The 57,671-nt window shown below is 42.7% G+C and carries 48 protein-coding genes and 1 pseudogene (2 of these 49 cut by a window edge); 33 read left to right on the forward strand and 16 right to left on the reverse strand.

Annotated features, from left to right (window positions below):
* The 3 genes from DC094_RS13015 to DC094_RS13025 all read left to right on the forward strand — a co-directional run.
* Nucleotides 1-415 carry the 3' portion of a lysophospholipid acyltransferase family protein gene (locus DC094_RS13015; RefSeq protein ID WP_116687547.1) on the forward strand. The gene continues 353 nt to the left of window position 1, outside the view, so 415 of the gene's 768 nt are visible here — the last part of the coding sequence; its start codon lies off the left edge, out of view; it ends in the stop codon at nt 413-415.
* A gap of 393 nt (nt 416-808) precedes the next feature.
* Nucleotides 809-1,828, forward strand: a complete 1,020-nt coding sequence (locus DC094_RS13020; RefSeq protein ID WP_116687548.1) for a DUF11 domain-containing protein — start codon at nt 809-811, stop codon at nt 1,826-1,828.
* 182 nt (nt 1,829-2,010) lie between these two features.
* Nucleotides 2,011-2,571, forward strand: a complete 561-nt coding sequence (locus tag DC094_RS13025; protein ID WP_116687549.1) for a hypothetical protein — start codon at nt 2,011-2,013, stop codon at nt 2,569-2,571.
* A 96-nt stretch (nt 2,572-2,667) separates the two neighbouring features.
* Here the strand turns inward: DC094_RS13025 and gorA are convergent, their stop codons facing one another.
* Nucleotides 2,668-4,023 carry a glutathione-disulfide reductase gene (gene gorA, locus DC094_RS13030; RefSeq protein WP_116687550.1) on the reverse strand — a complete coding sequence of 452 codons (1,356 nt, stop codon included), beginning with the start codon at nt 4,021-4,023 and terminating at the stop codon, nt 2,668-2,670.
* A 225-nt stretch (nt 4,024-4,248) separates the two neighbouring features.
* Between gorA and DC094_RS13035 the strand changes: the two genes are divergently transcribed.
* On the forward strand, nt 4,249-4,917 hold the full coding sequence (locus DC094_RS13035; RefSeq protein WP_116687551.1) for a hypothetical protein: 669 nt from the start codon (nt 4,249-4,251) through the stop codon (nt 4,915-4,917).
* 133 nt (nt 4,918-5,050) lie between these two features.
* On the opposite strand, the gene DC094_RS13040 is transcribed toward DC094_RS13035, so the two are convergent.
* The 5 genes from DC094_RS13040 to dnaA all read right to left on the reverse strand — a co-directional run bounded on the left by DC094_RS13040 (nt 5,051) and on the right by dnaA (nt 12,315).
* Entirely contained in the window at nt 5,051-5,704 is a 654-nt protein-coding gene (locus DC094_RS13040) for an alpha/beta family hydrolase (protein WP_116687552.1), read from the reverse strand.
* A 312-nt stretch (nt 5,705-6,016) separates the two neighbouring features.
* Nucleotides 6,017-8,428, reverse strand: coding sequence for a DNA topoisomerase (ATP-hydrolyzing) subunit B (gene gyrB / locus DC094_RS13045; RefSeq protein WP_116687553.1), 2,412 nt, complete (start codon nt 8,426-8,428; stop codon nt 6,017-6,019).
* Nucleotides 8,429-8,447: 19 nt separating this feature from the next.
* Entirely contained in the window at nt 8,448-9,536 is a 1,089-nt protein-coding gene (gene recF / locus DC094_RS13050) for a DNA replication/repair protein RecF (protein ID WP_116687554.1), read from the reverse strand.
* On the reverse strand, nt 9,536-10,642 hold the full coding sequence (gene dnaN, locus DC094_RS13055; RefSeq protein WP_116687555.1) for a DNA polymerase III subunit beta: 1,107 nt from the start codon (nt 10,640-10,642) through the stop codon (nt 9,536-9,538). The genes recF and dnaN overlap by 1 nt, the downstream gene beginning before the upstream one ends.
* 20 nt (nt 10,643-10,662) lie before the next feature.
* A complete protein-coding gene (gene dnaA, locus DC094_RS13060) occupies nt 10,663-12,315 on the reverse strand; it encodes a chromosomal replication initiator protein DnaA (protein WP_116687556.1) in 1,653 nt (550 codons plus the stop codon).
* Nucleotides 12,316-13,603: 1,288 nt separating this feature from the next.
* Between dnaA and rpmH the strand changes: the two genes are divergently transcribed.
* The 4 genes from rpmH (at nt 13,604) to mnmE (ending at nt 17,746) form a co-directional block, all read left to right on the forward strand.
* Complete coding sequence (gene rpmH / locus DC094_RS13065) at nt 13,604-13,738, forward strand: 50S ribosomal protein L34 (protein WP_116687557.1); 135 nt, start codon at nt 13,604-13,606, stop codon at nt 13,736-13,738.
* Nucleotides 13,739-13,751: 13 nt separating this feature from the next.
* The gene (gene rnpA, locus DC094_RS13070; RefSeq protein WP_116687558.1) at nt 13,752-14,153 is read left to right on the forward strand and encodes a ribonuclease P protein component; all 402 of its coding nucleotides are present in this window, start codon (nt 13,752-13,754) and stop codon (nt 14,151-14,153) included.
* Nucleotides 14,154-14,195: 42 nt separating this feature from the next.
* Complete coding sequence (gene yidC / locus DC094_RS13075; RefSeq protein ID WP_116687559.1) at nt 14,196-15,833, forward strand: membrane protein insertase YidC; 1,638 nt, start codon at nt 14,196-14,198, stop codon at nt 15,831-15,833.
* A 539-nt stretch (nt 15,834-16,372) separates the two neighbouring features.
* On the forward strand, nt 16,373-17,746 hold the full coding sequence (gene mnmE / locus DC094_RS13080) for a tRNA uridine-5-carboxymethylaminomethyl(34) synthesis GTPase MnmE (protein ID WP_116687560.1): 1,374 nt from the start codon (nt 16,373-16,375) through the stop codon (nt 17,744-17,746).
* A 190-nt stretch (nt 17,747-17,936) separates the two neighbouring features.
* On the opposite strand, the gene DC094_RS13085 is transcribed toward mnmE, so the two are convergent.
* Nucleotides 17,937-18,725 (reverse strand): NYN domain-containing protein, encoded by a 789-nt coding sequence (locus DC094_RS13085; protein ID WP_116687561.1) that lies wholly within the window; start codon nt 18,723-18,725, stop codon nt 17,937-17,939.
* Nucleotides 18,722-19,168 carry a thioredoxin TrxC gene (gene trxC / locus DC094_RS13090; protein WP_116687762.1) on the reverse strand — a complete coding sequence of 149 codons (447 nt, stop codon included), beginning with the start codon at nt 19,166-19,168 and terminating at the stop codon, nt 18,722-18,724. Before trxC ends, DC094_RS13085 begins: the two co-directional genes overlap by 4 nt.
* A gap of 393 nt (nt 19,169-19,561) precedes the next feature.
* Here trxC and DC094_RS13095 point away from each other — a divergent pair, with 393 nt between their 5' ends.
* Entirely contained in the window at nt 19,562-20,164 is a 603-nt protein-coding gene (locus DC094_RS13095) for a class I SAM-dependent methyltransferase (protein WP_133245547.1), read from the forward strand.
* Nucleotides 20,165-20,213: 49 nt separating this feature from the next.
* On the opposite strand, the gene DC094_RS13100 is transcribed toward DC094_RS13095, so the two are convergent.
* Nucleotides 20,214-20,828, reverse strand: coding sequence for a hypothetical protein (locus DC094_RS13100; RefSeq protein WP_133245548.1), 615 nt, complete (start codon nt 20,826-20,828; stop codon nt 20,214-20,216).
* Between the two features lie 631 nt (nt 20,829-21,459).
* On the opposite strand from DC094_RS13100, the gene DC094_RS22430 reads away from it, so the two are divergent.
* The gene (locus DC094_RS22430) at nt 21,460-22,578 is read left to right on the forward strand and encodes an SEC-C metal-binding domain-containing protein (RefSeq protein WP_206605655.1); all 1,119 of its coding nucleotides are present in this window, start codon (nt 21,460-21,462) and stop codon (nt 22,576-22,578) included.
* Between the two features lie 256 nt (nt 22,579-22,834).
* On the opposite strand, the gene DC094_RS13110 is transcribed toward DC094_RS22430, so the two are convergent.
* Complete coding sequence (locus DC094_RS13110) at nt 22,835-23,137, reverse strand: hypothetical protein (protein WP_145959854.1); 303 nt, start codon at nt 23,135-23,137, stop codon at nt 22,835-22,837.
* A gap of 497 nt (nt 23,138-23,634) precedes the next feature.
* Between DC094_RS13110 and DC094_RS13115 the strand changes: the two genes are divergently transcribed.
* A complete protein-coding gene (locus DC094_RS13115) occupies nt 23,635-26,376 on the forward strand; it encodes an EAL domain-containing protein (RefSeq protein WP_116687565.1) in 2,742 nt (913 codons plus the stop codon).
* Between the two features lie 167 nt (nt 26,377-26,543).
* Nucleotides 26,544-27,374 (forward strand): DUF1186 domain-containing protein, encoded by an 831-nt coding sequence (locus DC094_RS13120; protein WP_116687566.1) that lies wholly within the window; start codon nt 26,544-26,546, stop codon nt 27,372-27,374.
* On the opposite strand, the gene DC094_RS13125 is transcribed toward DC094_RS13120, so the two are convergent.
* On the reverse strand, nt 27,375-27,827 hold the full coding sequence (locus tag DC094_RS13125; RefSeq protein ID WP_116687567.1) for a DUF192 domain-containing protein: 453 nt from the start codon (nt 27,825-27,827) through the stop codon (nt 27,375-27,377).
* A gap of 173 nt (nt 27,828-28,000) precedes the next feature.
* Between DC094_RS13125 and DC094_RS13130 the strand changes: the two genes are divergently transcribed.
* From DC094_RS13130 to menB, 4 genes are all read left to right on the forward strand, one after another.
* The gene (locus DC094_RS13130; protein WP_116687568.1) at nt 28,001-29,413 is read left to right on the forward strand and encodes an isochorismate synthase; all 1,413 of its coding nucleotides are present in this window, start codon (nt 28,001-28,003) and stop codon (nt 29,411-29,413) included.
* Nucleotides 29,365-31,233, forward strand: a complete 1,869-nt coding sequence (gene menD / locus DC094_RS13135) for a 2-succinyl-5-enolpyruvyl-6-hydroxy-3-cyclohexene-1-carboxylic-acid synthase (RefSeq protein ID WP_158527321.1) — start codon at nt 29,365-29,367, stop codon at nt 31,231-31,233. Before DC094_RS13130 ends, menD begins: the two co-directional genes overlap by 49 nt.
* Nucleotides 31,233-32,060: a 2-succinyl-6-hydroxy-2,4-cyclohexadiene-1-carboxylate synthase gene (menH, locus tag DC094_RS13140; RefSeq protein ID WP_116687570.1), complete on the forward strand. Its 828-nt coding sequence runs from the start codon at nt 31,233-31,235 to the stop codon at nt 32,058-32,060. The genes menD and menH overlap by 1 nt, the downstream gene beginning before the upstream one ends.
* A gap of 138 nt (nt 32,061-32,198) precedes the next feature.
* The gene (gene menB / locus DC094_RS13145; RefSeq protein ID WP_116687571.1) at nt 32,199-33,050 is read left to right on the forward strand and encodes a 1,4-dihydroxy-2-naphthoyl-CoA synthase; all 852 of its coding nucleotides are present in this window, start codon (nt 32,199-32,201) and stop codon (nt 33,048-33,050) included.
* A 141-nt stretch (nt 33,051-33,191) separates the two neighbouring features.
* Here menB and DC094_RS13150 read toward each other — a convergent pair whose 3' ends face one another.
* Together DC094_RS13150 and DC094_RS13155 are read right to left on the reverse strand one after the other, a co-directional pair.
* Nucleotides 33,192-33,662: an HAD family hydrolase gene (locus DC094_RS13150; protein WP_116687572.1), complete on the reverse strand. Its 471-nt coding sequence runs from the start codon at nt 33,660-33,662 to the stop codon at nt 33,192-33,194.
* Between the two features lie 42 nt (nt 33,663-33,704).
* Entirely contained in the window at nt 33,705-34,181 is a 477-nt protein-coding gene (locus DC094_RS13155) for a PliI family lysozyme inhibitor of I-type lysozyme (RefSeq protein WP_116687573.1), read from the reverse strand.
* 186 nt (nt 34,182-34,367) lie between these two features.
* On the opposite strand from DC094_RS13155, the gene DC094_RS13160 reads away from it, so the two are divergent.
* Complete coding sequence (locus tag DC094_RS13160; RefSeq protein WP_116687574.1) at nt 34,368-34,634, forward strand: DUF5062 family protein; 267 nt, start codon at nt 34,368-34,370, stop codon at nt 34,632-34,634.
* A 6-nt stretch (nt 34,635-34,640) separates the two neighbouring features.
* On the opposite strand, the gene DC094_RS13165 is transcribed toward DC094_RS13160, so the two are convergent.
* Nucleotides 34,641-35,099 (reverse strand): YaiI/YqxD family protein, encoded by a 459-nt coding sequence (locus tag DC094_RS13165; RefSeq protein ID WP_116687575.1) that lies wholly within the window; start codon nt 35,097-35,099, stop codon nt 34,641-34,643.
* 207 nt (nt 35,100-35,306) lie between these two features.
* Here DC094_RS13165 and DC094_RS13170 point away from each other — a divergent pair, with 207 nt between their 5' ends.
* From DC094_RS13170 to DC094_RS13190, 5 genes are all read left to right on the forward strand, one after another.
* A complete protein-coding gene (locus tag DC094_RS13170) occupies nt 35,307-37,079 on the forward strand; it encodes a SulP family inorganic anion transporter (RefSeq protein ID WP_116687576.1) in 1,773 nt (590 codons plus the stop codon).
* A gap of 85 nt (nt 37,080-37,164) precedes the next feature.
* On the forward strand, nt 37,165-38,025 hold the full coding sequence (locus DC094_RS13175; RefSeq protein WP_178030910.1) for an MBL fold metallo-hydrolase: 861 nt from the start codon (nt 37,165-37,167) through the stop codon (nt 38,023-38,025).
* A gap of 276 nt (nt 38,026-38,301) precedes the next feature.
* On the forward strand, nt 38,302-40,014 hold the full coding sequence (locus DC094_RS13180; protein WP_133245549.1) for a glycosyl hydrolase family 28-related protein: 1,713 nt from the start codon (nt 38,302-38,304) through the stop codon (nt 40,012-40,014).
* A gap of 22 nt (nt 40,015-40,036) precedes the next feature.
* Nucleotides 40,037-40,999, forward strand: a complete 963-nt coding sequence (locus DC094_RS13185) for a glycosyl hydrolase family 28-related protein (RefSeq protein WP_158527322.1) — start codon at nt 40,037-40,039, stop codon at nt 40,997-40,999.
* Nucleotides 41,000-41,121: 122 nt separating this feature from the next.
* Complete coding sequence (locus DC094_RS13190; RefSeq protein WP_133245550.1) at nt 41,122-41,529, forward strand: hypothetical protein; 408 nt, start codon at nt 41,122-41,124, stop codon at nt 41,527-41,529.
* Nucleotides 41,530-41,929: 400 nt separating this feature from the next.
* Here the strand turns inward: DC094_RS13190 and DC094_RS13195 are convergent, their stop codons facing one another.
* Nucleotides 41,930-43,720 carry an OmpP1/FadL family transporter gene (locus tag DC094_RS13195; RefSeq protein ID WP_116687581.1) on the reverse strand — a complete coding sequence of 597 codons (1,791 nt, stop codon included), beginning with the start codon at nt 43,718-43,720 and terminating at the stop codon, nt 41,930-41,932.
* Between the two features lie 283 nt (nt 43,721-44,003).
* Here DC094_RS13195 and DC094_RS13200 point away from each other — a divergent pair, with 283 nt between their 5' ends.
* The 11 genes and pseudogenes from DC094_RS13200 (at nt 44,004) to DC094_RS13260 (ending at nt 57,366) form a co-directional block, all read left to right on the forward strand.
* A complete protein-coding gene (locus tag DC094_RS13200; protein WP_206605656.1) occupies nt 44,004-44,957 on the forward strand; it encodes a 23S rRNA (adenine(2030)-N(6))-methyltransferase RlmJ in 954 nt (317 codons plus the stop codon).
* The gene (locus DC094_RS13205) at nt 44,936-45,304 is read left to right on the forward strand and encodes a DUF6968 family protein (RefSeq protein WP_116687582.1); all 369 of its coding nucleotides are present in this window, start codon (nt 44,936-44,938) and stop codon (nt 45,302-45,304) included. The genes DC094_RS13200 and DC094_RS13205 overlap by 22 nt, the downstream gene beginning before the upstream one ends.
* Nucleotides 45,305-45,772: 468 nt before the next feature.
* A pseudogene (gene tnpC / locus DC094_RS13210) lies at nt 45,773-47,215 on the forward strand (IS66 family transposase).
* Between the two features lie 620 nt (nt 47,216-47,835).
* Complete coding sequence (locus DC094_RS13225; protein ID WP_206605657.1) at nt 47,836-48,540, forward strand: RDD family protein; 705 nt, start codon at nt 47,836-47,838, stop codon at nt 48,538-48,540.
* 76 nt (nt 48,541-48,616) lie between these two features.
* A complete protein-coding gene (locus tag DC094_RS13230; RefSeq protein WP_116687584.1) occupies nt 48,617-49,720 on the forward strand; it encodes a stage II sporulation protein M in 1,104 nt (367 codons plus the stop codon).
* Entirely contained in the window at nt 49,710-51,374 is a 1,665-nt protein-coding gene (locus DC094_RS13235) for a DUF4129 domain-containing protein (protein WP_116687585.1), read from the forward strand. Before DC094_RS13230 ends, DC094_RS13235 begins: the two co-directional genes overlap by 11 nt.
* Nucleotides 51,367-52,581: a DUF4350 domain-containing protein gene (locus DC094_RS13240; RefSeq protein ID WP_116687586.1), complete on the forward strand. Its 1,215-nt coding sequence runs from the start codon at nt 51,367-51,369 to the stop codon at nt 52,579-52,581. Before DC094_RS13235 ends, DC094_RS13240 begins: the two co-directional genes overlap by 8 nt.
* Entirely contained in the window at nt 52,578-53,627 is a 1,050-nt protein-coding gene (locus DC094_RS13245) for an AAA family ATPase (RefSeq protein WP_116687587.1), read from the forward strand. Before DC094_RS13240 ends, DC094_RS13245 begins: the two co-directional genes overlap by 4 nt.
* A gap of 61 nt (nt 53,628-53,688) precedes the next feature.
* Nucleotides 53,689-55,026, forward strand: a complete 1,338-nt coding sequence (locus DC094_RS13250; RefSeq protein WP_116687588.1) for a DUF58 domain-containing protein — start codon at nt 53,689-53,691, stop codon at nt 55,024-55,026.
* 169 nt (nt 55,027-55,195) lie between these two features.
* Entirely contained in the window at nt 55,196-55,561 is a 366-nt protein-coding gene (locus DC094_RS13255) for a hypothetical protein (protein ID WP_206605658.1), read from the forward strand.
* Nucleotides 55,561-57,366 carry a lipoprotein N-acyltransferase Lnb domain-containing protein gene (locus DC094_RS13260; protein ID WP_116687589.1) on the forward strand — a complete coding sequence of 602 codons (1,806 nt, stop codon included), beginning with the start codon at nt 55,561-55,563 and terminating at the stop codon, nt 57,364-57,366. The genes DC094_RS13255 and DC094_RS13260 overlap by 1 nt, the downstream gene beginning before the upstream one ends.
* A 121-nt stretch (nt 57,367-57,487) precedes the next feature.
* Here DC094_RS13260 and DC094_RS13265 read toward each other — a convergent pair whose 3' ends face one another.
* Nucleotides 57,488-57,671: the 3' portion of an SPOR domain-containing protein gene (locus DC094_RS13265; RefSeq protein WP_116687590.1), read on the reverse strand. Its footprint extends 572 nt past the window's final position; the window shows 184 of its 756 coding nt (coding positions 573-756); its start codon lies off the right edge, out of view — the gene reads right to left on this strand; the stop codon is at nt 57,488-57,490.

A 57,671-nucleotide genomic window follows, 5' to 3' on the forward strand; every position in this document is an offset into this window, starting at 1 on the left:
GTTTGGTTGGGCGCTAAAAATTATCAAACCGATTGCGATTGACCGCAGTCGTAAAACCAGTTCGCGTGACTATGTGATGCAACAAGGCAAAGCCCGGCTGGACGAAGGTATCAATGTCGTTATTTTTCCAGAAGGCACTCGTGTACCCGTCGGTTATAAGCGGCGTTATGCTTCTGGTGCTAGCAGCTTGGCGATAGATACTGGTTACTCTATTTTACCAGTAGCACTGAATGCCGGTGAATGTTGGCCTAATTCATTTTGGAAATACCCTGGCACCATTAAAGTTAAAATAGGTAAACCAGTAACTACAGAGAACCGAGATATTCGCCAACTCAATGAACAAATTGAGCTATGGATCGAACAGGAATCACTTAAAATGTCTGGCTTGGAATATCCGGCGCCTCAAATCAAATAGCCATTCAATAACAAATAAGCCAATAAAAGCAGCTTTTCATTCACTTTGAAAAGCTTCTTTTTTTATTATTAAGCTGATTAAACCAGTGTACCAGTGATTGCTTGTTGTTATTTTGAGTTTTATTTAACAAAAGTGATCAGTTTATTAAAATAATTAAATACTCCCAGTAAACTGGTCATATAAATAAAATCAATCAGCAAGCTCAATAAATTATAACTAATTTTCCTGCTATCATCTGAACAATGCACCTCATCGTCATTAACAATTTTGTTCTTTATTAATCTTTTATTAAGGTTAAATTATAAAACATAATTTATGGTCTCGGTCTTATGAAAATATAATGAACCCACGACCCTACCTTTCAAACATGCCTATTCATGCAAGAGTCGCAATATGAAAAAAATATTGATTAAAGCCTGTTCAATTGCAGCATTGCTGCTTTCAAACAGCACATATGCTGCCGCTGACTTATCGCTTAGCCTTAGTGGTTTCATCGGTGAGTATAGTGACAACTACCTCTATGTCTCAGTAGATAATAGAGGCAGCGAAGTAGCCAGTAATGTACAGGTAAGTATGCCGTTAAATTGCTCAGAAAATAGCCTTGCCATTACGATTACCCGTGTTAGAGAATATTACAATTGTGATACCGGAGTACTAACTTTCGGAAATATTGCTAGTGATGAAACCGCAACCCGAGTCGTTCCTTTTAACATGAGGGATACTTTTAACGGGTCACAAACTGTGATTGCTCAGGTCAGTTCATCTAGCCAGCCCGACCCGGACTCTACCCCTAATAACAATCTGTCAGCAGAAGATGATCAAGCCAGCCTGACTTTTGATCGTTCTGGTATCAGTTACCCTGCTTTAGCTTCCCCAACAATCACTATCACGACTTCTCCGCAAATGATCGATCAATCATTTTTTACTCTGTTGGAAGATTTTACAGTGACGGTTACTAATACTGGGGCAGTTCAAGCTAATCGGGTTAGAGTGAATATGGGGCAAGTCGGTACAGCGTCTAGCGGTTACTTACCCATTTATAGAAATAGACAAAATCAACATATCTTCTCGGGTGATGGTATTTACGATATTAATAGTGGTATCTGGGATGCTTCAAGTTTAGCACCCGGTGAATCTAAATCTCTTTCGATGAGTTTGATTATCAACATACTTGGCAATACTAAATTAAAAATTCTTGCCGATGGTTTGATTAATCAAGAAAACAATAACAATGTTTTAACACTTTCAGTTACTGGACAAGCTCAGGGAAATCCTATTATCGATGTCGATGACACGATTTTTCAACAACGCTCTAATTCTGGTGGCGCTAGTTGGAGCTGGTCTCTTTTATTCACATTGTTACTTTTAAATTTTGCTAAACGGACTGTTATTCATAGAAAATTGTTTAGTTAATTCTTATTTAAATAGAAAGTTTTTTAAATTAATTAGAGCTTCTTTGGCCAAAAGAGCCTTTTCTTTTGTTTTACACTTGCTCATTCTGTTTTCTGAAGCGCTAGCTATATCACCTTTATATTTTCAATATCTAGCTATCTTTGTTGAATCTGTGACGTTTAATAACCAACAGGAACCTGGTTATGAAAAAGGTGCTTTACCTAGCTTTAGGATTGGCTGCTTTAGCTATTTCATCAGTCAATGCCCAAGATTTGCAAGTTACTAACAGCACTAGCTCGGCTATTGAGGAGCCTTTTACTATTGTCACTTCTGTCGGATATGACCAAACCAACAGCGATGGTAATAGTGATCAACTTCAAACGGTTGCTATAATAATGGAGTTCGAATTACAGGGCGAAGTATCTGCCAGCAGTGATGACATTAACTGTAATCCACCGGTTAACACGCCTTCCCAAACAATTATGATTGCCTGCTCTGATATTATCTTGCAAAGCGGTACTCGTAAGGCAGTTGCAATTGCGATTACTCCTGCCAGTAGCAACCTTAAACCAATTCACTATACGGCTTCTCTGACAAATTTAAACGATATAACCAACATTGATAGTCATATCGATTCGACATCAGTGCATATGACCGATCAAACAAATACCGGAAGTGGCAGCCTAGCATGGGGATTTATAATCATTTTAATGGGCTTGGCTTTAGCTAGATCTCAAAAACCAAAAAACTCAATTAATGATTAATTTAAAAATATCGACAGCATCCATGCAAAATACATTACGTCCTTGTAAAAAAAAAGCGGCTCTTAAATAGCCGCTTTTTTTAATTCAAACTGTTAATTAATTACTAGGCGTTCGCATAGTAACGAATTCTTCAGCAGCCGTTGGGTGAATGCCAATTGTGCTGTCTAGTTGAGCTTTGGTAACGCCCATTTTCATCGCGACGGCAAAGCCCTGCATGATCTCACCGGCATGTTCACCGACCATATGCATGCCCAGCACCTTATCAGTCGCGTCATCAACGATGATTTTCATCAGCGAGCGTTCATTTAACCCACTAACAGTATGTTTCATCGCTCGGAAATCTGACTTATAAACACGCAGTTTTCCACAATGCTCTTGTGCTTGTTGCTCACTCATACCGATAGTGCCAATATTTGGCTGGCTAAATACTGCAGTAGCAATATTGTTGTAATCCATTGCAATCGATTTACCATCGATTAAGTAATCGACCAATGCCATTGCTTCAGAAAGCGCAACCGGCGTTAACTGAACCCGGTCTATCACATCGCCCAGTGCATAAACATTTGGCTCAGCGGTACGGAAGTGGTCATCAACATGAATTGCACCGCGGTTTAATTCTACCTTGGTGTTTTCTAGGCCTAATCCGGTCAAATGTGGCTTACGGCCTGTCGCATAGAGCACTAAATCGGTTTCTAAGCTAGAACCATCTTCCAGTGTAACTTTTAAGCTGCCATCGGCTTGTTTCTCGATACTGGCAACATTGGTATTAAATTTGAGATCAATGTTTTTCTTGCGCATTTCTTCTGCAACAAAACCACGCACATCTTCATCAAAGCCACGTAAAAACATTGGCCCACGATACAGTTGAGTGGTTTGAGCGCCAAGGCCGTTAAAGATACCGGCAAATTCAACCGCAATATAACCGCCACCAACAATCAGGATTCGCTTGGGGAAAGTCTCAATGTCGAAGATTTCATTAGAGGTCAGCGCCAATTCCTTACCCGGAATATCCGGTACGAACGGCCAGCCGCCGGTGGCAATTAGAATATTTTTGGCTTTATAAACTGTGTCGCCAACCTTTACTTCGGTTGGAGAAACAATCGAACCACGGCCATCAATCAGGCTGACACCGCTGTTACCCAGCAGGTTTCCATAAATACCGTTTAAGCGGCTAATCTCTTTTTTCTTGTTGTCACGCAGCGTTGGCCAGTCAAAATCTGGTTTATCCATATTCCAGCCATAACCTTTACTGGCAGCAAAGGCTTCATGAAACTCAGAAGCATAAACATACAGCTTTTTCGGCACACAACCGACATTGACACAAGTACCGCCCAGATAACGATCTTCACACACCGCAACCTTCAAACCACGAGATGCCGCCATACGTGCCGCACGCACACCGCCGGAGCCAGCACCTATTACAAAAAGATCAAATTCAGTTTCTTGTGTCATTGGATTGATACCTGTTTTGATTTATCCACTGCCGACCTTAAGCAGAATAGCCAAGCCTTTGTTAAACAAACAGCCTGGACAAGAGTTCCCGCGAGGTCTGTGATAACAGACTAATTGGTTATAGCTGAAGATGGGTGCTGTGCAGGGAAAAGCCAATAGTTAATGAGAAGTTTATCTATGTTGCACTCTATACTTTGAAAAAAGCTATGGAATTCTCAAGTAAGCATGGAACTCTACATACACATAGACAACTTGCTGATTCAAACCAGCGCTATCGACTTGCGAAATCAGGGTGCCCTCTCCCGAGATGAAATCAAACCTTATAAATACTCTACAGCAAAAGAAGCTTATAGCGATCTATCCAAAAAAGGACTCGCCGAAAACTGGTTCCATGGCCCTTACCCTAGTTACCGAAGCTTTTCTGAAATATTTAGAAGTCTTGCTGAACACCGACTGAAGACTGATAGCAAGATAGTTTTATTAAGCTACTACCCTAAAAAACTTGCCAGTCATGCATTGCTCTTTTTTTTTCCGCTACTGGTAAACGTACTTGGTAAAGCCTATCCCAAAGGATTAAAAGATTATCGTCGCACTATGGAATTTTTAAAAATTCCTGAGGACTCATCAAAGTTTTCAGCAGAAGATATAGTGGCTATTAAGTACTTTCTCCACTTGGCTGATGGTACAGATAAAACCATCACCGAGTATCTTGAATTTTTCAATACAACACCTGTAGATCAATGCTTCCTTTTAACTAATGACCAATACTTACTTAAAAGCAAAAAGCTCAGTGAACAAGTGACTCTGCTGGATGCAACAAATTCAATTGAAATAAATCAGTTTATAAGGTTACTAGCATCGCTTAAATGCAGAGCAAAAGAGACTACAGTTTAAATTATCGTACCTTGCGATATGTGCCCGGAACTATTTGAAGCGCTAATTTAACTCACCAAAAAATGCCAAAGCAGGCTTATAGCCACAACTGCTGATCGTATTTGTGGATATAACAGCATATTTCACGCCTAGCTTATAACACGCACTCTTGCTGGAATTTAGTAATAGCTTCGGCCATGGTTGCCATATTTTGATCCAGGGTAAACCCCGATTTTACTCGCGGCTTGAAGCTGTGATCACCATCGGCAACAAACACTGTTTTGACGGTTGGCGATAGCGGAAGTTGTTTCACTTCTACTTCGCCACCAAAAGTATCGCGATCGCCCTGCACAATAAGTGTCGGCAGTTCAATATTGGCCAGATGAGCACCGCGATTATTTTGGGCAATACGTTCTTTACGGGCTGCAAAGAAGGGATAACCCAGAACAATTAATCCTTCAATTCCTAAAGTTTTTGCATGCTCTGCGGCAATTAAGCTGGCCACTCGACCACCCATGGATTTTCCGCCAATCAGCAATTTTCCTTCAATCGGTACTTGCTTGATCACCGCTTCAAATGCTTCCAATAATACCGGCATACGATTAGGTGGAAATTTTTTACCTTCATCCCGGCGGCGTTGCATATAAGGGAATTCAAAACGGATCACTTTCATACCATTGGCTGCAATGCGCTTAGCTGCATCTTCTATAAAGGCATGCTCCATTCCCGCACCCGCACCGTGGGCGAGAATGAGTGTGCTATGAGGGGACGCTTCAGGCGAGTTTATTAAAACGGGGATATCAGACATGGTGCCAATTTGCGGATTTATCAGTTAATGGGAAGAGGCTAATTGAATTGGTGAATAAAATCACCAATAACGATTCAAGCAAAGCGTCAAAGACGCGCTTTTATATTTCAAATGTTGCTCATTTGAATGCAGGCAAGCTGGCTTCGGTTTTGGCATCCTGCGTCACCCTACTCCAGAATCCATTCAGTCGTGCGCTCCCAGTGGCACAACGTTTGAAATATCACTGCATATTCGCATACACCTTGCTAGCTCTAAAACCAAAAAAAAGCAGCCCGTAGGCTGCTTTTTTATTTACGCATTTAACCGCAAAATCTACACGTCCAGATTCGCCACTCTCAGCGCATTCTTTTCGATAAATTCACGACGTGGTTCTACCACATCACCCATCAGGGTTGAGAAGATTTCATCGGCAGATACTGCGTCTTCGATGGTCACCTGTAGCATGCGACGTGCTTCAGGATCCATGGTAGTTTCCCACAGCTGCTCTGGGTTCATCTCGCCCAGACCCTTATAACGCTGAATGTACTGACCACGCTTGGCTTCGTTCATTAACCAATTCAGTGCTTCTGAAAAACGCTTAATTTCACGAATCTTCTCACCGCGACGAATATGGCTGTCAGCAGTCAACTTTCCGTGAATTTCAGTGAAGTATTCAGCGAACTGACGGTATTCACCAGAACCAATAAAGTCTGGCTTAAACTCAGCATGATGATCAACGCCATGGCGGCGAATAGTAAATAGCGGATACCAGCGACCCGTTTCTTCGTCCTGCTTCAACTGGTAGCTATATTGACCACCAACGCCCGCTTCATTTAACGGTGCAATTAGGTTTTCAACATATGCTTTTACCGTTTCTTCTGACGATAAATCGTCAACAGAAATAGGTGCCAGTTCGAGCATTTGATTCATCAAAACTTCTGGATAAATACGCGCGATACGGGTGATTGTTGCCTGCACCTTACGATGAATATCCACCAGAGCACGCAGCTCTGTGCCGAAAATTTCTTCATTCTCACTGAGCACCAGAGAAGATTTCTCCAGAGCACGGTCGAGTAAGTAATCTTCTAGAGCAGGTTCGTCTTTCAAATACTGTTCTTGCTTGCCTTTTTTAACCTTGTACAACGGAGGCTGGGCAATATAAATATGGCCACGCTCTACTAGCTCAGGCATCTGACGATAGAAGAAGGTCAGCAGCAAAGTACGGATGTGCGAACCGTCCACGTCAGCATCGGTCATGATAATGATTTTGTGATAACGCAGTTTATCCGGGTTGTACTCGTCACGACCGATACCACAACCAAGTGCAGTAATCAGAGTGCCAACTTCTACCGAAGACAGCATTTTATCGAAACGGGCTTTTTCAACGTTAAGGATTTTACCCTTCAACGGCAATATGGCTTGAGTCTTTCGCGAACGGCCTTGCTTGGCAGAACCACCCGCAGAATCACCCTCCACCAGGTACAATTCAGAAAGGGACGGATCCTTTTCCTGGCAATCAGCCAATTTACCTGGCAAACCTGCGATATCTAACGCGCCTTTACGGCGAGTCATATCACGGGCTTTACGTGCCGCTTCACGCGCACGTGCTGCATCAATCATCTTACCGACAATGATTTTGGCTTCTTGCGGGTTTTCCAGCATGAACTCAGATAAGTACTGAGCCATTGCTTGCTCAACCGCTGACTTCACTTCAGAAGACACCAGCTTATCTTTGGTCTGGGATGAGAACTTTGGATCTGGCACTTTAACCGACAACACGGCAGTCAAACCTTCACGGCTATCATCGCCAGAAGTGTTGATATTGCCTTTTTTGTTCAGACCTTGCTTGTCCATGTAATCTTTCAGAGTACGGGTTAATGCACCTCTGAAACCCGCCAGGTGAGTACCACCGTCGCGCTGGGGAATGTTGTTGGTAAAGCAGAATACATTTTCCTGGAAACCATCGTTCCACTGCATTGCTACTTCAACACCGATATCGTCTTTCTCAGCAGAGAAATAGAATATTTTTTCGGTCACCGGAGTTTTGTTTTTATTCAGGTGCTCAACAAATACTCGAATGCCACCTTCATAATAATGCTCTACTGATTCATCAGTACGCTCATCAATAATATTGATGCGTACCCCTGAATTCAAAAAAGCTAATTCTCGCAAGCGACGTGACAGAACATTAAAGTCGAACAAAATATTGGTAAAGGTCTCTTTCGATGGTTTAAACCAGATTTGAGTACCTGTTTGCTCGGTTTCGCCTGTTATTTCTAACGGTGCCTGCGGCTCACCACCCGCGTAATCTTGGGTGTGCACTTTACCGTGCTTCCAAATGGTCAACTTCAGCTTTTCAGATAAGGCGTTTACTACAGAAACACCGACACCGTGCAAACCACCAGAAATCTTGTAGCTGTTATCGTCGAACTTACCGCCTGCGTGCAGTACCGTCATAATAACTTCTGCTGCAGATTGGCCTTCTTCGTGAATGTCGGTAGGAATACCACGACCATCGTCGCTGACCGATACCGATTCATCCGCATGAATAGTTACCTGGATATTGCTACAGAAGCCAGCCAGCGCCTCATCGATTGAATTATCGACTACCTCAAACACCATGTGGTGCAAACCGGTGCCGTCATCCGTGTCACCGATATACATGCCGGGACGTTTGCGCACAGCATCAAGGCCCTTCAGTACTTTGATACTGGAAGAGTCGTAGCTGTTGTCTGTTTCACTCATATAGATTTTCTCCAGAAACTTAAACGGGGCGAACCCGCCCATGTTCCACGTGGAACATCTGGCCACCCTGCTCTTTTAGCAGTTCAGCCAGTCCAAAATCATCCACACCGGTTAAAAAAATCTGACTCTTTAAAGAGCCGATTTCACGCATTACCAGTTCGCGGTTGGCAGCATCTAACTCTGCCCCTAAATCATCCAGTAAAAAAATACACTGGCGTTCGGTTGTTTGCTCCAGCAATTTTGCTTGAGCAATTTTCATTAAACAGATGATCATTTTCATCTGTCCCCGAGACAACACATCCTTAGCCGGTTTGTTATCTACCAGCAATCGAATATCTGCACGATGTGGCCCGACATGAGATTGCCGGTATCGAATATCCCGCGGCCGACTCTCTAACAAAGCATCTGAAAAATCAGGATGCTGTTTGTTATTCCAGCCAGGGTAATACTCTAGTCGCCATTGTCGCTCGGAAAGATAGCCATCCACTGCCTGATGAAAAAATGTCTGGTAGGTTTCCAGCCATTGCTCTCGAGCCAAGTGAACGGCCTGTGCGTGACGCACTAGCTCATTATCCCAGATATCCAGCTGCTCTGCAGCGGTTCCGGCCTTTAATAATGCATTTCTCTGTTTTAATGCTTTCTGCATCTGCTGCCAATTGATGACAAACTGATGTTCCACGTGGAACACCCCCCAATCGACGAACTTTCTGCGAAAAACTGGCCCACCGTCTAACAGTGAAAAGCTGTCCTGATGAATCAGTTGAATCGCTAATAATTGTGCCAACGGAGAAAAGCTGGAATAGCTTTGGCCGTTAATTCTGACCAGAGTATCGCCATTTTTATCTCGACGAACCCCTAACGAATGATCGTCTCCAGCATCAGAAATACATCGGCCAAATACGGTCATGCTATTTTGCTGATGTTGAATCACGCCAGCTAACCGAGCAGATCGAAATGAACGTCCACTCGCCAGCAAGGCAATCGCTTCCAAAATACTTGTTTTGCCACTGCCATTTGGCCCGGTTAAAAGATTAACCGTTGAAGAGGGGGAAATCGTCAGGGGCTCGAGATTTCGAACCCCTTCAATTTGTAAGCGGCTAAGCTGCATTAGATGCGCATCGGCATAACTACATAGCAGCTTTGGGTCTCGCCAACTTCTTCAACCAAGGTTGAAGAGTTTGGGTCAATCATTGTGAAACGGGCAGTACCGGTTTTAATGGTATTTAAAGCATCCAGCAAATAGCTCACATTGAAGCAAATCTCCATTGCCTCACCATCGTAAGATACTTCCATTTCATCCAGAGCTTCTTCTTGCTCAGGGTTATTGGCCTGAATACATAGAGTGTCTTTTTCTAGCATTAAACGAATGCCACGATATTTTTCGTTAGAAAGAATCGATGCCCGTTGTAATGCATGGCGCAAACTTTCTACATCGGCAGTCATAATCCGCTCACCACCGCGCGGCAATACCCGCTGGTAATCAGGGAAACGACCATCAACCAATTTTGATGAGAAAGTAAATCCAGCAGTCGCTGCTTGCAGGTGATTATTACCAATACGAAGGCTGACAACTTCATCGCTGTCTTGCAACAGACGGATAAATTCCAGCACACCTTTTCTTGGGAAAATCACTTGTCGAGCAGTTTCTACGCCATGCGCCGTTTGCAATGTACACATTGCCAATCGGTGACCGTCAGTAGAAACGGTACGAATTTGGTTTGCTGAAATCTCTAGCAGCATGCCATTTAGGTAGTAGCGAACATCCTGTTGCGCCATGGCAAATGCCGTGCGATCTAACACGTAACGCAAATCACCCTGCCCTACTTGTAATTCCATTGCACCTTGTTCTGGTTCCACTGCTGGGAAATCATCCGCTGCCAAACAAGATAAGGTAAAGCGACTTTTTCCAGAAGAAACAACCACTCTTTCATCTTCCTGGCTAATGGTAATCTCGGCACTGTCAGGCAGTGCACGGCAAATATCCATTAACTTACGCGCAGGAATGGTGGTTTCTCCGCTTTCAGCAGCGCCCTGTTCCAAATCAATTCTGGCTGAGATCTCAACTTCCATATCCGTACCAGTCATCAACAATTGTTGCTGATCGACCACTACTAAAATATTTGCCAGAACCGGCATTGTCTGCCGTTTTTCTACCACGCCCGCCACCATTTGTAGTGGCTTGATTAGCTTTTCACGAGCCAGTGTGAATTTCATGGTATCCGTCTCAACCCTTATTAACTGGAGAGTGTACGCAATAAATTGGAGTAATCTTCGCCAATATCTCGCGTAGTTTCTCTTAATTCCTTAACTTTTCGACAGGCGTGCAGCACTGTAGTGTGATCTCGTCCACCAAAAGCTCTACCTAACTCAGGCAAGCTATGATTGGTTAACTCCTTAGCCAAGGCCATGGCAACCTGACGTGGACGAGCAATCGATCGGGTACGACGCTTTGACAGCAATTCGGTCACCGACATTTTATAGTACTCAGCAACTGTCTTTTGAATATTGTCGATCGACACTAATTTATCTTGCAACGCTAGCAAGTCTTTTAATGCATCTTTTACAAAATCCATCGTGATAGGCTTTCCGGTAAATTGCGCACTGGCAATTACCCGTTTTAATGCCCCTTCTAATTCACGAACATTAGATCGGATTTTTTTAGCAATAAAAAATGCGACTTCATAAGGCAATTGAACCCTTGCCTGCTCAGCTTTACTCATTAAAATAGCGACTCGCGTTTCTAGCTCAGGCGGCTCTAATTGAACCGTTAATCCCCAGCCAAAACGAGATTTTAATCGATCTTCCAAACCATTAATTTCTTTTGGATAACGGTCGCAAGTTAAAATAACCTGTTGCTGCCCTTCCAGAAGGTGATTAAAAGTGTGGAAAAATTCTTCTTGCGAACGTTCTTTACCGGCAAAAAACTGAATATCATCGATCATTAAAACATCGAGTGCGCGATAAAAACGTTTAAATTCTGCAATCGCATTATTTTGCAGCGCACGTACCATATCACCGACAAATCTTTCTGAATTTAAATATAAAACTCGAGCGTCGGGATTTTGCTGTAAAACTTGATTACCGATGGCATGCATCAAGTGGGTTTTACCCAGACCAACACCACCATATAAAAATAACGGATTGTAAGCCGTACCTGGATTTTCAGAAACCTGAAAAGCAGCAGCACGTGCTAACTGGTTAGATTTACCTTCAACAAAGTTATCGAAGGAAAATTGTCGATTAATACTACTACCAGTATCTACAAACAGACCACTGCGAGCCAACACCTGTTGAGGTGTTGCGCCTTGTGTGTAATTAACCGCTTCCATCGCCGCACCACCAACACCAGAACCCGGTGCAGCTTCTGCTTCTAATAAGGAAGCTTGAACTACCCGTTCAGGACGTCGTTGATTAGTACGGGTCACCCGGCGAGACTTACTACCACCTGAAACACCGGCAGCAATTGCAGGTTCAGCAGTAGTTTGAGGCTGGGGTTGTCGCATGGGTTGTTTACGCGCAGGGGCTTGCCGTGGTGCAGGTGATTCTGCTGCTGGGCGACGCGCTGGCTTTGCAGGCGTAGCTGGGGCAGTTCTCACCGTTGCAGCAGTTCGCGGCCTGGCAGGTGCGCTAGCAGTCGCCTGGTTTCGCGAGCCAATCTGTAAACAAACTTCCGGCGGATTGTCCGGAACAAATTCATCTAGCAGATCAACTATTCTACTCTGGTAGTTGCGCTTTACCCAGTCAACAACAAAGCGGTTCGGTGCAAATAGCACCAGCGAGCCGGCTTCTTCCTTTGCCTGAAGCGGACGCAACCACGTATTGAATTGTTGTTGAGGTAATTCATCTTGCAAACGAGCAAGACATTGGGACCAAAGGCTGTCAGTCACAGAATCCTCTCTATGAGCACCAATTTAGCCAACTCTCCACAAAAAGCCGAAGCATCTATTCTACCCCAGACAAACCTAGTTATCCACAAAACTTAGAAATCGTCTAGTTATAGTCGTTTGGGGTAGATAACTGCTAAAAATAGCCTTAAAAACCATTGATCAAGGCAGTATTAGGCAGTTGAAACTTTGATCCTTGGCAGAACAACTCTGTGGAAAACCTGTAGTTATCTCTGTACAAGCCCAGAACAACTTTATAGAAGTTCACAGATTTCAAAAAACTATCTACAGATAAAAAATCTATAAATAATCCTGTAAAACCTGTTCTATATGGGTTCTTCGATAATGGACAGGGATAACTTTTTTATTATTGTGTATGAAAATTCTCTCTTGGGATATCTTAAAAGCTGCTTAGAAAATTGATCAAATTGAGTTTGCTAGATAAAAGTAGCACTATCTATTAGAAAGATCGGTTTCCATTCACTTTTATAACAATCATCAGCTAAAACTGGCCAGATCTGCCAAGGATTTATTCAAGGACTATTATCCCCAAGCACGATGAGCCATTTAACAGTGATATTGGGAGTGTGGATAAATATGCTGATAACTATGGGGCAATTCCGGTAACAAAAATTGACCCTCTACTTATCCAGAATCTGTCCCGCGACAATACAGACTTAGTCCTATCAGTCACGCACACAAAAAACTGCTGTTAACCCATGATAAATAAAATATTTTCAGGGTTATTCGATTTGTTCACAGGGATTAATAATAAGAGTTAATAAAAACACTACGTGTTTACTTATTATTAGTTCTTTTTTAAAACCCCACCCAGATCGAAACCCTGAACATACTCGAGAGATTGATTTGACCAACGATTCAAAATTGGCTATTCCAGTATCTGAAAATAAAAAGTATCCGAAAACAACACTGGGTCGGAGTTAATCTGAAAACCAGGGAGTAGAGAAAATTGAAATTGAAAACCAAACCGTTGGACAATCCCCCGTCTCAAATCTCAACACCGCTGGTCAGCTGTTTCGCCAGAAAGCGCAGTTTGCATTGGATCAGGTAACCCTTTAAACCACCATATACAGACATCAAGTAGCAAGTAACTACTAGATATAGTGGTGTCAGAGATTACGGCCACTTAGCCAGTCAAAAAATTGATCTCAGTAAACTGCTTGAGAAACAAAGCCTTTATCGCTTGACAGAGCAGTGTCTCGACTCTAAAATCCCGCGTTCTCATGCCCCCTGTGGCATTGATTTATTAGCAAGCAACACGGATTCAGACATGAAACGTACTTTTCAGCCAAGTAATTTGAAGCGCGCCCGCACTCACGGTTTCCGTGCCCGTATGGCAACCAAGGGCGGTCGCCTGGTTCTTAAGCGTCGTCGCGCTAAGGGCCGTGCTCGTCTGGCAGCCTAAGGGTTTAGAACAGGTGAAATTCGGTTTTTCGCGTTCAGCACGACTGCTGAAACCAGCGGAGTTCCGGCATGTATTTGCCGACGCCGAAAGTGTTGCCTGTCGCCAGCTGAGATTGCTGTTCCGGCCCTGTGAATTGGGTCGGACCCGCATAGGATTCGCATTGACCAAAAAAGCGGTCAAGCGTGCGGTCGATAGAAACCGGATCAAACGTGTGTTTCGGGATAGTTTCCGTCTTAATCAACACGAAATGGGTTCGGTCGATATTATCGTTTTGGCACGTCGAGGTGCGTCCGATCTGGACAACGCAGCCTTACAAAAACTTGCCAACGATCTCTGGCTCAGGCTTGAAAAAAGCTATAAAAAGAGCCAATCCCTTGCTTCTGCACCTTCCCAGCAGGACTGCGACCTTTCATAATACGCTTCATTTTTCGGACATCTGCCGACAACGGTCACCCTTATGGAACTACAACGCACAATATTAATTGCGCTGTTTGCTCTGGTATCGGTAATGCTCTTCCAAACTTGGGATGAGACTTACAATGCACCAGTTCAACAAACCGCAAATGCATCAGTCAGTTTACCAGGTGATACACCTGAAGCTGCTTCTGGTTTGGATTCAGAAGTACCAGCAGCCTCAATAACTGGTTCTGCTGTTGCACAAGCTATTTCCAGCAAGACCATTAAGATTCGTACCGACTTACTGGCGCTCGAAGTTGATCTTCAGGGTGGCACGATTGTTCAGGCTGATTTACTCGCCTTTCCAGAAAGTTTGGGTTCTGAAGTACCTTTCCGCTTAATGAGTAATACGCCAAACCAGAGTTATGTCGCTCAAAGTGGTTTGAGTAGTATTGCTGGTCCGGATAACCGTGATGGTCGCGCAGTATTTGCTGCATCGGCTGACAGCTTTGAAATGGTCGATGGCCAAGACAAGTTAGTGGTGCCTTTAACCTGGACTAATGAGCAGGGCGTAGAATTCATTAAGTTGTTTACTTTCACTCGTGGTAGCTATGCGGCTGAAGTTAACTACAAGGTCGATAACCAGTCTGGAAAAACTTACTCCGGTAGCTTTTATGCTCAGTTAAAGCGTCATCGTCCACTGGAAGAAAAAAGTGTTGGTTTAGGTGGGTTTAACACTTATACCGGTGCAGTTGTTACCACACCTGACGAGCCTTACAAAAAAATCACCTTTGACGATATGGAAGAAGAAGCTTTCAAGAAAGACGTTAGAGGCGGTTGGGCGGCAATGAGCCAGCACTATTTTGTAAGTGCCTGGATTCCTGTTGCGGATCAGGTGAACAGCTATAGCTCTCGTGCAAACAAAGGCGAGTACCTAGTTCAGTTGGTGAGTCCTGCTTTGAACGTTTCTCCTGGTCAAACCGGCGAAATTGGTTCTACCTTGTGGATTGGTCCAAAGGATCAAAACAAGCTGGAGGCGCTGTCTGAGAACCTCGATCTGACTATCGACTATGGTTGGTTGTGGTTTATTGCTCAGCCATTATTCTGGTTGTTGACCATGTGGCATGGCCTATTCGGTAACTGGGGTTGGGCGATCATCTTCTTAACCATCACCGTTAAGGCACTGTTCTTCTATCCTTCTGCGATTAGCTATCGTTCAATGGCCAAGATGCGCAAGTTAGCGCCGAAACTGGCTCAGTTGAAAGAACGCTATGGCGATGACCGTCAGCAGATAGGTACCAAGACCATGGAGCTGTACAAGAAAGAAGGCGCCAACCCAATGACCGGTTGTTTGCCTGTTCTATTACAGATGCCAGTATTTATCGCGCTTTACTGGACACTTTTAGAGTCAGTAGAACTGCGTTTGGCACCTTGGTTAGGCTGGATCACCGATCTGTCAGCACAAGACCCTTACTACATTCTGCCTGTGATCATGGCTGCGTCGATGTTCATTCAGCAAAAACTGAATCCACCGCCAGCAGATCCAATGCAACAGAAAGTAATGCAGTTCTTACCAGTAGTATTTGGTGTGTTCTTCCTGTTCTTCCCTGCGGGTCTGGTTCTGTACTGGTGTGTTAACAACATCCTGTCGATCCTCCAGCAGTGGATGATTACTCGTAAGATTGAAGCTGAAGATTAATTCACAGCTTTAAAGCGAACGAAAAAACGGCGACCCCTAAACAGGTCGCCGTTTTTATTTACAGAGACGAAATTTATATCGTATGGATCATATCGGTATAACAATTTGCCGTTAGCAAGAATCGAATTATTCACAGTCATCTCTGATATGCCTAAGTTGTTCAACCTGAGTTATCCTGCCATGGAATACTTTGCCCATTGGAAATCCTTTGTGGAAAAGTTAGCCATGATCTGGCTGGCATCTGAAAATGCTGTTAGATGTCCTGTGTGATCTTCTGACAGACATTCAAACTCAGTTAGTGCTATCCAGCCAGCTTTTGATCTAGCGATATGACATGCGCTTACTGTGAAGCAATTTGTGATCATACATTTGATCATTTGTTCACAGCCCTTAGATTGATTTGATCGCTAGTGCTGCTGATTATTAGTGGTTGCTAGAGGTTATCTACAGCATTCGCCCCAGCGCCAAGCAATGCTACAATCCGCGCCCTAAATAAGCCCCAGTTTTCCACAAAGCATTCTCAGTCGAGCATTTGAATTATGAACAACCCAGTTATCGATACCATCGCCGCCCAGGCAACAGCATCTGGCCAAGGTGGAGTTGGCATTATTCGTATCTCAGGCCCGAGAGCGAGCCCCGTGGCCGAGAAACTACTGGGGTTTGAGCCACAAGTTCGTTATGCCCATTACGCACCGTTTAACGATGCACAGGGAGAAATACTCGATCAGGGTATTGCACTCTACTTTGCCGCGCCCAATTCATTCACAGGCGAAGATGTGGTCGAACTACAAGGCCATGGCGGCCCTGTAGTGATGGATATGCTTTTAAAGCAAGTGTTGGAGTGCGGTGTTCGGTTAGCACGACCTGGTGAGTTTTCAGAGCGAGCATTTTTAAACGATAAGCTCGACTTGGCCCAGGCCGAGGCAATTGCTGACTTAATTAGTGCCAGTTCTGCACAGGCTGTTCGTGGTGCGCTTCGTTCACTGCAAGGTGCAATGTCAGATCGTATCCACAACTTGGTAGAAAAACTGACCGAGCTGCGAATCTATGTTGAAGCAGCGATCGACTTCCCTGAAGAAGAAATTGATTTCTTGGGTGATGGCATCGTCAGTGGAAAACTTATTCATTTAGCTGAAATGTTCAACAGCATTCGCAAGGAAGCTAAACAAGGAAGTCTGCTGCGCGAAGGTATGACGGTGGTGATTGCTGGTCGGCCAAATGCCGGTAAATCTAGCCTGTTAAATGCATTAGCTGGCCGGGAAGCGGCGATTGTCACAGATATTGCCGGCACTACCCGCGATGTGCTGCGGGAACATATCCACATCGACGGCATGCCGTTGCATATTATCGATACCGCCGGTTTGCGTGAATCTGACGACAAAGTTGAGATGATCGGTGTCGAACGAGCCTGGGGAGAAATCGAAAAAGCCGATAAAGTTCTGTTGGTTACCGATTCCAGAGAAGGCACAGAAATTAATCCACACAATTTATGGCCTGAGTTTGTTGATCGGTTGCCTGAAGGGGTGCCGTTAACGGTAATTCGTAACAAGATTGACCTGTTAGCAACCGAAGAAACCTCTGGTTTATCAATTGATAACGGTCAGGAAGTATTGCGCATGTCAGCGCTGTCGGGCGACGGTATTGATGAACTGCGTGAGCACTTGAAAAAGGTCATGGGCTTTGAAGCGACTAATGAATCAGGCTTTCTTGCTCGCCGCCGTCACCTAGATGCATTAGAGCGTGCTGAAGACCACTTAAAACAAGGCACAATGGAACTAGAGTATTCTGCTGCTGGAGAACTTCTGGCCGAAGAATTGCGCCAAGCCCAACAAGTGTTAGGTGAAATTACCGGTGAATTTTCTGCCGATGATTTATTAGGTAAAATCTTTTCTAGCTTTTGTATTGGTAAATAAATATGAGCAATCAAAGTAAACCTTCTCAAAAACAGCCTGAGAAAAAAGCCAAACCCCCCATGACAATTTTTGCTGTGGCTTTAGTTGCAATCATTATTTTAGTTGTTTTTTTTAAATAACAGCTTGTTATGCTTATCTTTTGGCTCAACACAACGTAGGTTGTGTTGGGCGCAGCGAATAAAAGAAAGAGCTAATTATTTTTGTTTCGTATGAAAATATGACACGCAGATCCTTTTCCTAGATGTTTTTTATTTATATCAAACAACTCTGTAGCTTCAACTAATTTGCTAAGTGAGTCAAATTTATAGTTTTTATCGTTGTAATTTTTGAAATTAAAATCAGGATGTTGTCTTTTAATTAAACTTCCGCATTGTGCAAGTCTCGACCACCCATCTTCTTCCATGCACTCTGAAGCTGCATATCTAAGTAGTTTAACAAGATTAGTGTCCATTCTTAATTTGTTTCTGATAGATAATCCTGTAGTTTTAGTTTCTTTCTTTTCTTTGGTTATTGTTATTTCTTTATCTGTATTTTTTTCAGAAAAAACTTCAGAATACAAAAAATCATCGCATGCATTAATGAATGCTTTAGGAGTTTGTTTTTTACCAACACCAAAAACATAAATTTCCGATTCTTTTAGCCTTGATGCTAATTTAGTAAAGTCGCTATCGCTACTGAATAAAACAAAAGCATCAAATTTATTTGAATATAGTAAATCCATGGCGTCGATTATCATAGCAGCGTCGGATGAATTTTTTCCTTGCGTATATGAAAACTGCTGAACAGGGCTAATAGCTAATTCATTAAGATGTTCTTTCCAGTTTCTAAGATATGATGAACTCCAATCACCATAAGCTTTCTTTACAATAATATGCCCATGTTTAGATAGTTCTTTTAAAGCATTATCAAGAATAGAATAAGATGTATTCTCTGCATCTATTAATACAGCAATTTTTTTCTCTGAATCTATATTTATCATTGGTTTTTCTTAATCCAGTTTATTAACTGCTGCTTTGGCAGTGCCCCACTCACCCGATCGATTTCTTTACCCTCTTTGAATAGAATCAGGGTTGGAATGCTGCGGATATTGTATTGCGCTGCCAGCTGCTGTGCTTGCTCGGTATCTAGTTTGGCTAAAATCACCGACGGCTCTAGTTCGGCAGCGGCTTGTGCATAACCCGGTGCCATCGATTTGCACGGGCCACACCAAGGCGCCCAGAAATCAACAACCACTGGCAATGCATTTTTACTGATAAATCGATTGAAGTTGCTTTGATTAAGCTCGACCGGTTTTTGTTGGAAAAGCTTTTCATGACATTTTCCACAAACTGGCTGATCTTCAAGACGTGCTTTTGGCAAACGGTTTAAAGCCTGACAACTTTGGCAGACCATTTGAACTGCTGTGCTGGGGATATCTGTCATAATTCCAATACCTAATTTAACCACTTAGCTCAGCAGGTCACTGCATTGCTTAACAGGTGAGGATTATGCCGCGAAAAAGCGATGTTAAGAAGTAGTAATATTTAATCTATCGATTAGTTTCTGACTACCGAGTGGTGACCAAAATAGCAGATCATCAATCACTGCGACTCAATAGAGTCGTCCTGTGCAAAACTGATGATGATGTTGTTAATCAGCAACAACTGGATAAAAGATACCCAGTTGGAGTCAATCTGGTTTAAGGTGTCGCCTCTGCGGCAGTTCACAGTCCTATGAGCTGTCTGTTTTTTGATCAATTCGATCTCACTTCTCTATTTTAGTTACCCGGCTTATTGGAGCTTTATAACCATGACCTACACAGGTTCGGCACACTCGATGAGTGAATTTAAACTTAGCCCTGAGCTGCTCAAGCTGATTGATGCCGTGAACAACCGCAGTGCAGAGTTAACGGGTGATGATGGGGATAAATGCATTGGTAGCCAGTTACCCACAGTGAATCGGGCGTTTGAAGAGATCCAGAGACGAGGATTACCCGCTGGTAATCAGTTTTGTGATTGGGGTAGTGGATTAGGCGGTGTGTGTGGTGTTGCCGCATTGAATGGCTTTAAGTCATTAGGAATCGAATTTCATCACCAGTTTGTAGTCGCAGCTCGTGAAATTGCCGAAGCACAAAATTTACCGATTACTTATTGTGAAGGCACTTTTTTCGTACCGGGCGACGAAACCTTGTCAGACAAGCATTCTCGAATGATTATGACTTACGACAAGTTGGCTTGGGAGCAAACAGAATTATCTCATCAAGACATTGATGTGGTGTTTTCCTACCCATGGCCAGGTGAAGAAGGTTTCACCGATCGAGTATTTTTACGCCATGCTAAACCAGGCACTTTACTGGTGACCTTCCACGGTTGTGATCAATTACTGGTTCAGAGAAAAACTGAAGACCAAAACCATCTGGAAGTTATTGACTGGATGTAAATATTCGCCAGTTTTAGAGTGCGGCTGATTAATAACCAGCCGCATTTTTTTATGCTGCTTGTTTATTTTTTTGCTCAGTTTGTGGGTCCTTTTTGGTCACATCAGGCTTATTAAAAAGATTAAGTAGTAAGCGAATTATCAAACCGCCTAGCATTAAAGCGATGGCGTCTTTTAAATCGAACATCTTTTCTTTCAAAGTTTTAGGTTCATATGAGCTATCTAATAATTGATAATTACTATTTGGATAAGCTGCATCGAACTTCTCTCTCAGGCTAGATGGAACCTCTGACCCGTCACGCAATAACCCGGTATAACTTGCCGTGCCGATTAAGTCGGTAATCGATGGTGCTTGCTCGCTGTCCAAAATATAAGCGACCTTACCGGTTGAAGAGATGATAACAGGGGTATAGAAGGTTTTACCCAGCTGGCGTTTTTTCTTTCTGGATTGAATAGTGTATTCATAAACGTTGGCTAGATCGACAGTACCGCCGTTGACCGTTGCATACCTTAATTGATTACCAGTATTGGCCAACTCACCAATTTCAACCGTAACGGCTTCCTGATTAATGTTGCGTTGCTGATAAATTTCCCACAGCTCATATCCAACAAAAAACAAACCGACCAGAAATGCATAATTAGCTAATTTTTTGAATTTATTAATCACACCCATCTCCCCAAAAAACTTTCTTGAAATTTTTTTGAACAGTCAAATAAGAGTAATCTTATCTGCTGCTTAGCGAATAAATATTACAAGTAAAATTGATAAAATTAAATAACGTTAATTCTACATCTTCTGTAATTCATCAATTCTTTGATCTGACTACTTCACTCGACAAGGCTGGGTACAATCAATATGTCGCCAGCTGTTGCTATGAGAAGATCTTTTAATTTTTTTTTGGAGATGAAGGTTTTCGAATCGCAGGAAATTATTTTGTTGTTGATAAGTTATGAAACCATGCGCGATCAAACTTCAAAATACAGACTGATAAAGGGTCGGTTGTTTTTTAATCCACAGCCCTTTTTTGTTCTTATGACTAAGCGATGTAAATTGAATATTTGCCGCTGATGGCTACTAGTTGCAAGCAGAAGAAAAACCTTACAGAAAGCGCAAAAATAAAGTGTTTAATGCTTAAAAATCACTGGCGAAGACTGTTTTTTATTCACAGGCCGCTAGCATTCTGAATAATATCTAACCAGATTGGATTAATTGTGCTGCTATCTGTCTGGATCAAGGCAATCTGTGCATAAAAAAAGTTATTATTCTGCGCTTTGTTATTTGACGACAGGTAGTTTCGGTGAATCAGAAGACTGGACGTAATCAACCCTGCCCATGCGGTAGCGGTAAAAAGCATAAGCGCTGCTGTATGAACAGCACAGGCAAGGCTAACCCAGATCAACTGCATCAACAGCTGCAAGATTGTTCTGGTCGTTTGATGCCAGCACTCTATTCCTTTTTCCGTAATGGTTCCGCTCCAGATGCGATGAGCCAAGCATGGAAAGCCTTCACTTGTGACCATCCGTTGACCATGGATGAAGAGCAACAAAGTGAAGTAGAAGAGCTTTTCTTTCCATGGCTGTTTTTCAATTGGAAACCCGAAGGTCAAAAGCTCTCAGTTGCCGAACAGTTTTTATCTAGCTTTGCCGAGAAAACCGAGCGTTTGTCTCGTGAATTGATTCTGGCTGGTTGTAAAGAAGGCTTTGCTTATTACCAAGTAACTGAGGTGACTGCTGGCAGCAGCATTCAGTTAAAACAGTTGGCGACTGGAAAAAAATTGTTGGTGCGCGAGCAAGTGTTATCGATGCAAATTGCTTCTGAAGGCATTTTGTTTGCTCGTCTGGTCGAAATTCGAGGTGAGCTATTTATCTTTGGCTGTGCGCCATGGATTCTGCCTGAATCTCATGCGCAAGAATTAACCGATCTTGGTACTTCGGATCTTCAAATTTTGCTGACGCGTTATTTTGATATTCGCCAGACAGTTTTTCAGCAAATGGAAAAGCAAGCCGATGAAATGGTGGATGCTATTTTGCAGCAATCACCAATAGAAGAAACCTTACAAGCTCAAGTACCGTCATTAGAAGCTAAAGCCACTGAAAAGAATGTCAAAGCGGATCAAACAACAGCAGGTTTGCAGGTTTGGAAACTAGAATGCTCCGTTCCTGAAGCTTATGACGCACTAAAAACACTGGCCGGTCGAAACCCTAGTGATGAACTACTGCTGTCGGATGCAAGTTATGACTCGAATGGAGTATTGCTGTCGTTTAGCATTCCCTGGTTAGAGAAACAGCAAACTTTGGCAGAGTTAATTGTTTCTAATGATCGGCTCAGTGTTCGTTGTAGCCCAGAGCAGCGGGATCCAGTAGCACGTCGAATTCGCCGCAGATTGGGTAAAAAGGTTTCATTACTAGGCGATTAAAATCAAGCCAGATTAACGCTTACCTCTAAAGTGGTAATCAAGAAAAACAGTTGTATTTTTTTTAACTGGCTGTTTTTTCTTGTTAAAAAAGCAATAAAACTAGCTCAGGATGTTGTGTCAAACAAACACAATAGAGGTATAGATAAAAGACAAGCTGAAAGTTAGGGTAATTATGCAGGCAGGTATTTATATCAGCCTGGTGTGTTGCTGAGTTTTTGACAAATATGTCAGACGCGGAGCTGGTCTCCGCGTTTTTTTATTCTGTCAAACCATCAATAAACGCCTTAGCCTTATCTAGAGCACCTTTACTCGCATCAACAGCTTCATTACTTAACGCTTTCGCTTTCTCTACCCCTTGTTGCGCCGAGCAGCGGGTTCTTTCTCCCAAACATTTTGCCTTGCAGCTTGATTGCTTCGTTTCTTCTCCGATATTGCTTAACTCGCAGCGAGTATTACAAAGCTTTTGCTTTTGCGGGCAATCTAGAATGTCAAAGGCAGAAGCTGGGCCAGATAACATAAATGTTACTGCTAGAGCGGGTAATAGCTTGATATAGCGCATGTAGATAGTCTCGGCTGACCTGAGTAGTACTTTTTTTATTATATCCTTGTCAGCTAAACAGCTCCATTGACTTTCGATATCTATCCCTGAGGTTAAAACTGCTTTTGAATAGCCTATGACATCTTGCTGAGAGATAATCTTTGATTACAATGACATGTCTTTAAAAATAGTTTTAAAAGAACATGTTTTTTTATAATTATTAGTCTATGAAAATATTTGTTATTTTAGAATTTTGTTATAACGAATAATCGTTGTATAGCAAAAATACCATCTATCAATTTTAAAAAAAATGAATTTTTTGCTGCCATAGATTCAAATGAATAGGTAGTAAAACCTGAGGATCACCTTTAGCAATTGATTAAAGTTGAACTTTTGTCACATTTTTTTGCGGATAGCTATGGCTTGCACCAGCCAAGATAACCTACATCAAAGAACCTGCTATCGAAGCTTGTTATTTTCTTGATCAATTTATTTTTAACAGCCTCAGGGAGAAAAGCGTGATCAGAATCGCGGTAGCGGTTTGCTTGCTGCTATACAGCCTTGTTAGCGCTGCAACTAGCTTAACTGAGCAAGAGCAAGCTTGGTTGGGGGAAAAAGACCGTACCTTCTCAATAGGAATGGTTTCAGTCCCACCTTATTATTTTGCTGGTGAAAATAGTCGGGTAGCAGGTTATTCCCATGATGTTCTGCAACTAATCGCCAAGCAGTTAGATCTTCAATTTAGATATCGTCTCTATCCAAGTTTTGCAGAAGTAAAAACTGCGGTACTGTCTGGTGAATTAGATGTCGCTGCTGCGATAAACCCAAGTGTAAAACGGCGAAAAAACTACGAATTTACAAGGCCTTATCTTTATATAGAAAACCGATATTTCTCCAAGCGTGGTACCCAAATTGATACCAATAATCTAACTGGTGTTAAAATAGGTGTTTCTCGCGGTACATTATTATCAGAATGGCTAATTAAAAATCATCCTGAAGCAATTGTTTTTGAAGCAGATACTTCAAAAGATTTATTGAAGCTCTTATCTAACCGTAGCATTGACTTGATTGCAGGTGTGTCTGGCAGTATTGAGTGGAATGCTCGTCAATCAAGCATTAATGACATTGAAATGGCCGGTGATGTGGTTTTGGATTACCAGGAATCCTTCGGTACCAACAAGGATAAGCGTCAGCTGATTGATATATTACAAAAAGGTTTGTCGGGTATTTCGACGGATCAATGGCGTCAGCTAGAGCGACGTTGGTTAACCGGTCAGGATGATTCAATCTGGGATCAAATTCGTCAGCTGGGTATATATTTGATCATCGGCATGATTTTTCTTGGCATTATGGCGGTACTGGTCTGGAACCGTTCACTGCAGTGGCAAATTAAAGCACGTCGTCAGGCAGAACTAGCACAGCGCAGCCGTCGTGAAATGTTGGAAGCATCTTCGACCATGGAATCTCGTCGTCGAGTATCGGCCATGTTTAGTAAGATGCTGGAAGCCGAATTACCCGAAACAGTTTGCTTGCATTGGACAGTTCAAACTTCTGGTCAAGTTATTCTGGAAGGTGCTAGTGGTGTTCAAGCGGCAATAAAACAAAAAATGGCAGAACAGTGCCAGTTAAAGTTAAAAGATATTCGCCAGCGCCCAGCTAAATTGATTTCACTGATTAAAGCGTCTGAAGATTGGGCTCAATTTATGGATTATTGCGAACAGGTTCATTCACCGGTAAGAATGCTTGAGCCGATTGTTTGCCGTAGTCGCTTAATTGGCTTTGTTTCAATTCATGCTTCAGTTGAATCATCAAAAAGCTTTGAGCCTGGAATGACAGAGCAAGGGAAGGTTTCTGCATCGGTACGTTTCTTTGAACTGGTAATGGAGCGATTTGAAGATCGTCGCCGACTCTATGAAATGGCGCACCAGGATTCTTTAACCGGCCTACCTAACCGCCGCCAACTTTATGAAGAATTAACCCAAATGTTGTCGCAAGGTGAAGTCGGTGCCTTGCTGTTTATCGATTTGGACCATTTTAAAATGGTTAACGATAGTCTCGGCCATGAAGTAGGCGATTTGCTGTTAAAAGCGGTGGCTAGTCGTTTCCAATGCATGCTCAGTGAAGATCAGATGCTGGCGCGACTTGGTGGCGATGAGTTTGTTATGGTGATGCCTCGCTGCAATGGTGCTCAGACAGAAGAAATGGCGCAAACGTTATCCACTTTAATGGAAGATAGCGTGACGGTTTCTGGCCAGGAAGTGTATCTCTCACCAAGTATTGGTATTGCGCTTTACCCAGAAAATGGCAAGAACGTCGATACGTTGATTCGTAATGCTGATGCCGCGATGTATCAGGCCAAAGACAAAGGCCGTAACCGCTGGCAGTTTTACGACATATCCATGACAGTAAAAGCCAGAGAGCGATTAAACCTTTTAGGTGATTTACGTCTGGCACTCGCTCGTAAAGACTTTGAACTCTACTACCAGCCACAGCACGACATGGTCTCTGGCAACATTATTGGTGCTGAGGCATTGATTCGTTGGAATCACCAACAACTAGGTTTTATCACACCAGATAAATTTATTCCGTTGGCAGAAGAATCAGGCCTGATCTTACCCTTGGGTGAATGGGTGCTGGAAACTGCCTGTAATCAGATGACGCGCTGGAAAGAAAAAGGCATTCAGCTAGAGCGAATATCGGTCAATATATCGATGGCTCAGCTGCACCAACCGGGCTTGATTGCTCGGGTTGAAGGAGTATTAGAGCGTACTGCTTGCCGACCGGAATGGTTGGAATTTGAAGTTACTGAAAGCTATTTAATGTCGGATCCAGTGGAAGCAGGCAGGCTACTGGCACAAATTCGCTCAATGGGCATTATGGTTGCGCTGGATGACTTCGGTACCGGTTATTCATCGATGAGCTATTTAAATGCATTGCCGTTGGATCGGTTGAAAATTGACCGTAGCTTTGTATTTAAACTGCCTGATGAAGATGAAGGCGCGATTGTTCGAGCGATTATTGCAATGTGTCAATGTTTGAACATTGGTATTGTTGCTGAAGGCATTGAAAAAAAAGAACAAAAACAATTTATGATGGAGCAAGGTTGTGACTTGGCTCAGGGATATCTTTATTCCCGGCCATTGCCTTGCCATGAGTTCGAAAAATACTTCGCCAATTTGCCCGAATTTAATCAAAACGATGCTCAAACCCAGTCGCTAATTCAGCGACCAAATCCCCCAACCCAAGTTGAACCTGCTTGATTGCTAAATAGACATATGATCGTTGGTTAGCGCCTCTTTCTAGTTGATCTCTAGTTGATCAAACAGATTTGATTACGCTTGATGCTGCAGGCGTGTATCATTAATCTCACTTGCTCAGCGGGTGAATATGGCGTGTCAGCCAGCAATAAAAAAAGGGGTGAATTATCATGAAAAATACCGTGATGTGTGACCATCAAGAAGTGTGGTCTGAGCTGGAAAACCTCAGCGGTTATTTTCCCCGTGAAGCGTTGCAACAAGTGCTGCAACGTCGTCAGGCTTTTTACCCTTTACTGGCTGAAGAACTCTCTGTTTTAGCCAATCATCCCGATCAAATTCTTACCAAAAACAGCAGCTATTTCCGGCATATTTTCAGCTTGTTAGTGATGGCACAGTGGCGTGAAAAACAAGCTTGGCCTTTGATTATCAAGCTACTAAAAAATGGTCAGCAGCACCTGGATTTACTGTTAGGTGATGTACTTCCTGAAGCTTTTCCACAGATTATCGCTTCCTTGTGCCATGGCGATTTAGCACCGCTAAAACAGCTGATCGAAGATCAAGAAGCCGATGATTTCTTGCGTGTGGTAATGCTGCAAGCGCTGTTTATTCTTTATAAAGAACAGGACCTACCTCGCCAACAATTAGTGGATTATCTACAACAGCTGTGTACTGAAAAGCTGGAGCGGTCTGCCGGAGAAGTTTGGGATTACTTGGTTTTACTATGTTCTGAAAATCATCTTCATGAGCTTAAACCACAGATCATAAAATGTTTTGATGATCAGCTGGTGGAAACCTATTTTATTAGCCGAACCGAAGCGCTGGATCTATTTAACAAGCAAGTAGAGCCTTGGGTTTTCTTTGCCTATATCACCGATTTAGTCGAAATGATTAAGGGCTGGGAATGCTTTTTGCCGGATGCGCTAAACGAAGATGAAGCTGCTGAATTAGCTACTTTTGAATCGGATCTACAATCACTCAAAGATTATAAAGAGCAGCCCTAATTAGAAGCAACCCTGTTGTTTCAGCTGTTGCTGTGGCTGAAGTGCTGCAGCAATCGGCGAGTTTGCTTTCATCTCCAACATATATCGACACTCCATTCGCTTGGCGCGAGGAATCGGCGCTTTACGGCTTGGGTGATGCGGTAAATTTCTTTGAATATCGGTAATGGTTAACTGACTATCAAGGCAGAATAAATCGAGGTCAAACCAGGTGTCTGGCATCCAGAACTTTCGATGATCTTTTTGGGGGTAAACAAACAACAAGCCTTGCTGAGAAGAAAACTGCTCTGGCTGCAAACCACTGACACCTTGGCTGCGTGATTGGTCATTATTGGCTAGCCGGGTTTCAATAATATGGTTTTGTGGTGAGATTAACTGACAACGTGGCAGGTTATTGAATTCGCTAACTACCGATGAATTCACCAAAAATAACACCAAAGTCAAGATTTCAGTCATTGGCTACCTCTTTTGCAGTATTGCTAATGACAATAGTACATGGATACTGACAGTTACTTATCGATCCAATAAAAATAACTATAAGTCATTGATATTGAGCGTGATCAAGCAAAGTCGATTTGGATTTTGTTACATTAGCAGCTCGGCTCTCATGTCTTTTTAAAGGCGCTACCTTGACGCAGTTTATTCCAGGTTATTCTCGCGCTTGTGCCAGTCTTGATCAACAGTTGATAGACACCAAAAAGCGCATAAACCCACTAGATCAACGACGTTTGATCCGGCTGGAGACTCCTGTAGAACCCATTTCAGCACTGGAATGGCTACAGGCTCAGAGAATGCTTCCCCGCACTTACTGGCGAGATCGTGATGGCAAAGCCATTCGCGCTGGTATTGGTTATGCGGTGAAAATGCCAGTGAATGTAGCCGAGGTATCTCCTCTGCTCAAGACTGCTAGTGAGCTGCTGAAAAATTGCGATGGGGATGCGGCGATTATGTCTGCTTTCTCGTTTGACCAACAAGCCACCCAATGGGGCGGCTTTGGCTGCGGCCAGATGGTTTTACCGCGAATTGAGCTAGTAGAAAAGAATCAGCGCCATGTTTTAGCGATCAACTTGTTGCTGGAACCTGGCCAAGTTGATGCAGAACTGAATCGAGCCAGAAAATCTCTTGCCAGTTTGCAATATCCCACCGGTTTGCCTGAATTGCCGATGTTATTAGGCCAGCCTGTTCATCACCCGGCCTACAACGGCTGGCAAGATAGAGTTAAGCAGTTGCTGCAAGCTTTCAAGCGTGGCGATATGCAGAAAGTTGTACTGTCACGCTGCTCTGAATGGAAGGCCGCTCATGCACTCAGTCCGTGGCGTTTATTAGCCGACTGGGGTCAGCGTGAAGCCGAGAGTTTCCGTTTTGGCTGGCAGTTGAATGATCGAGATGCCTTTGTCAGTTGTACTCCTGAGCGATTGTTCCAGCGTCGTGGCTTATTGCTGCGTACTGAAGCTTTGGCGGGCACTGCACCGCGTAGTGAAGGCAAAGCTGAAGATCAAGCATTGGCCCAAGCACTGCTTAATGATTCAAAAAATGGCCATGAAAACCGTTTGGTGCTGGAAGATATCCACAACCGGTTACAGCCTTTGTGTCAGCAGCTAGAACACAGCCAGGACATGTCGTTGGTTCGGCTGAGTAAAGTACAACACCTACGCCACACCTTGCGTGGCGTATTGAAGAAAGACAGCGATGCCGATTTACTGCAAACCTTGCACCCTACGCCAGCCGTGGGCGGTGTTTCGCGAGAAAATGCCATGGCATGGTTGCGAAAGCACGAAGGCTATTTCCGTGGTTGGTATGCTGGTGCTGCCGGTTGTATCAAAGCAGACTCTAGCGAGTTTTGTGTCACCATTCGTAGTGTCCGAATTAAAGAAGGCAGTTTGCAGGCTTTCGCTGGTGCCGGTATTGTTGCTGGATCTAACCCACAAGCCGAATGGCAAGAAATTAATGCCAAGACTTCGGCGCTCTTATCCCTGTTCAAGCAGGAGGATCCGTGCCTCTCTCCGGTTCAACATCCAATGCAAGCGATCGATCAACGCTAAACATTCCATTTAAATTGCCGCTGGCAGCTGGATTAAACCAGTTGTTCGCTTCGATTGTGTTGGAAGAATTAGCCCGGTTAGGCGTGCAGCATATTTGCCTGGCTCCCGGTTCTCGCTCGGCACCTTTAGCGCTGGCTGCGCAAACTAGCCGCTTAAAACAGCATTGGCATTTCGATGAGCGCGGCTTGGCATTTAAAGCCCTCGGATTAGCTAAAGCCAGTGGCAAGCCGGTGGTAATTGTGACGACTTCAGGTTCTGCGGTGGCGAATTTATTACCAGCAGTGGTCGAAGCTTTTCAAACGGGCGTGCCGCTAATTTTATTAACCGCTGACCGCCCGCCCGAACTAATTAATTGCGCAGCCAATCAGGCGATTATTCAGCAAGGTATTTTTTCTAATTATCTCGCTGCAGAAACTAATTGGCTCCCCACTATTGAACAGCCAATCGCCAGCTATTTAACCGAGTTGGATCAGCTGCTGTTTAACGCTCAATCCCAACAAGCGCCGGTGCACATTAATTTAATGCTGCGCGAGCCTTTGTACCCAGGTGTTGAACAACCGATTAATCCAGAGCTGTTGAGGATTCCAGCGAGATGGTTAAATTCTGCACAGGTTTTCACTGATTATCTACAAAGTTACCCACAGCTTGAGCAATCCTACTGCAATCGCCTTGTTAGTAGCTTTTCAGCTCGCAAGGGCTTAATCATCACCGGTGACTTATCCACAGAAGATAGCCAAGCTGCGCTGCAATTATCTCAAGTGTTCGGCTGGCCATTAGTGGCTGATATTCAAAGTGGTTTGAAAGGTTTGCCGGGCGTGCTGAGCCATAGCGACTTGTTGTTGGTGAACCCCCAGAGCAAAGCTTTATTAGATCAAGCCGAGGTATTGATTCAGCTTGGGCCAAGGCTGGTGTGTAAAAGACTCGGCCAGTGGATTACTGCCAAAGCCAATGCCGGTAATTGGCACAATAGTCTGATGATTAGCCGACAACCCCAGCGACAAGATCCAGACCATCTATTCCACCAACGCTGGACAGCTGATGTTGCTAAAGCCTGTGTGCAACTAATCCAAGCAATTGAAAATCAAACAATAAAGAATGATGGCGTTTGGCTTAAGGCATTACAAAATCAACAGCAACAGTTATCCACAAAGCTAGATGATTGGTTAGATAGCCAACAAACCGGGCCCGCCGATGAAATGAATATCAGCCGGCAATTTTTGCAGCTGGCACCATCGGCAATATTTGTTGGTAATAGCTTGCCAGTACGTTTGGCTGAAATGGTCGGTCATGGTCGACAGACTTCAAGTCAAAACACCTGTGAACAACTAGAAAAAATTCAATGTCAGCAAGTATTTACTAACCGTGGGGCCAGCGGTATAGATGGCTTGCTAGCTTCGGCGGTGGGTGTTGCATCGGCACTTCAAACAACTGTTACGAAACAGAAATTTTCGATGTTACTCGGTGACCTATCGCTGCTGCATGACCTGAATTCACTCGAACTGCTGGCAAACTTTGATGACAACTTTGTATTGGTAGTGATCAATAACGATGGCGGTGGTATTTTCCATATGCTGCCGATTCCAGCAGATAGCACCACTTCAACGCTGGGCCGAGATTGTTTTCAACGGCCGCATGGCCGGAAAATGCAACAGGCTGCGGCGATGTTTGCTGTGGATTACCAGCCGGTGACCGAACTGGCGCAATTTAAGCCGGTTTATCAACAGGCATTGAACTCGAATCTGCCGAGTATTATTGAAGTTTTCACTGCGCCTGGCAGCGCAGCCCAGCAAATCAAACAGCTGATCAAGGAATTCAGTTAATGGCAGTTGCTAGTGAATTATCCGGTGAGTCATTGAATTATCTCTGTGTCGGGAGCAACAATAAGCCAGCACTGATTTTCTTGCATGGTTTTTTAGGTTCACACGCTGATTGGATATCAATTGCTCAATCGTTGGCAGATGATTTTTATTGTGTGCTAGTTGATTTACCTGGCCATGGTAAAAGCGATTCTATTGCATCAGATTTTTCGATTTTCCCACAACAGTTGCTGCAAGTAATCGATCAGCTATCGATTAAACAATTCTCCCTTGTTGGCTATTCTCTGGGCGGCCGACTAAGCATGGTATTGATTGATTATCTTAAACAAAACAATCAATTGACTCGATTACAAGGTTTGTTGATTGAATCTGCCCGCTATGGATTAATCGACGCGCAACAGAAACAAGAGCGAATTATCCATGACCAAAAATGGGCAAAAAAGATAATCGATCAGAATATCGAATTATTTTTATCTCAATGGTATACGCAGCCAGTTTTTGCTTATTTATCAGAAAGAAAACGCCATAAACTACAAATGAAGAGAGCTAACAATCAAAGTCCATCTGCTTTAGCCCAGGCTTTAAATAATTTTTCATTGGGATTACAGACGAATTACATAAAATTGTTAACTAATATGATATGTCCTGTTATTTATTTACATGGTGCAAACGATCAAAAGTTTTCCCAGCTAGCGACTGAGCTAGCGAATCAAAAATATGAAAGTAATTGCACTGCAATAGAAATACGTAGCGTAGTTGATTGCGGACATAATGTGCATCTAGATAATCCACAGGCATTAATTGACGCAGTGTATGCGCTGCATAAATAGTCAGATGCTTGCTAGTAGAAAAATCATTAAATTTTAACCAATACATCGATCAATCGGCTGTGTAAGTGAGCAATCACTTGCTGCCTTAGTGATTTTTCGCTGTGATTAGTTGTTGTAAATAGAGGAGCGGTGGTTTCAATGGAACCTAATAATACTCAAGAATATCGTCAGATCGAATGGAAAGACTGTTCAGAAAAGTATCAGGACATTCTGTTTCATAAAGCCGAAGGCATCGCCAAAATTACCATTAACCGGCCAGAAGTGCGCAATGCATTTCGTCCGCAAACGGTAAAAGAAATGATTCAGGCTTTGTCTGATGCCCGTTACGACGAGCAGGTCGGCACGATTATCTTTACCGGTGCCGGTGACCTGGCTTTTTGTTCTGGCGGCGACCAGAAGGTACGCGGCGATTACGGCGGATATAAAGACTCTGACGGTACTCACCATTTAAACGTACTCGATTTACAGCGCGATATTCGTACCTGCCCTAAGCCGATAGTGGCGATGGTTGCGGGTTATGCCATTGGCGGTGGCCATGTATTACATATGGTGTGCGATTTAACCATCGCAGCAGAAAACGCCCGTTTCGGTCAAACAGGCCCAAAGGTTGGCTCCTTCGACGGCGGATTCGGTGCCAGCTACATGGCACGTTTGGTTGGTCAGAAAAAAGCTCGCGAAATTTGGTTCCTTTGCCGTCAATACGACGCACAAGAAGCATTAGATATGGGCTTGATAAATACTGTTGTTCCACTAGAAAAATTGGAACAGGAAACCGTTACCTGGTGTCGCGAAATACTACAGAATTCACCTATGGCGCTGCGCTGCTTGAAAGCCGCACTCAACGCCGATTGCGACGGCCAACAAGGCCTGCAAGAACTGGCTGGTAACGCGACCATGCTGTTCTACATGACCGAAGAAGGTCAGGAAGGCCGCAACGCTTTCAATGAAAAGCGTCAGCCGAATTTTGATAAGTTTCCGCGTAATCCGTAGGAATTTATAAGATTGGTAAAAAGCCACTTCTTTTAAAGAAGTGGCTTTTTTATGAAAAATAGAAAATCAAGTGAATGTTGTCGTAATACAATCCATAGATATTTATTTGAATAAGTATTTAATTTACGAAACATTAAAAAATCATACCCGCAAAGTCGCCAACAACCTTGCGGGTTTTTCTAGAAATCCAAACACATCTAATACTGAATGACAGGCGATATCTGCAGCCATTAGTGTTGGCATATAACAGCCTTCCTGCTGAACCAGTGCAATGCCAAGCCCGGCATGTTGCAGCATTTCACGATCATTGAAACCATTGCCGACACAAATGCATTGTTGTGTGCCGAGGTGTTCGATATAGGCGAGCTTGTCGGTAAACTGTTTATTCTGGCTTAGGTTGTATAGCTGGCAATTAATGCCTGTTAATTGCTGCGCCACATTGCCATAGGTGTCTGCAGTGATTACATGAAATGTCACTTGGTTTGCTAACAAGTTTATCTTCTCAGCAACACCATCAACCAAGATTCCGTCTATAGCTAATGTGCCGTTAAAGTCGAAAACGACATGGTTAATTTTTAGGGTGTGGCGACTTGGAATAGAAAATTCAATCATATTTTTACCTACTTATATTTAAAGATGATTTTTTTCTGAGAATTAAAAAGAAAGATCTTTAGTTTCAATAAACTCAATCTTATTATTTTTTATTTTGAATAACTCCTGCGTTTTATACCCGCCAGAGCCAGAAGATTGTATCTCAACAACAATAACTTCATCTGATGTTTGCTGCTGATCGATGAATATATTGGACACACTACCGTCTCGCATTCTGATCAGTCCATCTAGAAAATCATCATAAGGGAACTGTGGATTGGCTCCATATAACCGAATACTGAAGCTACCAATGCCGCGGGGTTCTTTCTTGCCTTGTTCAATCACGATTCGCTGTTGGTTTACAGAGAGCAGCTCGTTATTAAAGAGATGGCTGTTTTGGAAATTATCTGGGCAGCCGACAAGCTGTGTGGCGAGTGATTGGCTTAGCGACTGCTGGTTTTGAGAAGTTGCCGCTTGCTTGACTGGTTGTGCCTGACAGCCACATAGCAAGATAACGAAAAATAAATAAAGAGATTTCATTTTTTACCTTTTAGATCAGTTAATGCTCAAATCAAATTAGATAAACCGATGGTTGTTTGTGACTGACCGGTGATTTGAATTTGGTCATTTGTTTAGGCTAATGTAGTTTGCATTGAAGGCCGTTGGTATTGAGAGCAGCTCGCTGCATAGGCGGTTTGCATTAAAACAGGTTAGTGGGAGTGGCGCATGGCAAAGACCAAAGTTAAGAACGAACCACAGCTAGTGCTCGAAGCGTTGAGAGTTGGTGAAATTTACGCCAATAAACGGAAGGTAGGTGAGTTTAGCGCCACCGATTCTGCCAAAGACAAATTACGTTTTATCTATCGATTATTAGTGCATGACAAGCTGATTCAGCCGCTGGCTAAAGGTCAGGAAGATGAGCCGAATATGAAGCATAAGCTGGCATTGTGGATGTCTCGCCAGCTGCCTGAAGATCATCCGCTATTAAAGTAGCTGTAATTACTTTTTCAACTGTTTCAATTTTGCCAACTGGCGGTCTAGCTGGTTGGCAAATTCCATTCGGTCGGTTTTGCTCAGTGCTGCAGGGCCGCCGGTTTGAATGCCGCTAGAACGCATAGTTTCCATAAAGTCTCGCATATTCAATCGCTCACGAATATTTTCTTTACTGTATAACTCACCGCGAATATTTAACGCCAGTGCGCCTTTTTCAATCACTTCGGCTGCCAAAGGAATATCGCCGGTAATCACCAGATCGCCCTTTTCTACTCTTTGGACAATTTCGTTATCTGCTACATCGAATCCGCTGGGGACCTGTATCATGCGAATTAGCTGCGAAGGCGGCACGCGAATATGCTGGTTGGCGACTAAGGTCAGGGGTGTTTGCGTGCGCTCAGCAGCACGAAACAGAATTTCCCGCATCACAACAGGACAAGCATCAGCATCAACCCAGATCTTCATCTATCTTCTCTTCGCTTTCGGTATTTCAAGTCAGGGCGCATTATAACATGGCATATACCCAAACTAGTTCGATGATTTGTGGTACTTGAGGGTATTGCCGTAGTCGTTCGACGGATCAATAAAATAAACATTGGCCAAGGTTTGACGATTGATTATATTAGCCAAAACGAATAAACAACTTTTTCATGATGTGTTGGTGACTAGCTAATGAGTAATTCCCATAACCGTTGGACTCGCTGGTTTCCGTGGCTTGCCTGGCGAAAAAGTTATCAACAGTCTGACCTAGTCGCTGATTTACTGGCAGGTGCGGTCGTCGCAGTGCTACTGGTGCCGCAAGGTATGGCCTACGCCATGTTGGCGGGTTTGCCACCTCAGATGGGCTTATATGCCGCTATTTTGCCGACATTGTTGTATAGCCTGTTTGGTTCTAGCCGATCTTTGGCAGTTGGGCCGGTTGCAATTGCTTCTTTGATGACGGGTGAAGCAGTGTTGGCGTTTGCTGAAATTGGTAGCCAACAATACTTACAACTGACGGTTCAATTGTCGTTGCTGACTGGCTTATTTTTATTGCTATTGAGAATGCTTCGGATGGGGCAAGTGGTTGCCTTTCTCAGCCATGCTGTAATTAGTGGTTTTACTGCTGGTGCAGCAGTGCTTATCGCTCTGAACCAACTGAGTCATATTAGCGGTATTTCTCTAGCAGGTGCCCATGGTGCTGCTGAGTTGATGATGACTTTTTGGCAGCGGCTTGAACAATTAAACCCAACAACACTCATGATTGCTGGCGTTGCATTACTACTTTTAGTGCTGTGGAAAAGTTTACTTCCTGCTGGGTTAACCCGTCTCGGAATGTCTAAAACATTGGCTAGCATGCTGGGTAAGGCAGCGCCGATGGCTGCGGTTATCTTTGGTTTGTTGGTGATTGGCCTTGGCGATTATGACCAGTCTGCCGGCGTTAAGATTGTCGGTGCAATTCCGGCCGGCCTACCTGAAATATCAGTGGTTAATATTTTTCAGACGCCAGATAACCAATCAATTTGGCATAACCTATGGATATTAGCGCCCTCGGCATTTTTAATTGCCTTGGTCGGCTTTTTAGAAAGCGTTTCTGTTGCAACGGCATTGGCAGGAAAAAAACGAGAAACCATCGAGCCAGATAACGAATTATTTGCTCTAGCCATTGCCAATTTAGGCTCGGCAGTTAGTGGCACTATGCCGGTGGCTGGCGGCTTTGGTCGGTCGATGGTTAATGACGCTGCAGGTGCTAAAACCACGCTGGCTTCAGTGATTAGTGCAGTTTTATTATTGATTACACTGCTTTGGTTTACCGAGTGGTTTGAACAGTTGCCTAAGGCAGTGCTCGGTGCGGTGATTCTAATTGCCGTATTACCATTAATTGATATAAAAAGTATTTTACAAACATGGCGTTATAACAAAGCAGATGGTGTTACTCTATTTACCAGTTTTGTAGCCGTTCTGGTTTGCGGTGTTGAGCTGGGAATACTGATTGGCATTGGCTGCTCCTTTGTTCTGTTGGTATGGAGAGTTAGCCAGCCGCATATTGCTCGAGTAGGCCGAGTTGATGCTACGGGTCATTACCGAAACTTGAAGCGATATCCACAGGCTCAGCACCAAGGTTTATTGCTGATACGAGTTGATGAAAGCTTGTATTTTGCCAATGCCAGAGTCGTGGAAGATTCATTAATGCAGCTGGCATTAGCTGAGGGGCAATCAGGCCATTTGGTGCTGATTTGTTCTGGAATTAATTTCATTGATGCCAGCGCATTGGAATCATTGGAAAGACTACAAACTAAATTACAGTCAGCCGGAATTGTGTTGCATCTGGCTGAAGTGAAAGGGCCGGTAATGGATCGACTGGCAGCTACCCGTTTTATTGATCATCTAGGGCAAGGCAAGGTGTTTTTATCTACCGAACAAGCGGTAGATTATCTAACACAGCAACTGGAATGGACTATCTAGTTGGGCGTTAGTAACGGCATAAGAGGCTTGGAATAAAGCCTCAGATAAAATTAGCCTTGTTATATCTGCCTTAAGGAGAAATATTATGTCGGCAGACATTCGACCTTACTTTCATCAGGATACTTCTACCTGGTGTTATTTGGTGAGCGATCCTCAAACACAGCAAGCGGCGATTATTGATCCTGTGATGGATTTTGATCAAAAATCTGGCCAAATTTCCAGCAAGTTTATCGATAAAATTCTGGCAGATATTCACCGCGATGGTTTGCTATTGAAATGGGTTTTAGAAACCCACGCCCATGCCGATCATTTATCGGCAGGTGCTTATTTACGCCAAAAAACTGGTGCCAGAATAGGCATTGGTGAACATATTCAAACAGTACAGAAAACGTTTTTTGATGCGTTCAATGAAGCAGATCAACCCGCCGATGGTAGCCAGTTTGATTTCTTATTTTCTGATAACAGTGAATTTTTTATCGGCGAACTGCCGGCAATGGTGATGCATACCCCGGGGCACACACCCGCTTGTGTTAGCTATTTAATCGGCGATGGTGACTTATTTATTGGCGATACTCTATTTATGCCAGATGTGGGTACTGCCCGTTGTGATTTTCCAGGTGGCGATGCCAAAACGCTTTACCGTTCTTTAAAAGAGATACTGGCATTGCCAAAAGACACCCGGCTTTGGTTATGTCATGACTACCCTGAAGGCCGAGAGGCTTGCCCAATGGTAACTGTCGCCGAGCAGCGAGCTAGAAATTTTCATATTCATGACGGGGTCACTGAAGCGGCATTTCTCGATATTCGAACCAGCAGGGATGCGAAGCTAGCGGTTCCACAGTTGTTGTACCCGTCATTGCAGGTGAATATCCGTGCAGGAGATTTGCCCGATCCGGAAAGTAATGGCCAGTGTTATTTAAAGCTACCGATTAAAATGAGCAAATAAAATGATCTTTCTCGATTGAACAATAATTAAATTAATCAATAAAGCGGTCATTATGACCGCTTTTTTTATATTTAAAGCTAGGGTGATTATTTAAGTTAATAGCCAATTCAACAAATAAAAAAAACTTGGTTTTTTTGATTGTATTGTTAATTATTTGATTGCTAACCTTAAAGTAACATCTAACAACAGGGAGGTGGCTAATTATATTCTGGTTGTTTTCGCCAGAATGCCAACATTTGTATAGGCAGTATTTATACAAATATTAAGGGTGAATCAGTGTACCTTAAAAAAATGCATTCTTTATTATTGTTTTTAATATTTATTTTGATTTCTGCCATGCTGCCGATAGCAACAGGCAGTGCGACGACTAGCTCAATAAGCAAACCAACCATTCCCAGAGACCGACACATCACGTTTACTCAAGTAGGCAATGAGGTCTTGATCGATTGGCTTCCAGCAAGCGGCGCGACCGAGTACCGATTAATCGCTGCGCGTCAGTTATCAGGTCAACAGCCATCAACCCTCATTGACCAGACCCAAGTTGATGAATTTTATACTTTAACCCAATCACATTTAACAGATGGCATTAGCTTACTACTGCTTCAGGCTTGCAATGACGTTGGTTGTACTACTTACCAGCGATTTGGTGGCTTGTTCCAGAGTGCTCTGGATTTTTATTGTAGCAATATGCCGAGCGTTACTCCGGATAGTAAATTAACTAACTGTGCCGCCGCTGAAGGAATATATCCAAATGCTGCAGGTGATCAAACACAGAATATTCGTAATGCATTAGCGAGATTAGCACCGCAAAATAGAGCGCTTTATTTTCCTGCGGGTCGTTACAGGGTTGACAGTAATATTGAATTACAGCAAGGCTATAATTTGATTGGTGATAGTAATGGTCTGAGTATTTTAGATGGAAGCCATGCTTCGACTACCGTTGTGATTGGCAATTCCAATTACTACCACAAGATCAACGATAGCGAAATTAGAAATCTAGCGCTTGAAAATATTCGGATACATTTTTATGGAAGAAAAAATAATATAGATATTAGCGGTAATATATTTTTCAATACCAAAAGCAGCGGTTATCAAGTATTTGTCGCCCATAATCAATTTGAAATTAGCTCCAATATATTTCTTAGAGGACGCGAGTTCCCTGGTACTGTTTTTGCTAGTTACCGTGCCAATAGACTAAATATTCATGATAATTACCTGGGTGATTTGAGTAGTGCCCATGTGGGGCAAGCCAATGAAATGCTTGGGAACCATGCGAAACTCAGGTTGGCCAGAGCAGAAAATTTAACAAATCGAGACGGTAGTTTGTTAGTAGACTTTCAAAGTAGCTACAGCCGCGGTTGGTATACGTCCTATAGTCGAAGCCTGAATTTTCATAATAACTACACCAATAGCAGTGCTGGTAGATATCTATATAACCCACAAAACCAACAGCTTGATATTGGACGAAGTGAAGCATTTTCACATCGCCAGTATGATGAACTCATCGTCACAGAGAATTATTTCTCAGGCTGGCCTGCCCAATTAATTGCCGGATTACGTTTCCGTAATGCCAGCAAAATATATTTTGCAGCAAATCATGTTGATAATATGAGGCTATTGACCCGAGTTTATCCTTCAAGTAACTATTTTGGTCTTGGTGAAAGCTATTTTATTAACAATTATTTTAAAAATAGCCAAATAGAGTTTTGGCAAAGCTTTGTTGATAGTGCTACTCAAACGCCATCCATTCCATTATTTCTGGTTCATGACAACTGCTTTGACCATACAGAAAGCGTTAATGGTGCTTATGCAACCTGGCGTAGTATTAATAATCGACAGAATTTTAAAATATCTGAAAATAATGCCTGCCTACCTCATCAACCGTTACCCTATGGCTATTTTAGTGAAATATCAAACACAGAAGCTGATCAGTTAATTCCTTCAGATTTTCAACATCTCCTCAACTTGAATGTCCCATTGCGAGACTAGGCTTGTTATGAAAATTTTAGTTATGAAAAAAATATATGCGTTATTGTTAGTTTTTATTTTTTCTATTTCATCTGTGTTGGCTGCTGACTTAAATAAGAGCCATGGTCGATTTTTCAGACTGTCTATTGATAATAGCGATGGGTTTAAAATTAACTTTTTGTCAAACAAGCAGGTGGACTTTGGTTATATTCACTTGTGGAATAAGCAAGAAAAAGGCCTATTTCGAATGGTCTATAACAATGAAATTAAAATAAAATTTTCTGAAATATCTGAATTTCAAAATAATGCATCAATAGTGGTTTGCGTTGAATACAGTTGTGAAATGGAAAGTAGTGATCGTTTCTTTCAGAAATTAGCCAATATGTTATGCAAAACCATGCCGCTATTCAGCACTCAAGGCAACAAGGTATTTTGTGCACCCCAAAAAGGTATTTTTCCGGGTAGCGATAATATTGCGGCTAAAGTTCAACGGCTATTGGATGCTGCGCCTAAAACTCGTCAGGCGCTTTATTTTCCTCCAGGCCGATACAAGTTTGAACAAAGTATTCGTTTGAGTGATGGCCATAGTTTAATTGGCAATGAAAATATGCTGACTATTTTTGATGCCAGCGATTCTTACACGACACTTTCGCTAGGTAATCAATATTATGACAACATCATTAATAATACTGAATATCGAAATATCGTTTTTGAAAACATGAGTTTAGATCTTCTTGGCGGTACCAGTAATATTAAAATTGCTGGAAATATTTTCGTCAATACAAAAAAAACTCAACCCCAGCTACATATTGGTCATGGAAAATTTGAAGTAACCAATAATGTTTTCTTGCGTAGTGATACTAACCCTGGGGTAAATGCGCATAGCTATAAAAATAGTTATTTGCGCCTACGTAATAATTATTCTGGCGATTTATACGGCAGCCGTGAAGCGGATTATCTTGGACATAAAACGATTGGCCGACTTAACCAGTTAAATGCGTTCTAATCGGTAGCAATAGTAAGGGAAGTGTTTATCTTGAACAGATTGTTGATATTGGCCTCGTTATCACAGGAGTAGACTAGGTATAATCTTTACAGATTACTCTTATCGATTATTAGGTCTAGACCTTGAACAAGCTATGTTTGCTGCCTGACTTTGTAGGAAAGCGCCTGCTTAAAATTAGCCTTAGAGCACTCCACCTAGTTGGCTTAGCCGGTTTTGCTGGCGGTATTATGCTGGGCGTATTACCGAGTGAATTGAAGCTGTGGTGGCATTTGCTGTTGGTATCAGGCATTGGCCTAATCATTCTAGATGTGCTTTCCAACCTGATTTGGCTAATTCAACTGCGGGGCATTTTGATTGTTGCCAAGCTGATGGTTTTGGGCGGAGTTTGGTGGTGGCCTGATTATGCGCCGACGATTGTAATCATTTTGATATTATTGTCAGCAGTAGTAGCTCACGCGCCGAGTGGTTTGAGGTATTGGTCAGTGGTTCATCGTAAAAAAATGAAAACGATAGGTGATATCAAAGGTTAAAGCTGAAATTTAGTGGCTTGGGGAGCAATTAACAATATATCCTCAAGCCATAAAAAAACCAGTAGCGCAAATTAACGTTACTACTGGTTCAAGGGGGGGAACAACTTTCGATATGAAGAAAACAATCAGTTTGATTGCAAGTAGAGGTCTTTGCGAGCGCATTTCTTCAACCGGAAGGTTCGAGTACATCATGATCAAAATTTAATAGTTTGGGAATTTTTAATTTTCTATGATAGTGATTGAATAATGCTATCTTTGTTTTTCTAAATTAAGGCGTTGATATATAGATTACTTAATAGTTATTAAAATTATAAATATAACATTCTAACTCGTTATAGAATGCCCAACAACAACGATAACAGGGAGAGCTACGCTGCTGCCGGGCACTGTTAAATACAAATTAAAACTTTCTATTGTATTGAATGCCAAATAACCAAGCTTTGGACTGAAACTTTCCACGAGTCGTATGGTTATTATTGTTATAAGCAGGTATTGCTCCTACTCCGGGCATATTGGCAAGCATTTGCCCAAGATCAACACCATTCACTTCGATCCCAGCTAAAGATTCACTAATGCTCAATGAAGGCGTTGGTTGGTTTTGCCCGGCATAGCTACTGGAATTAACTTCAGCATCTTTAAAGCTGATGTAGCTAAAGCCCAAATCAATACTTTCATTTTTTCCTAGCAAATAATTACCGCCAAAAGAAAACACTTGGCGGTCCGTACCAGGCAGGTTAGTCGTCCGATGCTCATTAACTACCGGCGTTTGGTCAAATGCATAACCGGCTCTGAAAGTAAGCGCATTACTGAATTGGTAGCTACTGCCCAATGATAAACGCCAAGCATTTTTTAAATAAAGTGGATTAACAGTGTTTTGCAGAGGGCTGTCGTAATCAACCACAATCTGTTGCATTGATGACCATTCGGTCCAAGTTAAATCAGTGGTGACAGATAACTTAGGGCTAAGGCGTGCAAAGCCATTCAAACTGGCGGTTGCCGGTGTGGTAACGGTAAAATCTGCATCACTATCAACATATAAAATATCATTTAATAATTGATATAAAGAATCGCCATATAAATTTTTTGGTAATGTACTAGTTAACTCTTTAGGTAATATCGATATCAACGCATCGATAGGTAAATGTTGAGCACTTCTTGCATTGTCACTAACTGTCCAGTCAGATTCACCTTTTACGTCATGAACAATTTTTGAACGATAAGCCAAGCCAAACCGATAATCATTAGCCGGTTGCCAAGTAACGCCCAGATTATATCCAAAAGCTAAATCATTACCGGTGACATCAATTTCTCCATCATTTTCTGGCTTATTTTCTGCCAATAAGCCGTCAAGAGAATCATGGAAACTACCGGTAATTGCATCAATTGCATTGCTAACTTTCTGGTAGGCAGTACTCGCACCATCACTATTACGGCACCCTTCCATAGCAAAATCGCTGGTGAAAGAATCATTCACCGTTAGGCTGCTACAGCCGTAACCTGCAGCAATACCACTTGCGCTAATTGCTTTTATGTCTCGGCCAATGCTGCTGGCTAAATAATCAACGCCAGCAAGGTGATCAATGGCATGTCGGTCTTTTACTGATAAATACTGAGCACTTACACCAAAGCCCACCGACCACTTCTGATTAAATTTCCAAGCGATAGAAGGGTTGAAATTAAGCGCCAGAACCTGAGATTCAATACCGTCGTAACGGCCAATCCAATCATCTTTAAACTTTCCCTGAATGGCATAAGGAAGGTCTAATGCAAACCCCAGATAAAGTTGTTCAGACAGTTGATGCGCTAAATATATTTGCGGAATAGGCGATAGTTTCACCGGGTCACCGGCGCTTCCACCTTGAATTTCGGTTGCACCTGAGCCGTCATTGCCATAACCCACAATGGTGGTCGACTTTCCTTCGCTAGTGCCATTACTAAAGCTGACGGAAGCGTCTGCCATTAGCATTGCGCCAGCTATCTGAGTTCTGGAAAAACGAGTTAAAAGTGCTGGGTTGGTAAATTGCGCAGAAGGGTCATCTGCGGCTATCGCGTTGGAATTAGCGCTAGAAAGTGCTGAGACACTAGTACTTGGCGTTGCCAAAGCAGCGGCATGAGCTTGAATAGTATAAAAGCTGCTGTAACAGCTAATTACGGCCAGTCCGAACACGGACTGCATGGTAGATTTCTGCATCGATTAATCCCTTGTAATACTTATACCCAAACCACCTCAAATTTCAGAAGGCTGATATTTTGAAGTAGTTTGGGTATATCCGTCTGGGGATAACTTATTGAACCATTCGATCTTGAGCTGCTTTACTTTGCTGCTGACCAGTCGGTCAGCTCGGTTGTAACCGATTATAACCAGTTATCGGCGATAATCTAGATTAATGTGGTTAAACCCAGCTGTGTGTAACTTCTGTGCAGATTTTCCATCAAAGCAATTTTCAATCTAAAAGCAGCCGAGGCGGCTTAGTTTGACCAGACTGGTAAACCCGATCAGGAATGTCGCTGCGACAGCTGATATAATCGGCACAGATTTTTTTGCTTCGGGACCTTTCACTTTGTTGAGTTATCGCCACAGTTACCACGCTGGCAATCATGCAGATTTGATCAAGCACTTGGTGCAAACCCTGTTGATTGAAAAACTTAAGACTAAAGACAAGCCATTTATTTATATTGATACCCACAGCGGCGGCGGTTTGTATGACCTGGCAAGTGAGCAGGCCAACAAAACCGGCGAATATCATGATGGCATTGCCAAGCTGGTTAATCGTGGGTTTAGTAAATCTATGCCCTTGCCTTTTGCTGAGTTAGTGCGTGAGTTAAATGCTGACCAGAAAAAACTGCGTTTTTATCCAGGTTCGCCATTAATTGCGCAAAAGTTATTACGGCCGCAAGATAAACTGCTGTTGATGGAACTGCACAGCAAGGAAGTCGAAGTTTTACAAAAGAACTTACAAGGCGACCGACGCACCCGAGTGTTAAACCAAGATGGTTTTGCCTCACTCATCGGCGCATTACCGCCTAAACCTGCTCGCGGAATGGTATTGATAGATCCTTCATATGAACTGAAGGAAGACTATTACCATTTAGTCGAAACGATCACCGATTCGGTTAAACGCTGGCCTACTGGCACTTTTGCCATCTGGTATCCCATTTTAGGTAAGCAGCGAGATCGCAGCGGCTGGTTATTAAGAAAGCTAGAAAAAATATGCCAGAGCAATTTATTAGTTGCTGAATTAACCGTTGACGAACAGCAACCAGAGTTTGGGATGCATGGTTCAGGCATGGCGATTATTAATGCGCCTTACCAGTTAGATCAGAATATCGAAAAACATCTAGAGTTGATTCATCCAAAGATTGCTAAAAATGTCGATGGTAAAAAACTAGGTGGCTGGAAAATACAATGGATAAAGGAATCCAATTAATGGCTGATAAAAAAGAACTCAACTGGATTGCAGAATCCGATCTAATGATTGAAATGCCAGATGGTAAAAGAAGCGACATTCTAATTGCGCTTTCTGAGCCTGTTGAAGAAAATGGCGGTCAAGAATTTCATTGCCAATTGAAGTTAGAAGGTTTGAAAAATGAGCCTTATGACATTTATGGTCTGGATTCTATTCAAACAATCGGTCTAGCTATGGCGCTATTACGCCGCGAGTTGGATAACTGCGTTTCCCAGGAAATGAATTTTTATCTACAAGATTATCCTGATCAACCAGTCGATATTCTTCAAATGTTTTTTGCGGTACAGCCGCACCAACAGCAGCAATAGAAACATGCTTTTCTAGTGCACTGTTTCACTCAAGCCACTTCATTTGGTGGCTTGGGGTGTTTGATATTTGCCATCATTCCCTTTCTGATTTATACCGATTCCGCCGCAATCCCCAATGCTTATGGCAACCTATGTGGGCTGGCAATTAATTCTAACAGAAAATTTATCCATATTTATTGGTTTTGGACACAGCACCTGTGTTTTAATTGCAATCAAATTATTAAATAAAAGTAACCATTCAGCACAATTTAATATAAAAATCGCTTGACAGGTTTTTTTGATATTTTCCCGAATTTAAGCACCTCTTTCAGAATACCACTTAAACGCCGCATTAAACTGCTATTAACACACCTGATTATCAATGTTTTTTGCTCAGAATAGCGCATCAGCATTCCGCTTCTAAAAAGTCGCCACAGTAAGTCTCAGAGACAAAAAAATCACCCTGAAAACCTGTGCGATAATAACCGCATGAACTCAATCGAAATTAATAAAACCATCGCTGAAACCGAGCGATTGTTAGCCAAAAGCAAAAGCTTACCGCCCGAACTGGTGGCGATGGTTCGTATGCTGATGCTCGTCGTTAAGGTATTGCTTGATAGCAAAGGGCTAAACAGCAAAAACTCCAGCATTCCGCCATCGGCAGATCCTAATCGAGAAAAGAAATCGCGCGCCAAAAGCAATAAAAACCCAGGCGGGCAGACTGGACATAAAGGCAGTAATTAATCACAGGTGAAAGACCCAGATGAAGTGATGGATATTAAGATTGATCGTAGCCAATTGCCGAAAGGAAGATACCGTGTTGTTGGCAGTGAAAGCCGCCAAGTAGTTGATGTTCATATTACCCGATATGTCACCGAATATCGGGCGCAGATTAGACAAGACGAGCAGGGTAACCAGTTTGTTGCTGAGTTTCCGCAAGGGGTCACTCGGCCAATACAATATGGCAATGAGTTTAAAGCCAACGCGGTTTATATGTCGAGCTACCAGCTGATTCCTTATGAACGGACTCAAAAGCACTTCGCTGAGATATTGGATGCGCCAATCAGCACCGGTAGCCTTGCCAATTTTAATCAGGAAGCTTTTCATCGACTGAAGCCATTTGCTCAGTTAGTACCGGCTATTTTGCGTGCTGGAGATTTGATTCATGCCGATGAAACCGGCGTCAATATCAATGGTAAACGAAAGTGGCTACATGTCGCGAGCAATGACCGCTGGACGTGGATTGAAGCGCATGAATCAAGAGGTATCGAGGCAATGGAAGCGATCGACATCTTGCCTAAATTTACCGGTTTATTGGTACACGATCACTGGAAAAGCTACTACCGATTTTTGCTGTGCTTGCATGTATTGCGTACCGCCCATCATGTACGTGAATTGGCGCGAGCCCATGAGCAAGATGGCTAGCACTGGGCCAAGGCAATGGAAGATCTGCTTTATGAAATGAATACAGCCGTCAATGAGGCGGGGGGTGAGTTGGATGAAAAGCAGTGTCAAAAATGGGTGAAGCGATATCGAAAAATATTAAAAGCAGGTGATCGGGAATGCCCGGCACCTGAGCCAAAAAAAGCGGATAAAAAAGGTCAATTAAAACGAGGGAAATTAGCACGAAGTAAATCGAGAAATTTATTAGAACGGCTGCGGGATTTTGAAGCAGACGTGCTGCGGTTTATGAGTAATACCCGAGCACCGTTTACCAATAATCAGGGTGAACGGGACTTCCGTATGAGCAAGGTTCAGCAGAAGATATCAGGCTGCTTCCGCTCATGGGATGGCGTGAAAGCGTATTGCAGAATCCGGAGCTATATATCGACCTGCCAAAAACATGGGGTCGGTGTTGGGGAGGCTTTGTCGTTATTATTTGCGGGTAAATGGCCGGACTTTATTCAGGAGAAATTGGATCGGTTGGTGTGACATGCTGAATGGTTACAAATAAAAAAACATGGTGCAAAATACATTAAGATAGATGTTTTCACAATCAATTTTAATTATTAGACATTCAACATTTTATTTCCAAAGAAAGTGATTTAGTTTGCTACTGCTTTAACTATACCCGAAAGCAAATTGAAGATGATTATATCAATAATAAACGCTCAACTATTCTCGAAACGATTGTACTAAAAATGAAATCAATCGGATGCAATTGTGCTGAGAAAAACCCTTCTAGCCACTGATGTTTAACTAATATCTGCCAGTTGGCAGATCAAATTGCTTCAAAAAAACAATCTGTAACGTGAGCTCAAATTAAAACCTACTTGTGCTGCAAAATCGACCAAGCAGGAGCCGTTCTTGAAGGTTTACGCCCTCACCGTCACAAAAAGCCCTTCCCTTAACGTTATGCCATTTGTTGAGCGCGCTAGCTTGACGCATCTTTCAGAATTAAGCGCACTACTGTTTTCCACAAGGCTGAAAACGATCAGCTGTTTCTTTTTAAGGTTCGCAATAATTCTCGCCATTGCTGATAATATGCTTGTGCTTAGCCACAGCAACGGTCAGAGCGCACATTCAAATATGCACAGCAGGGAGTTTGGCGATTGAATTCCACCAGGTTAATCGATAACCACCTACCTTTTGAAACACCAGAAGGCGTTGTATTGCAGTTGGAAGTTGCCGGACTGGTTGCCCGGTCGTTGGCTTTCACCATCGATTTAGCGGTTCGCTTAGGCTTAATGGTTGCTTTAAGCCTGCTGCTGTCGCAATTTGGCGGCTTAGGCCAAGGTATTATGTTGCTTGCCTGGTTTGTTTTGGAATGGTTCTACCCGGTGCTTTTTGAACTGTTAAATCATGGCGCGACACCCGGCAAAAAAGCCATGGGCCTGAGAGTGGTGATGGGCAATGGCGCGACGATTTCTGCTTCCGCTTCTTTAGTGCGAAACCTATTAAGAACTGCTGACTTCCTGCCTTTCTTATGGCTCTCAGGCATTGTTTGTATGTTGCTAAGAACAGACTCTCGACGATTAGGTGATCTGGTCGCCGATACATTGGTCATTTATAAGCCTGCCGCTGAAAAAGCTCCTGAGCTGCCAAAGCGCCGCCCACTTATGCCGAAAAAACCTTTAAATGTTGAAGAACAGCGCGCATTAGTCGCCTTTGCTGAGCGAAGCCATTTATTAAGCCAAGAGCGGTGCCAAGAGTTGGCTGCGATTGTTGCGCCGGATGATATGCCACCGCCGCAGCGTGTTGAATATTTACAACAATTGGCTGCTGGCTTAACGGGTTATCAGGTGACTCGGTTATGAGCAGTGTTGTGGATAAAATCGCACCCGATATAAATAGCCTTGATGTGATTTCACCTCGGTATCAGGAACTTCTGTTTTGATTAAACAACGGGATTTTGAAAAGCAGCATCAGGCTGAATGGCAATCATTGGAACAATGCCTTGCCGTTAAAGGTAAGCGTTCGGGTCATAGCCATCAACATGCAGGGTTCCCTGACTTATACCGATGTGTCTGTCAGCAATACGCACTAGCCAAAGAGCGTAATTACAGTCGTAGCTTGGTCAATCGTTTGCACCGTATGGTTGAGTTGGGCCATCAACAATTATATGAAAGCCGGCCGCGAATGCGCTGGCAACTATTGCAGTTTATTGGCCGAGATTTTGCGGTAGCACTGTGGGATGAGCGCCGGTTAATTGCAGTTTCAGCCATTTTATTTATGGGCAGTTTGTTACTGACCATGCTGGCTTGCCGATATTATCCAGATTTGATCTTTAGTATTCTGCCGCCGCAACAGGTGGCTGAATTTCAGCAAATGTACGACAGCAATGGCTCAGGATCGCTGGGTAAATTGCGAGATGCCGATACCGACTTAATGATGTTTGGTTATTACGTTTGGAACAATGTTGGCATTGCTTTTAAAACCTTTGCTAGTGGTTTCTTTTTAGGTATTGGCTCGATTTTTATTCTGCTAACTAATGGTTTGTCAATTGGTGCAGTTGCCGGTTTTTTATGGCAAAGCGGCCAGGGTGAAGTTTTCTTTTCATTTGTGAGCGGTCATTCTTCGTGGGAATTGGGGGCGATTATGATCTGCGGCGCAGCAGGTCTGCGACTGGGGCTAGCCATTGTTCTGCCCGGTAGAATGAGCCGAGTTCAGTCATTGCAGCATCATTCTCAATCGTTATCCCGCTTGGTATTTGGTTCAGCATTGTTATTGGTAATTGCCGCTTTAATTGAAGCTTTTTGGTCGTCACAAAGAGGCTGGCCCTTTGAATTTCGAATGGTGATTGGTGCGCTAGGTTGGCTTTTCTTGGCCTGGTATATGCTGATTCATGGTAGAAAACACAGCACGAAATTGAGCATTAGCAAAGTCAGTCAGGTGAATATTCCTCTTTCAAAAATGCCGCCAGATGACATGTCTGGCAGTAATTCTGGTAAGCGCAGCGAAACTAACAAAAACAGCGAGCAGCATTATGCGGGTTGAAGATTTATTGCTGCAGGTTCGTCCACGGCGTGGCTATGAAAGTCTTGATTTAGGTTTTGTATTGGCTCGTCGCTGGTATTTACCGTTGTGGATAAGTTGGTTAGCGGTACAAATTCCTATTTTTGCATTAGCGATGTGGATAGGTTGGGATGAACCTGCCTTAGCAACTTTGATTATCTGGTGGCTAAAACCCTTGGGTGAAATTGGCCAACTGGAAATTTTATCTCGTAGTATTTTTGGTGCTCAACCGACGGTGATTGGGCTATTAAAGCAATTGCCTAAGTTGATTTGGAAATATGGTTTGGTTGCGCTGACGATACGGCGTTTTAGCTTTCGCAGAAGTTTTTTTGCACCGGTACAGCAGTTAGAGCAATTAAAAGGATCTGCTGCTAGAAACCGCCGAAGCTTGCTTGGTGCAGGTAAAGACTTACCTGCCGGTTGGCTAACGATTGTTTTCATGCATCTGGAAATTATCCTTAGCTTCGCACTACTGATGCAGTTAATTGCGCTGATTCCTGGTTATCAGATGATGCGCTTTTTAGATGATTTCTCTGCAGTGCTTCAAGAGAGCTGGATGCTTAGTCAGTTGAATAATGTTTTGTGGTGGCTGGTGATTGGTTTGTTATCACCCTTTTATTCTGCTGCAGGTTTTTCGCTTTATTTAAACCGGCGAACCAAATTAGAAGCGTGGGATATCGAACTGTCTTTTAGAAAACTTCAGCAGCGAGTCGGTAATATTTTGGCAAGCTTGTTAGTTGTTGCGGTGGTTTGTTTGCCTTTATTGGTTTCTCAGCCGGTAATGGCGCAATCAAATACTGAAAAATTAAACGCAATACAAGATACTCAAATCGTTATGCCGGAAATTACCTTTGCTGGCGAGCAAGTGCTGTCTGAATCTGCGGTTATTTCACAGCAATTAATTGAAATTAAAAATCAGCCACCATTTGTTAATAATCAAACAGTTGAAACCTTGCAATGGAAACAACCAGCAAATAATCAAGATGCTTCTTGGTGGCAGCAGTTTCTAGATGCATTGCTTCGATGGTTAGCCAGTGGCGATGAAACCGCACCGATTGATAGCGATTTGAGCGTTCCAGATTGGTTGCAGAGTTTATCTTGGTTTGCACGATTGGTGGTTTGGTTAGGTGTAGGTGCAATTCTCGGTTGGTTAGTTTATCGATTATTAAGGTTGAACCAATTTTTAGCGCCGATGGCTAAAACGCGTATCGATGTACCGCAAGCCAAACAAGGGCATAGCGAGTATATGTTAGACCAGCGTTTGCCTGAAAATGTACCCAAAGCAGTAATGCAACTTTGGAACGCTGATCAAAAGCGGGAAGCGATGAGCCTGTTATATCGCGGTGCGTTGTTTCGGCTGCAACAATTAGGTGCGCCGCTGTCACCGTCAATGACCGAAATGGAATGTTTATCTCATATCCAACAGTTTTGTAATCCTAAGCAAAACCAATTATTGAAAGAGATTACTAACTGTTGGATGGGGCTGGCTTATGCACACCAATTGCCAGGCGAGCAACAATTAACTGCTTTATGCCAGCGGTGGCAGGATGATTTTGGTAGTGCCTCAATTCACGATGGCAGAAGTTATAAACAGCCAAGCTCGACTGCCGATAAAGTAGGTGGTGCTAATGAATAATTCATTCAATAGTTCCGCGAATGCCTCCCCTGCTGGCAATCAAAAATTTACAGGCAGTGTTTTATTACTGTTAGCCGTTGTTCTGTTGGCTGTGGTTGGCTTCTTGTTGAGTCAGCTGTTGGAATACACTAAGCAAATTGAAGATGAAGGGCCTAGCTGGCAAGTCAGCGCTAATCCTTTTCTGGCAGCAGAAAACTGGCTCACGCAGCAAAATATAAAAGTAACGCATTTATATGACCAGGCTGAATTAAACCTTACCCAAGCAGATATTGTGATTAGCCAAGGCCGATTTGATGAATCATTTTCGATTGAATCTGATGCAGACAAACTAGTGCGATGGCTTACAGAAGGCGGCCAGCTAATTATGCAACCGGCTGGAGAGGTTGAATTACCTGGTGGATTATCCAGCCTCAATGCCATTCGAGCGCGTTCAGAAAGCATAATTTCAGAAGAAATTATGCTGGAGCTGGAAGGTGAAATACCTTTATCAGTTAATTTTAATAGTGAATGGTATTTAACCGACCCTGAAGATCAGGCCAGTGTAAAAGTGGTCGCCGCGGATGGTTATTGGTTGTTAGGCTACCGCGTTGGTGAAGGTTGGTTGTGGCTGGTTTCAGATTTAACGCCATTTACCTCAGAATATATTGACCAAAAAGATCATGGTTTACTGTTATGGGTTTTATTAGGGCGACCTGACGAAAATACTCAATTACAGGTTTTATTAAATCCTGAATATCCGAATATTTTGCAATTAATCTGGCAGTATTGGAAATATCCATTACTTTCTCTGTTAATGATATTAGCTGCATGGATTGTCGGTGGATTACAGCGGTTTGGCCCGGTAATTCCTAAACCAGATAATGCTCGGCGTGAACTCTCAGAACATCTTGAGGCGAGCGGAATTTATCTATGGCGTCATGGCGCAGCAGATAAGCTTTTACAATCAGTACGATTAAGGCTGCAGCGTAAATTTGCCAGCCGTTGGCCAGCTTGGCGGCAGTGGTCAAGAAAACAGCAAACATTAAGGTTGGTCGAATTAACCGGCGAACCTGAGCAACACATTAGTGATTGGCTTTATGGTCAAATGCCGAAAGAAGGTTATTTGGAAGGCCAGTTAATTGAACAATTACGCGGGCTTTGGAAGCTCGGTAGATCATTAGGAATGCAGCAGAATAGCATTGCTGGATCAGATGGAGAAAATAAATGACAAGTAACAACACTGAATCCGGCTCTGATCTGGATTTAAATTTAAATGATCTTGAAAAAACCAACGATGCATCAAATTCAGATGATTCTTTGTCGTCAAAAATTGAGTATGCGCGCCAGCAATTGGATCAATTAAAAAAAAATATCAGCAAGGCATTAATTGGTCAGTATTCAGTGGTTGAGCAAACATTAGTTGCATTATTATGCGGTGGCCACGTGCTATTAGAAGGCGTTCCTGGCTTGGGTAAAACCTTGTTAGTGCAGGCGGTCGCAAAAAGTTTATCGGTAGATTTTAGTCGCATTCAATTTACACCTGATTTAATGCCCGCCGATGTTACCGGCCATGCATTATTCGATATGAAAAATCAGGAGTTCACTACTCGAAAAGGGCCAGTATTTACCAACCTATTATTAGCCGATGAAATTAATCGGGCACCGGCAAAAACCCAGGCAGCTTTGTTAGAAGTAATGCAAGAACGCCAAGTCACTATAGAAGGTGAAAGCTTTTTATTAGACGCACCATTTATGGTGCTGGCGACGCAAAATCCACTAGAGCAAGAAGGCACTTATCCACTGCCTGAAGCGCAGCTTGACCGTTTTATGTTTAATGTGATGATTGATTATCCGACCGAAGAAGAAGAGCTAAATATTGTCGAAGCTGCTGGGTCTGTTGAGCAAGGGTTAAATAGCCCGATATTGCCGTGTATGGATCGCGAAACCTTGTCTGATTTACAAGCATTATTGAATGAAATTGTGATTGATCATCAAGTGGTTTCTTACGCGGTAGAGCTGGTTCGAGCTACCCGTGATTTCAGTGGTATTCGACAGGGCGCAGGGCCGAGAGCGAGTATTTCTTTAGTCCGTGCTGCTAGGGCATTGGCGCTGGTACGTGGTCGGGCATATGTGACACCTGAAGAAATTAAACAGATGGTTTTGCCGGTATTGCGGCATAGAATTTTCTTATCTGCCGAAGCTGAGCTGGAAGGTCTGGATAGTGATCGACTGCTGGTTCGGCTGTTAGAGCAAGTTCCTGCACCTCGCCTGTAGTGAATCAATAGAATTAATATTTGCATGGCAGTTCAGCAGTAGTTCAGCAAAGGGTAACGGAATGATTCCTTCGAACACATTGTATGTTTGGCTCGGCATATTATTGCTAATTGGCCTTGGTCAGGCACACTTTGGGCTGGACCCCATTTTTTGGTGGGCATCGCTTGCCAGTGGAATTGTCTTGGCATTAATTGATGCTGCAATGGGATATCGTCGCCCGGCGATTATTGCTGACCGAGATCTGCCGCAATCATTGGCATTGGGCATTTGGTCAAAGGTCGGTTTGGAGTTACGGAACCCAGCCAAAAAAACCGAAAGATTAGTGCTGTTTGATCACTTTCCAGCCAGTTGCCACAGTGATGATTTTCCAATTGAAATTAATCTGCCGCCAAAACATCGCTTTCAGCAAGGCTATTCTTTAAAGCCAAACCAGCGAGGAGATGCTGGTTTTGGATCGTTACAGATTCGCCGGATGTCACCTTTACGTTTCTGGTGGCTAAACGAATATGCAGCACACCCGGAAACGGTTCGGGTTTACCCTGATTTTTCTTCAGTGAGTCATCTAGCAAAGCTAGCGGGTAACTTTACCCAACAGCGGCTAGGAGTTCACCAGCGCCGTAGGCGGGGCGAGGGAGTTGATTTTCGACAGCTCAGAGAATACCGTCGCGGTGATAGTTTGCGACAGCTCGACTGGAAGGCAACCTCACGTCATCGCAAATTAATTTCTCGTGAATACCAAGAAGAAAGAGATCAAAACGTTATTTTGCTATTGGACTGTGGTCGGCGGATGCGCACTTTGCATAAGTCTCCCATCATGGGAAAAAATGGTTCAGAAACTTCTGTTTTAAGCCATTTTGATCATGCCCTAAACAGTTTATTGCTGCTGGCTGATGTCGCATTACGTCAAGGAGACGCGGTAGGGATGCAGGCTTACGCCGGGCACAACCGTTGGTTGGCACCTGAAAAAGGTCGTCAGCATTTGAATACCTTGTTAAATCAAGTCTACGACCTAGATGCGACCACGCAATCTCCTGATATAGACCAGGCGGTTGAGTCGCTACTGCAACGGCAAAATAAACGTTCATTGGTGGTGGTATTAAGTTGCTTGCGCGGTGAGGATGGTGATAGCACGATTAATGCGCTAAATCAGTTAGCCAGAAAACACGTGGTGCTGCTGGCTAATCTGCGAGAAGCGGCTTTAGAAACACCGAAAACTGCACCAGCTACTTTAGAAAGTGCTGCTGGTTGGGCCGCAGCTGAACAGATTAGTCTTGAGCGTGAAAATCTCAGTCGGCAGCTATCAGGATACAACTTAGTTTGTATGGACACGTCGCCATCAGAGCTGGCTGGCGCGCTGGTGAATGGGTATTTGGATTTAAAACGCAGCGGGCGTATATAAAAAATATTTATACAAAACAAATAGATTTTCATCAACTATATCTTCTATTTAATCATAAATAACACTAAACCACTTGATGCTATAGACGTGTATTGCCATAATGCGCGCGCAGTTTATGTGGAGCATTGGCTGCCAATTCAAATCAAACAAATCAAAGGTATTCGTCGAGATGGGAATCAAAAAATTAGTAGCTGTTGCTACAGCTGCAGTACTGATGTCTGGTTGTGCAAGTGTTCTGACTGACGACACAACTAGCATTAATATTGGAACTAGTACTGGCGAAGAAGTAACTGTTGCTATTGATGGTCAAGAATACACAGTTCCTGGCATTGTTTCTCTGAAGAAAAGCAATGCTGATAAAACTATCGTTTCTAAAGACAACCGTTGTGCAAAACAAACTGTTCTGAAGAAAGAGATTGAAACTGAATTCTGGATCAACTTAGTTTCAGGTGGCCCATTAGGCTCTACCACTGACATGGCTACTGAGAAAATGTGGACCTATGCTGATAGTGTAGAAATCAACTGTAAAAAGTAATGGTTTCTCGTATCATGGGAAGCCTTTTGGCTTCCCTTTTTTTCATTCTAATATTAGCTTCTTCTGCGCAAGCAAATTTTGATTTTTCAGAGAGCGAACTAGACAAAGTTTCTAATAGTCCTCAATGGAAAGCGTTGTTGCATCTTAGGAATAACCAGCTCCAAATTCACGACTCTAAATTTATATTATCATCAAATGTATTTTCTCCCTTAAACGAGCTCAAAAAAACTATACATTTGCTTAAAAGTCAGCCTGAATATAGATGTAGGTTTACTGGAAGAGATTATTTTTTAAACCAGACATTTCCTAATAGATGGCCGATAAATAAAGAGCTTTGCCCTAGCTATGTTGAATTTAAAAATAAGGCTCCTGCTGATGACATTAGTATCATTTTTGCTTCAGAAAATTTGACCCAGCCTAGCAGTATAATGGGACATACCATGATGTCATTAGAGGGCATTAATGAACAAGGGTTTCAGGTCGACCATGCTATTTCTTTTTTCACAGATATTGATACAAAAGATTTTACAAAATTTTTATGGGGTTCTTTAGTTTCAGGAAAAAAAGGCTATTTTACTAACCAACCTTTTTCTGAAGTTCAAAAGCACTACTCAATCTACGAACAGAGAAACTTATGGAAATTTTATTTAAATTTTTCTACAGAACAAAAAATCCTTATCCATAGACATTTATGGGAATTAAAACAATCTAAAATAGATTACTTATTTGATCGGCATAATTGTGCAACAATTATTCAAGATATCTTAGCGGTAGCTTATCCTGAAATTGACAATGGCGACTTATGGGTTAGTCCGATTGATGTAGCAAAATCCGCTGATAGAAATGGGTTAATAAAACATAAAAAACTATATCCATCAAGTAAATGGAAAGTTCGTTTTTTAGAAGAATTCACGACGAATACGAATCAGAATAAAGTTTTAAAATGGTTAGATAATCCAGATAATTCTCTGTCAATGTCAACGATTGGACAAGATTACGTTACAAAAGAATTAGCCAGATCAGTAAATCGTTTCCAGTTTGAAAGCGAACAAATTTCTATTGATAAATGGAAATATAGAAATAATAATTTAAATTTTTCAGATAATGATGACGAAAAATTGATTGATATCTCACGGTATCGCTCTCCTCTAGAAGTCCCTGACGATGTTCAGCTTGGTTTCGGTTGGAGAAAAGATGCTGAGGGCCATTGGTTAACTGCAAGATGGCTTCCTGCATCACATAGAATCTCAGATAATAATCGCCAATATTTTAGTGAAAATGAACTGAAAATTCTTGAATTTGAATTATCTATAAATCCTGCTAAAGAAAAACTAAGACTTGATCAGCTACAGATCTATTCTGTAAAAGCATTGAATCCTTATAGCCGGTTTTCTGGAGGGATTTCTGGTCAGTTTTCCTTTGGTTTCCAACAAATATATACAGACGATCTGACGAGTTCTCTGGGATTCGATCTTAATGGTGGCGTTGGATTAGCTAGAAAATTTGGCAGAGATATTGGTAGCTACTTTATGTTATCAGCGGGTACAAACCTTCAGTTTGATGAGCAAAATTTATATATCGAACCTGAAATTGGTTTTTTTGTTTATGAGGTTTTCGATATGAAAACTAATTTTTCATTTAAACGGAAATATCAGTCTGGTGAACGAGTCTATAACTCAATTAATGTGAATCAATCTATTTGGCGTGGCGATAATTCAAAATCAATAGCATTTACATACGATAAAAAATTCAATAGCACAATTGGCAATGAGATTTTTTCTATTGAGCTAACTACGTTTTTTTGATGGCTATAAATAGCAGAGGTTCATACCTCTGCTATTTTAATAATTTATTTTAGTTTCCGATTCAATTACTCACATCTTCTGTGGCACGTAATTCTATACCACATAGCGCTAGCTATCGTGATCAACCATCTTTTTTAGCACGCAGTACAATGGTGTTATTAATTTTTTTTCGTTGCAACTGGTGGCGAATTTTATCGACTTGGCGTTTGCTCTGCCATGGGCCAAGCCGTACCCGGTACCATAAATTACCCTTGTTGCTTGATTCGCTGATCCAGGCTTCTTTGCCTAGTAAAGCTAGCTTGGCA

This window comes from Pelagibaculum spongiae (assembly GCF_003097315.1).
Lineage (GTDB): Bacteria > Pseudomonadota > Gammaproteobacteria > Enterobacterales > Pelagibaculaceae > Pelagibaculum > Pelagibaculum spongiae.

Coding starts and splice junctions, on each gene's coding strand:
- DC094_RS13020 (WP_116687548.1), top strand. CDS start 809: ATGAAAAAAATATTGATTAAAGCCTGTTCAATTGCAGCATTGCTGCTT.
- DC094_RS13025 (WP_116687549.1), top strand. CDS start 2,011: ATGAAAAAGGTGCTTTACCTAGCTTTAGGATTGGCTGCTTTAGCTATT.
- gorA (WP_116687550.1), bottom strand. CDS start 4,023: ATGACACAAGAAACTGAATTTGATCTTTTTGTAATAGGTGCTGGCTCC.
- DC094_RS13035 (WP_116687551.1), top strand. CDS start 4,249: ATGGAACTCTACATACACATAGACAACTTGCTGATTCAAACCAGCGCT.
- DC094_RS13040 (WP_116687552.1), bottom strand. CDS start 5,704: ATGTCTGATATCCCCGTTTTAATAAACTCGCCTGAAGCGTCCCCTCAT.
- gyrB (WP_116687553.1), bottom strand. CDS start 8,428: ATGAGTGAAACAGACAACAGCTACGACTCTTCCAGTATCAAAGTACTG.
- recF (WP_116687554.1), bottom strand. CDS start 9,536: ATGCAGCTTAGCCGCTTACAAATTGAAGGGGTTCGAAATCTCGAGCCC.
- dnaN (WP_116687555.1), bottom strand. CDS start 10,642: ATGAAATTCACACTGGCTCGTGAAAAGCTAATCAAGCCACTACAAATG.
- rpmH (WP_116687557.1), top strand. CDS start 13,604: ATGAAACGTACTTTTCAGCCAAGTAATTTGAAGCGCGCCCGCACTCAC.
- yidC (WP_116687559.1), top strand. CDS start 14,196: ATGGAACTACAACGCACAATATTAATTGCGCTGTTTGCTCTGGTATCG.
- mnmE (WP_116687560.1), top strand. CDS start 16,373: ATGAACAACCCAGTTATCGATACCATCGCCGCCCAGGCAACAGCATCT.
- DC094_RS13085 (WP_116687561.1), bottom strand. CDS start 18,725: ATGATAAATATAGATTCAGAGAAAAAAATTGCTGTATTAATAGATGCA.
- trxC (WP_116687762.1), bottom strand. CDS start 19,168: ATGACAGATATCCCCAGCACAGCAGTTCAAATGGTCTGCCAAAGTTGT.
- DC094_RS13095 (WP_133245547.1), top strand. CDS start 19,562: ATGAGTGAATTTAAACTTAGCCCTGAGCTGCTCAAGCTGATTGATGCC.
- DC094_RS13110 (WP_145959854.1), bottom strand. CDS start 23,137: ATGCGCTATATCAAGCTATTACCCGCTCTAGCAGTAACATTTATGTTA.
- DC094_RS13120 (WP_116687566.1), top strand. CDS start 26,544: ATGAAAAATACCGTGATGTGTGACCATCAAGAAGTGTGGTCTGAGCTG.
- DC094_RS13125 (WP_116687567.1), bottom strand. CDS start 27,827: ATGACTGAAATCTTGACTTTGGTGTTATTTTTGGTGAATTCATCGGTA.
- menH (WP_116687570.1), top strand. CDS start 31,233: ATGGCAGTTGCTAGTGAATTATCCGGTGAGTCATTGAATTATCTCTGT.
- menB (WP_116687571.1), top strand. CDS start 32,199: ATGGAACCTAATAATACTCAAGAATATCGTCAGATCGAATGGAAAGAC.
- DC094_RS13150 (WP_116687572.1), bottom strand. CDS start 33,662: ATGATTGAATTTTCTATTCCAAGTCGCCACACCCTAAAAATTAACCAT.
- DC094_RS13155 (WP_116687573.1), bottom strand. CDS start 34,181: ATGAAATCTCTTTATTTATTTTTCGTTATCTTGCTATGTGGCTGTCAG.
- DC094_RS13160 (WP_116687574.1), top strand. CDS start 34,368: ATGGCAAAGACCAAAGTTAAGAACGAACCACAGCTAGTGCTCGAAGCG.
- DC094_RS13165 (WP_116687575.1), bottom strand. CDS start 35,099: ATGAAGATCTGGGTTGATGCTGATGCTTGTCCTGTTGTGATGCGGGAA.
- DC094_RS13170 (WP_116687576.1), top strand. CDS start 35,307: ATGAGTAATTCCCATAACCGTTGGACTCGCTGGTTTCCGTGGCTTGCC.
- DC094_RS13175 (WP_178030910.1), top strand. CDS start 37,165: ATGTCGGCAGACATTCGACCTTACTTTCATCAGGATACTTCTACCTGG.
- DC094_RS13185 (WP_158527322.1), top strand. CDS start 40,037: ATGAAAAAAATATATGCGTTATTGTTAGTTTTTATTTTTTCTATTTCA.
- DC094_RS13195 (WP_116687581.1), bottom strand. CDS start 43,720: ATGCAGAAATCTACCATGCAGTCCGTGTTCGGACTGGCCGTAATTAGC.
- DC094_RS13205 (WP_116687582.1), top strand. CDS start 44,936: ATGGATAAAGGAATCCAATTAATGGCTGATAAAAAAGAACTCAACTGG.
- DC094_RS13235 (WP_116687585.1), top strand. CDS start 49,710: ATGCGGGTTGAAGATTTATTGCTGCAGGTTCGTCCACGGCGTGGCTAT.
- DC094_RS13240 (WP_116687586.1), top strand. CDS start 51,367: ATGAATAATTCATTCAATAGTTCCGCGAATGCCTCCCCTGCTGGCAAT.
- DC094_RS13245 (WP_116687587.1), top strand. CDS start 52,578: ATGACAAGTAACAACACTGAATCCGGCTCTGATCTGGATTTAAATTTA.
- DC094_RS13250 (WP_116687588.1), top strand. CDS start 53,689: ATGATTCCTTCGAACACATTGTATGTTTGGCTCGGCATATTATTGCTA.
- DC094_RS13255 (WP_206605658.1), top strand. CDS start 55,196: ATGGGAATCAAAAAATTAGTAGCTGTTGCTACAGCTGCAGTACTGATG.
- DC094_RS13260 (WP_116687589.1), top strand. CDS start 55,561: ATGGTTTCTCGTATCATGGGAAGCCTTTTGGCTTCCCTTTTTTTCATT.